Raw genomic sequence first — 41,814 nt, forward strand, 5'->3', positions numbered from 1 at the left:
CACGTGGGGATATTTTACGCCTATGTAAAACTGATACGGGCTACCTTAGCGACTCAGAGCTGGGCTGCTCCACTAATATTCCGGTGAACAGTAAAATTCAGAATGAATATTACTGGGGTGACATGGGTCCCACCTATAATTCATGGGAAAGCATGAATGAAATATCAGCAGGTGGATTAGCGATGATCCCGGGCAGTAGCCAAGTATTAACCAATGCTTTTGATGCCGGTGAATGGGGATCCAATAGCGTTGTATGGCTAAACAACACAACCGGTGGCGCTGATAAAAGCTACTATGTAACGTGGACAACGACTAATAAAAGTGCTGGTATGGGTGAACTGGAAGTCATGTGTGACCAGTCTCCCATTGAAGTCGGCAATCGTGTATGGCTGGATACCGATAAGGATGGCATTCAAGATGCCGGAGAAGCCGGTATTAATAACGTTACGGTAACGCTTACTTGCGGTACAGATACAGCAACTACCACGACCAATGCTGAAGGGGAATACTATTTCTCCAATACGACTGGCGGCAATACGACTTTCATGGATAGCGGAGAAAGCTGCAAACTCAAGATCAATACCAGTCAAGCCAACTTAAGCGGCTATTCGCTCACGACACAAAATGCTGACAGCAAAACCGACAATAACAGCGCTACCGACATCCGCGATTCAGATGCGGCGAATAATGCTGGAACGGCAGAAATCAGTTTCACCGTCGGCAGTAATGGTCAGAATAATCATGGGTTGGACTTCGGCTTTACAAGCCTCTCTGGCACAAGCCTCTCTGGTAAAGTCTTTGAAGATGTCAATTATGGTGGTGGCTTAGGTCGCTCCATCAGCAGCACGGGCATCGCCGTGATTATGGGAGTACGGGTCGAACTGTATGACTCGACTGGTGCCTTTATCACCAGCTCAAACACCATTGATGGTGGGCCATACACCTTCAGTAATGTTGCTAACGGCAATTACTACGTGCGGGTTGTCAACGACACTATTCGCTCAAGCCGTGCAGGCTCCAACGCCACCGAGCGAGCAATCCAGACCTATCGTACTGATGGCACGACCGCTGTTAATAACGAAGTTGGCGGGCGCAACCCTGCACTCGTGGATAGTGCAGCCAATACGACCAATCAAACCCTGAACACAACGACGTTCAAACTATCTGGGGGTGGGCAAGCTCAATCCGTCCAGCCCATCACGGTCACGGGTAGTGCTATTACTGGCGCTAACTTCGGCTTCAACTTCAGTACCATCGTCAACACCAATGACAGCGGGCAAGGCTCCTTGCGTCAGTTCCTGCTCAACGCCAATTTATTGTCACGAACGGGCATATCTCAGGTACTTCCCGCCAGTATTCAAGCTGACTATAGCGCAGATACTGAAGTCTCGATTTTCATGATTCCCACTTCAGCACTAAGCGGTGGTGTTGCCACCATTACCTTGAGCAATACCAATAAGCTTCCGGCACTCAATAGAGCTGATGTTGCATTGGATGCACGTACCCAGACACTCAATATCGGGGATACCAATCCAGGAACATTAGGCACAGCGCAGACTGTCGGTATTGATGGTTTAAACGTCCTGCCGATCAGTCGCCCTGAAGTGGCAATAGATGTCTCCGCCATTACTGGATCAGGTGCTGTCTACCCGTTAACCATTAACGCTTTACGCAACCATGTCCGTGGCTTTAGCTTGTACGGCGCAATCACCGGCGGATTTAGTAACCCCAGTGCCGCAGTATTTGTCTCTGATACTGGGTCAGCCACCATAAAAGACAACGTTTTTGGTGCATTACCAGATGGTTCCCAACCTGCCACTGCTAAACAGAACCGCCGTTTCGGCTTCCTCAGCGAAGGCGTTTCTCAAGTGAGCGGCAACTATTTTGCCTATAACGGTTATGGCGCAGTGTTTAGCTTAACCAACGCCAAAGGCTCCTCCTTCACTGCCAACTACATGGAAAATAATGGCCCGAATGCCAACATTGGTTCATTAACAGGAGCACCAGACGGTGACGCGGTAGCGGTACTGGATCTGGCAGAAGTATTGATTGAAGGCAATTACATTCGTAACAGTACAAACATGAATGGGGTACAAACTGACCTTGGCAAATCCGTTGAATTATCCAAGGCGACCAATACCATTATTCGTAACAACACCCTGCTCAATGGTTACAGTGCAGGCATTGGTGCATTCAACGGTACGACCAATAGCACCATTGAGAAAAACATTATCACGACTACCCGTGGTTCTGGCACCTCACCGACTGGCCCTGCCATTCTGGTAAGTTCAGCCTACGCTGTTTCTTCTGGCATCACGATCAGCCATAACCATACATTTGCCAATAGTGGCTTAGGGATTGATCTGGATGCACGCACAACGGTTGCCACAAGCACGGGGAATGGCATTACAATCAATGACGCCAGCGACGCTGATACTGGGCCGAATAGCCTGCTCAACTTCCCTATCCTATCGCAAATCGCCCCTGTGGGTGGCAATTTGACCATCAAAGGTTGTGCGCCAGCAGGATCGACGGTAGAACTGTTCGAAGCCGATGTCAGCACTGGTGGAGCGGCTACCACAGGTGCCAACAAGTTCGGTAAAACGCAGGATTATGGCGAAGGCCAGACTTACCTTACCCGTTTTGTCGAGGGCAGTGGCTCCGATACTGATACGGCAACCTGTACCCTGCCAATCGATACCGATGGTAATAACCAAACAAGCATGAATGCCTTCAGCATCTCGATTCCATTACCGACAGGGATTACTTCAGGAGATATGCTGACATCAACGGCTACCCTTGCCAGTACAGGTACATCTGAATTCTCACCGGCTCTTGTAGTCAGCGCGACAAGTAGCATCAGCGGCACGGTTTATACCGATGGCAATGGCAACAACACCTACGATTCCAGCACAGAATTTGGCATTAGCTCCATCACTGTCAACCTATTGAATGATGCGAATGGTGCCAACGTCGCGACCACTAGCACAGCGGCAGATGGCTCTTATAGCTTCAGCAATATCAATGCCGCACTGACTTACCGAGTTGCAGTAGACACAGCGGATACAGACTTGCCAACCGGCTCTACTATCCGCACGACCAATCCACTGACCGGTATCACGGTCACTGCGAGTGTAGCAACTGCAAACAAAAACTTCGGTTTTAACCCCCCACCAACGGTGATCAAAACACCACCTGCTTACGCAGTTTGCAAAACCACCAGTGTTGAACAACTGGATGCATTCCAGTACGCGACAGCGACTGGCTCAGGAGCGACCGGTACACCTAGCCTTACATATCAGGCGCCAACAGGTTCCAACCGCATGATGCTCGCTATTCTCAGTGTTGAACGTGACCATACGCCCACCACCCCGCGCGGCGACAACTTTGAAACCAGCAATCCAGGGGTTGTAATGCCGACACTGACCTTTGGTGGCGTATCGATGCAAAACAATGCCTTCAGTGCGGAGTCAGCGGGCAGCAGCAATAACTTTGCAGATGCAGAAGTTTCACGTAGCTATTACTTCTATACCCTATTTGACCTCAGCATTCCTGCTGGTGCGCAGAAACTGGAAGTAAGCGGTATCAATATCCCGAATAATGCTGGGGATGAGGCCATTCTCACCGTGGCTACCTTTGCGAATGTAGGGGCTGCGAATCCGATTGATACACCTGACAGTGCGATAGATCGGATAGCACCTTTCAATATTTCGTTATCAGCCTCGCCAACAACGACAAACCAACCACCAGGCACCACCAACAGTGACAATATGCTGCTAGCATTTGGCTCATCTTCCCGAGCTGAAACACTGACTATTGGTACCGGCTGGAATAAACTGGCTGAAATTCAGGCGATCAATGGTAATGGTATTTATAATACATCTTCTTCAGGTCGAACTAGTGGGCCATATACCGAAAATGATGGCCATACCTTACTGATACAAAGCATCAAAGGTGTATCTACAACACAAACGGCATTAATGAGCAGTACCGCCAATAACATTGTTGGCTTAGGCATGCATGTATTTCGTCTAACGGCTCATGGTTGCGATTATGGTGATGCACCAGCCAGCTATGGGGATGCTTACCACTCACAAAGCTGGAGCCGCCGTATCGGCACACAACGCGGTGATGCTGAAACTGCCACTTTAATAGGTACGAATGCCAACGGTGATGATAGCAACGGTTTAGATGATGAAGATGGCGTTACCATGCCTGCATTGACTGCCGGACAATCTAGTACCATTAGCGTCAGTGTCGGAGGATCTGCCTATCTAAGTGCTTGGATTGACTGGAATGGTGATGGAGACTTCGCAGATTCCGGTGAAAAAATTGCCAACGATCTTCAAGATTCTGATGCGGATGGCATTATTCAAATAACCACTAACGTTCCAGCAAATGCCACAACCAGCCAGACGTATGCACGCCTCCGCCAGTCTATCAATACAGGAGCAGATGCTACAGGTTGGGCTTCTTATGGTGAGGTCGAGGATTATGCACTAACCATTACTGCACCAGCCTGCTCATTGGTCGTCACCACCACAGCAGATATTGATAATGCAGCCAATGGCTCAGGTTCATTGCGGGATGCTATCGAATGTGCAAACAGTAAACCAGGCACGGATACCATTACCTTCAACATGCCCAATACGGAAGCAGGTTTTACCAACCCAACAGGTGCAGGAAATGACTACTGGTCACTAGTATTGAACAGCCAGTTACCCAGCATTACCGAAGCGGTAACGATCGATGGCACAACCCAAACCACCAATAAAGGTAATACCAACGCAGGCAATGTCGCCAGCGCCAGCACCGTCGGTTCCAATGCTATTGCGATTGCAGCCGTCGCCGCACCAGAAGTGGAGATCGTCGGCCAATGGTATGGCGCAGGGTTTGACATCAAAGCCAATAACGTCAACTTGTACGGGCTAGGTTTACGCAAATTTGACACGGATATTCGCTTGGACAAGGCTAATACTAGCGGCATATTGATGAGTGGCATGGCATTTGGGGTGAATCCTGTATCAGGCACTGACCCCGGTGCAGGCCAGCGCTCTAATCAACACATTGCAGTGAATGCTTCCAATGTTAGCTTTGTGCTGACCAATAGCATTCTAGGTTATAACGACACCAAACGCGGTATTGTGACCGGCGAGAACAACAGTGTCTCCAACATCACAGCCAACATCAGTGGCAACCATTTCGTTGGCGTTGGTCTATCCGGCAACAGCAATAATGCTGCGATTGAAATACTGCGCACCCAGAATCCGAGTGTGATGATAGCAGGCAACCGCTTTGTCGGACGTGGCAAAGGCACTGCCAGCGACCTTGCGGTGGAGTTCAACGACTATGGCGGCGGTGATGTCACCTGCACGACCTGTCTGGTAGAAAACAACGACATGAGTGGTTTCCACGATGGTGTGGGCTACTTTACCGACGCCAGCATGACGGGCTTAATCATCAGTAAAAACCGCATCTTCGACAATACTGAATTCGCCGTTTTCTTGGGCAATGTCCAAAATGCCAGCGTGTCGCAAAACCAGTTGTACAACAATGGCAAGAGCGGTGTACTGATCAATAAGAATGCCGCCAAAGGCAATACCATCACTCAAAATAGCATTTACAACAACGGTGAAGTGGGTATTAATCTCGCGGGCGGCAATCAGGTTGATCCCGGTGGTATCACGCTGAATGATGCCAATGATACCGATAGCGGGCCAAATAACCTGTTGAATTTCCCCATTTTGAACCAAGTCATTATTGGCACAACCAATATAACTGTACGTGGTTGCGCCCAAGCCGGGGCGGTGGTGGAAGTGTTTGAAGCCGATGTTAGCACCGGTGGTGCAGCTACCTCAGGTGCAAACAGCTTCGGCCTATCACGAGACTACGGTGAAGGCCAACGTTACCTCGCCAGCCTAGCAGAAAACAGCGCGGCTGATAGTGATAGCGGTGATTGCTCCCTACCCAGTTTTGACGGTAACGATAATACTGGCATGAAGGCATTCCAGTTCACGATTGCGCTCCCCGCCGGTTTGACGGTAAACGATAAACTTACCGCAACCGCTACGTTGACAGGCGTAGGAACCTCGGAGTTTGGCCCAATGCTAACCACGGAAGGTGCACCACCCAGCGTTGGCGGTGGCTCTTGCGCGGCAACGGGCGGAACAGACATCCTGTTTATCGTGGATAATTCCGGCTCTATTACCACATCGGAGTACACAGACTTTGCCAACACGATTCAATCGGTTGGTTCAAAACTGCTGACGACTAACCCAGCGAACCGTATTGCTGTTGCCCACTTCGGTGGCCCTAGCGACTCGTTGACCAGCGGTGGGCAATATGTTTACTTCGAACGAAACTTCTCCAGCACGACCATGAATACACCCATACGCCAATTTGGTGAAAATGGTGCTTACGACGCGAATTGGTGGGCTGATCACCTTGCCGGTGCTTTGCAACAGATCCGTTACGGACTGGATGGCAATACAGGCACAAGCTCCAACTATATTGTTAGCCCGATCAAAGAGCTGTCACGAAACCTTACCTCACCGTTGCAAATTGTACTGATGACCGACGCAGTACGTTACGGCGATTATGTGCCAAATGACATTACCATGCTGATTGACCCGGCTGGTTCTGGTGCTGAACCGGATGATGGCTCTAACTTTACAGTTTATAACGAGTTAAAAGCGCAGGGCATTAACTTCTCAGTCGTCAGCTTCAACCCTGACCCAACTGATATTGCAACTTCAGCAGCCATTGCTTCGGTCGGAGGCACTTACACAGGCTCGATTGAAGCGAACCCCAAAGACCCGGCTGGTTCACAAACGACACCTCGACGTTTCGTTTCGGTCACCTCTGGCTTCCAGTTAACAACAGCCCAGATTGACGAATTGGTGGAAGGTACGGCTATTTGTAGCAGTAACATCTCCGGTTTAATCTTCGAGGATATCCACTACGGTGGTGGTGCAGCACGCCCAGCCAGCGCGTCTGGCACCGTCAGTGTGGCGGGTGCAACTATTGAAGTTTATGGGAATACCGGCAACTACATTGCCAGCGTATCCTCGAATGCCAGTGGCAACTACCAGCTACCCAGCCTGCCGGATAATACCTATTACGTGCGGGTCGTGAGTGATTCCGTCAACTCCAGCCGCACAGGCCATAATGGCTCTGAGGTGCCCGTCATGACTTATCCGAGCGTGGGCGGCAAAAAGCCAGCAGCAGCAGACGCAGGTACTAACAGTGATGCATCCAGTTTAAACACCAGCACACTCGTGTTTAATAGCGGCGCATTAAACGGCAAGCAAGCGCAAGCAGTACGTCAAGTCACCCTGACAGGCAGTAACATGACAGGCATGGACTTTGGCTTCAACTTCAGCACCATCGTCAATACGAATGACAGCGGCCAAGGCTCTCTGCGCCAATTCCTTTTAAATGCCAACCTGCTAGGCGATGACAGCACCCTAATGCAAACCAACATTGTCGCTGGTAAAGAAACGCGCCTGGCTGGCAAAGAAAATGCTATTTTGGAGTTGCCAACCAGTGACCCGAAATACGATGCGGTAAAGAACTATTGGAGCATTGCCTTGAATAGCCCCTTACCTACTATAACCTCACCGTTAGTGCTAGATGGTTCTCTACCAGCAGGCTCCAACAGCACGCCAACATTGGAGCTAAAAGGCACAACAGCAGGTGCAGGTAGCAATGGCCTGACCTTAACCGTGGCAGGCAACACCATTCGCAAGCTCGCCATCAACGGCTTTGGTGGCGCGGGCATCTACTTGAATGCCAGTAATGATAATAACCTGCAAGCTAACTACTTGGGCATGACGCCAGATAAAGTGCCTCGCGCTAATACAGGAGCAGGCATACGCCTGAATAACGCCAACAATAACCTCATTGGTGGCACTGCTAACGACATGGGCAATGTGATTGCCAATAATGGTGGTGATGGCATCACGGTAACAGGTGCGAGTCTGCTAACCAATGCTATTCTAAGCAATAGTATCCATAGTAATGGCGGGCTTGGTATCGATATTAATGATGACAATGTTACGCCGAACAATGCCAGCGACAACGCTCTCAACTACCCAGAAGTAAAAGTCAATTCATTCGGTGCAAACGGCACAAAAGTCGTCACCTATGACTTCAATCTGGATGTTCCCGCCGGTAATTACCGCCTAGAATTCTTTACCAGCACGGCGAAAGATCCTTCTGGCAACGGTGAAGGTGAAATCTTTATCGGTAGTAAAGATATTACCCATCCGGGAACAGGTAGTCTGAATATCAAAGGGACGTTTAATGCCACTATGACCGTGAATAAAGGCACGTTCATCGCCACCACGCTGACTCAAAAAATCAGCACGACCAGTTTCAGTGCAACCTCCGAGTTTTCTGGTATTAGCGATGGTATTACCACGCAACTATGCGAAAGTTTAATAGACTCCAGCAGCTCCGGTTCAAATATCGTCATAGATGAAAACATTGCGGACGCTACCATCAAGCTCTTGGAAGCCTATGATTACTCGACTACACCAGCAACACCGATAACCTATGTTATCAGCGGTGGCGCAGATGGCGGCTTGTTTACTGTTGAAAATCCAACAGCAGGTGCCACCTTGCCGTGCGCATCGATAAAATTCATCAAAAGACAGACCGTCATTACCAAAGCCGCCAGTGCTGATATTGAAACGCGAGCCATTATCACACCGGCGCAATTACCCTCACTGGGTAACTATGAACAACCGTTGGATAATGGCAATGATAACGTCTATGACTTCCAAGTCACAGGAACCACCAGCACAGGTAAAAAATATGTGCGTGACCTGAGTGTACAGATCATGGATTCCAACGAGGCACCGTTCATTACCTCAGCAGCAGGCATATCCTTCATGGAAGATACCAATGCTGATGTCAGCACTATCAAGGCGCAAGACCCAGATGACGGTGACACTTTATCCTTTAACATCAGTGGGGGAGTTGATGCCAAGCAGTTCGAAATAACCACGACCACGGGCATACTACGTTTCCGGGCAATCCCTGATTATGACGCCCCTACGGATACCAACCGCGATAATAGTTATGAAGTAGAAGTGAGCATAACCGATACAAGCGGTTTAAGTGCCAGCAAACTCTTCAATATCACAGTGACCAACAATACGGATGATGATGGTGTGCTACTGAATGTTAGAGCGTTACTCCAAGGAGCTTACAACACGAAGACAGGGCTTATGTCAGACGACTTAAACAAGTTGGGGATACTACCCACCCAGCAACCCTATGGTATCGCTCCTTTTAATCATACAGGCGCTGAAACACTCAGCACCCTGCTCCGGGAAGCGACAGACAGTAATGCGGTCGTTGACTGGGTATTGGTTGAATTACGTAGTAGCCCAAGTAGTGTTATTGCTAGCCGTGCCGTCATGCTGCAACGCGATGGTAATTTGGTTGATTCACAGACAGGCTCAGCGACGCTACATTTTGCCAGCGTCAAAGCAGGTAATTATTATGTTAGTGTCAGGCATCGTAACCACCTTGGTATTATCAGTGTTAGCCCAGTCAGCCTAGATCATACAGAGAGACTGATTAACTTCACGAGCAGCTCAACCGCTATCAAAGGAGAAGAATCATGTCTGATCAGCGGAAAACTAGCACTCATGTGGGCAGGTGACATCAATGCCAACAATACATTGACTGCCAACGGCCCTAACAATGATCTAACCAACTTGATGAGTAATGTCATCAGCGACAAGGATAACGCACAGGGCAACACCAACCATATTCTGCATGGCTATCTCGCAACGGATCTAAACATGGATGGCAAAACACTGTTCACCGGCCCCAACAACGACACGAGTCTATTGGTGGGTAACATCATACTACACCCGCTAAATACCGGGTTCGCTGCCAACTACATCGTGCGCGGCGGCTTGTAAGCAAGCAGTACGTACCAAAAGAAAGGGCGGTTCGTTTATCACGAACCGCCCTTTTCTCTTTCAAGTTATGCCGCGATGCGCAGCAAATAGATTAGTGGTCGCTGACCAAACGGGTATAGCAAACCCAGTTAGCCTGAGGGTAGATTGGCAAACCATCCTCTACTTCACCACCATGAAGCCGTAAAGGAACCAAAATACTCTGTTCCAGCATCGCTGTTGTTCTACCTAACAATGGCTGGGTATAATCAACACCCTGATAGTTGCACTCTATGCGACCATCATCGGTATAGTGCAATGCGGTACCGGCAGCATACCCACAGTCAGCCGCAGTACTGGCCATATTCTCTGCACAGTAAGCAGATTTTTTATAAATATTAGCCGTCTCTGGGAAAATCGACTGATTGATGTGTGGTGTCTTATCACCAGCATTGATCTGGGCAATACTACCCAACTCAGCGCGAAGTGGTAGGCGCCATACTCCTTTTCTGCCGCAGAATCCCTCGCTATTTACCGTATCCCTGTAAGTATAGGAATCACAAGTACCTAACACAGCACAGAGTTGAACACCGTTATAATCGACCGTGTTACCGTATCCTGCATAGTTATGGTAATGGCGATAACGCCAGTCTTTATCACGTAAACCTCCATCATTGGTCTTCTCTTCCCAAATCAGGCCAGTATTTTTATCTTTGACACATGCCCAAGAAGTCGCCGCCGCTGGTAGCGCCTTCCCTGTATTATCTAGCTTGATATAACGACCAGACACCGTTTCAGCTGTGGTCGAGATAGCAGGAATGGTTGTGATAGCTTGCTCAAGACTCAAACTATTATTTATTTGACCCAATAACGTCCATGTATCATTTACGATTTTTTCTGCCGCGAGACGCGCAGCATTTGCTGCGGACGCCGCTGTTTGAGCTGCTTGTGCCGCAGCATTAATTACAGCAAGATCACTTGAATTTTGCGCTTTGACTTGTTCCTGCTCAGCAAGTGCTGATTGCTGTGCCGCGGTCGTCGCGTATTGACTCACTTGCGTAACGTAACTTTTGAAGGTGGTCATCGCAGCGGATTGCGCGACTGTTGGATAGGACTTTACCGCGTCGGTCGTTTGCTGTGCCAATCTTGCAACTGTATCACTCGCGTCTTTCGCCGATGTTGCATCACTCTTAGCATTCGCAAGCGCATCACTAACCAATTTCTTAGCTGAAGCCAAGTCACCTGCCAATTGTGCAGCGGCCTGAGCAGCAGCAGTTGCGGCGGCAGTAGCAGCCGCCGCCTGAGCAGCAGCAGTTTCAGCGGCAGTAGCAGTTGTAGTAGTCCCACTAGTGGTTGCCGTAGTAGTCTGAGATGTAGTTTCAGTCGAATTTGTCGATGCTAATGCCGTAGTCGTAGAGCCCGTGCTATCAAGCGCTACATCACTTCCCCCAGATCCACACGCTGTTAATAATGATGAGGTCAAAATACTGGCAATCAACCAGCCCTTATTATTACTGTATTGAGGGTGATTAACCCGTGAGTGCATCTTCATGACATTCTTCCCCTAAGAATAATTGATTGATTTTCATAGAAGGTAGAGCCTTACTACCTTCTCAACAAAGAAGACGAGCCGCACATGAAAATGTGTCGCTCGCCTTCCTAAAGTGCTGGATCACACTTACTGAGATGTGCCGCTAACCATGCGGGTATAGCAAATCCAGTTAGAAGCATTACCTGGATTATTCACCAAACCATCTGCTATTTCCCCGTAATAACGGAGTGGAACAAGGATACTGTTTTCTAAATTCTCTTTAGTTTGAACACCATTCAAAAGTGGCAAGCCATAATCTACCCCTTGGTAGTTGTGCTCTGCATCATCACCCGTATTGGTATTCATAGCACAATAAGCCGCCACTCTAGGGTTGTAGATAATATCGGGGAAAATAGCCTGATTAATGTGCGGCGGAGTGCCGCCATCATTAATTTGAGCAATGCTGCCCAATTCGCTCTTAAGCGGAATCCGCCAGTTATTTTTACCGCAAAGGTTATTCTGGTTCACTTGAGCAACATAGGTATAGGCATCACAAGTACCTAAGCCTTGGCATAACACATTACCCTTGGTGTCTGTCGTATTGCCGTAGTTGCCATAGTTATGCATGTGCCGATAACGCCATTTTTTATCCCGCAGGCCGCCATCAGAGGTTTTTTCTTCCCACACCAAACCCGTATTATTGTCCTTTACACACGACCATGAGTCTGCGTTTGCGGACAATGTATTGCCATAACTATCCAGCTTGGTATAGCGGCGAGCAGCCAAAGCCGATGCAATATCACTTTCTAACTGCGTCAATGCTTTCTGGGCTTGTGCGAGAGCCTCTTCTGCTGCTGCTCGCGCTGTTTTTGCCGTCGCAGCAGCTGCTTGTGCAGTGCTAGCAGCCTGTTGCACCTCAGTAAGGCTTTGTGAACTTTGCACGGTAGTGTTGGCTTGATCAGCAATAGCTTGTTGCGCAACGGCAAGTGCCGCCTGTTCAATAGCTTGAGCAGCATACGCTTGGGTCGATGCCAATGATTGAGCCACTTCACTGTATGAAGAGGCTTCACTAGCCGCTTTTTGCGTCAATGTTGTCGCGGTACTGCTAACGGTTTTTGCGGTGGTCACATCTGTAACAATTTCACTCAGAGCATCACTAACTTGCTGTTTAGCAACTTCAATACTTGCAGCAGTAGTCGCAGCCACTTGCGCAGTTGCGGCAGCTTGGGTAGCCAAGTCTTCCGCTGAAGTCCCACTACTGCCGCTACCACAAGCAGTCAACAGTGAAGACATGACAAGACCAGCCCATACCATATGACTGTTTTTTGCAAAAAAAATGTTGTTGGAGGCATGGGAGCCACCCTTGCTCATATTCATGATCTATTATCCATAAGTGGTTAAGCTTGGTTTATGATGTTGATTAATTATTATAGTATGCTTATGAGAAAAAGCTTCATTAAATTTATTAATGGGTAATTTTAGGCGGCGAGCTGTAGTACGAGTTGTAGTAGATACTCGCGTCAACAGTCTCTGATTACACCTCCGACAGTGGCACAAACCCCCACAACCTGATACTTTACAACGTCAAAATCAGGACTACCCAGACACAGCCATGCAGCCAAGAAAAATCCTCATTACCAGCGCCCTGCCCTATGCCAATGGCCCGATCCACATTGGCCACATGGTCGAATACATCCAGACTGATATTTGGGCACGTTTTCAACGCTTACGCGGCAACGAATGCCATTATGTGTGCGCTGATGATACCCACGGCACCCCCATCATGTTGCGTGCCCAGCAGGAAGGCATCACCCCCGAACAACTGATTGCCCGTAGCAGCGCAGAACACCAACGTGACTTTGCGGGTTTCAATGTCGCCTTCGATAACTACTACACCACACACTCTGATGAAAACCGTCACTTTGCAGAATTCATCTACAAAGCCGCACGTGAAAAAGGGCATATCGAAAAGCGCACGATCCGTCAGGCTTACGATGCGCAAGCACAAATGTTCCTGCCCGACCGTTTTATCAAGGGTGAATGCCCACGCTGTGGCGCGGCTGATCAATACGGTGACAATTGCGAAGCCTGTGGGGCAACCTATTCCCCCACGGATTTGAAAAACGCGGTTTCCGCCATTTCCGGCACCAAGCCCATCGAGAAAGAAACCGAACACTATTTCTTCAAACTCGGGCATTTTGAAGCCTTCCTGCGCGAGTTTCTCGCCAGCGGTGCGGTGCAAAAGGAAATTGCCAACAAGCAAATGGAATGGTTCGAGTCTGACCAAGGTTTGAGCGACTGGGATGTGTCCCGTGATGCGCCTTACTGGGGTTTCAAAATCCCCGATACCGACGACAAATATTTCTACGTGTGGCTGGATGCACCTATCGGTTATCTGGCGAGTTTCAAAAACCTGTGTGAGCGCACTGGGCTGGATTTTGATGCCTACTGGAAGCCCGATTCCACGACTGAAGTTCACCATTTTATCGGCAAGGACATCGCCTACTTCCACACCCTATTCTGGCCTGCCTTGTTGCATGGCGCGGATTTCCGCACACCGACGGCGGTACATTGCCACGGCTTCCTGACCGTCAATGGCGCGAAAATGTCCAAGTCACGCGGCACGTTCATTCAGGCTGAAAGCTACCTCAAGCACCTCAACCCGGAATGGTTGCGTTACTACTTCGCCAGCAAACTCAGCAGTGGCGTGGATGACATCGACCTGAATCTGGAAGATTTCATTGCGCGGGTCAATAGCGACTTGGTGGGTAAAGTTGTCAATATTGCCTCGCGGTGTGCAGGTTTCATCAATAAGCGTTTTGCCAATACGCTGTCAGCCACCTTGCCAGACCCCGCTTTGTATCAAGCATTTAGCGATGCATCCGAACACATTGCCGAACTCTACGAAAATCGCCGCTACAATCAGGCAATGCGTGAAATCATGGCGTTAGCAGACAAAGCCAACCAATACGTTGATGAACAAAAACCGTGGGTATTAGCCAAAGACCCGGAACGCCTTGCAGATGTACAAACCGTTTGTACCCAAGGCATCAATATGTTCCGCGCCATTGTCACCTACCTCAAGCCGGTTTTGCCACAACTGGCAGCAGACACCGAAAGCTTCTTGAATGCCGGAGAACTAAACTGGAACAGTGCCGAAAAACCACTGTTAAACCAAGAAATTGGCACCTTCAAAGCCTTGATGACCCGCGTTGAAAGCACCATGGTAGAAGCCATGCTTGAAGATAATGCTTCGGCTGCGCTCAGCAACCAAACCGAACGTTCCCTGAGCGAAGTCGAAGGGAATACAGGCGCATTGGCCGATGACCCCATCAGCCCAATGATTGAATACGATGATTTCGCCAAAATTGACCTACGAATTGCTAAAATTGTGAAAGCAGAGCACGTCAAAGGTGCAGACAAGCTGGTACAATTGACCCTTGATCTAGGCGGAGAAACCCGCAATGTTTTTGCCGGGATAAAATCAGCCTACGACCCTGCCGATCTGGAAGGCCGCCTGACTGTCATGGTTGCCAACCTTGCGCCACGCAAAATGCGTTTTGGGGTATCGGAAGGCATGGTATTAGCAGCAGGCCCTGGCGGTAGCGATCTGTTCATCCTGACGCCAGATAACGGTGCTGAGCCGGGAATGCGCGTAAAATAGAATACTCATAAAACACTCAACAAGACGATAATAAAGACGATGTTAGGGAAGTTTTTCAAACCAAAATGGCAGCATAATGATGCCAACGTCCGCCTGAAAGCACTCGCCAATTTGGCGAGCGATAGCGTGGAATTAATCAAGATAGCCCAAAGCGATCCTGACAGTAATGTGCGCATGGAAGCCATTACACGGCTATCTCACCTGCCAACACTGGTGCAACTGGGGCATACCTCCGGTTCTATCGGTGAACGCTCGAGACAGCGGGTAATCGGCCTAGCCGCGACTGATCATCACCATGACCACTTGTTGGCAGACGTATTTCAGTGGCTACAAAACCCAGCACTATTACGCAGTATTGCTCGAGATTCCCTGCGCGGTATCAAGCTACGCCATCACGCCATCGCCAAATTGGATGATCAGGAATTACTGTTCAACATTGCCGACAAGGATACCTCCAAAGAAATCCAGTACATTGCCGCCAAGAAAATCACGGATCTGGAACAACTCAAAACCCTTGAGAAGCACCACGGCAAAAGCAACAAACGCCTACGTCAACTCCTGAAAGATTGTTTGGAAATCGAGCAACAGCAGCAACAAAAGCAAGCAGCGATTAACGGTCTGTGTGCTGAAACTGAAAATCTTGGCAAAACCGGCACATGGGAACAAGGCAAAACCCGCGCAAAAGTACTGGAACAACGCTGGCTAAAACTGACGACTCAGCCATCACCTGAACAACAAGCACGCTTCCAGCAAGCGCTTGAACACTTCCGACAACAACTGAGTGCTTGGGAAACCGAGCAAGCGCAACGCAACCAGCAACTTGCCGAACAAGCAGCAGCACAAGCCCGCTCTCAAGCCGAAGCAGCGCAACAAGCAGAACAAGCGCTGCACGCTGCACTCGAACAACAGGAACGTGAACAGCAAGCACAAGCCGAAGCCCGTCAACGCCAACAGCAACAGCAAGCTTTGCGGGAAGAGAAACTTCAACAGCTGCATGAGACCCTGAAAACATTGGAAGCACACCTCGATGCCGAGCAATACGGCGAAGCGATTGAGGTTCACAAGGCGCTCAGCGCCAATATCAAGGATGCTTCAGAACTGCCGAGCAAAGACATCGCCTTTTTCCAACGCAGGCTGCAAGCCTTCGCCCCCATGCTGCGCGAACTGCAAGACTGGCGACGCTGGGGAACCGATCAAGTACGCAAACAACTGATCGAAACAGCAGAACACTTGCGCTCCGATGACGACATCGCCCCACAGGAACGCGCCAAAAAAATCCACTCCCTGCGTGAAGAATGGCGCAAGCTGTCCCACATGGAACCTGGACAACAACGTGCCCTATGGCAAGCCTTTGATGCCAATGCCACCGCTGCTTACGAACCCAGCAAACAATACTTCGTCGAGCAAGCCCAACAGCGTGAAGCTCACCTGCAACAACGCCATGACATTTGCGCCCAGCTTGAAGCTCTCCATAACGCAACCGATTGGGGACATGCTGACTGGCGTAGCCTACAAGCAGGTGTCAACCAACTGCGTAAACTGTGGAAAGATGCCGGAACCGTCAGTCACAAAGACTGGAAAAGCATCAATGAACGCTTTAACGCCGCGATGGATTCACTGGAAGCCCACTTCAAGACTGAACGTAGCCGCAACTGGCAGGAACGCACCCAACTCGTCGAACAAGCTCAAGCCTTGCTGGAGCAACCCAATACCGCACAAGCAGTCGAACAAGCCAAAGCTCTGCAAACCCAGTGGCTCATTACCCTGACATCGCGCCCTTCAGACGAGCAGCGCTTGTGGAAACAATTCCGCGAACCGATGGATACCCTGTTTGCCCGTGCCCGTGATGAGCGCCAGCAACAACAGCAGGAACGCAACGCCCAGCTTGCCGAAGAAGCTCGTCAGATAGCCGAGCAACAGCAACGCGAACTGGAACGCCAGCAACAGAAAGTAGCAGAACTCGAAGCGCTCGCCGCACAATCCCTCGACTATAAGCAGGCGGAAGCCAGCGAGGACGCGCAAGTTTCCAACCGCACGGCAGGCGAATTACTGTGCCTACAACTGGAAATTCTGCTAGGTCTAGAAACCCCCGCAGACTTCCAACAAGTTCGCCTCCAATATCAGGTAGCGCAACTTTCGGAAACGATGCGTAGCCGCAAAGATGCTCAGGAATCCAATGCACAGGCACTACCGCTATTGAAACAATGGTATGCCTTGGGTGGAATGCCCGCTGCCGCACTGGCAAGCCAGACGGCACGGATCGAACACATTAAGGAAGCACTTCTTCCTCAGCAGTAAAGCAACGCAGCAGGTCGGTCAACAGTTTGTTGACCTCCCCTGTCATCAGGGTGAATTCGATGTCGAGCTTTTCCGCGTGTGATTGCGGATCAGCATCCTTGAGGTTTTCTTCCAGCACATCGAGGAAACGCACCCGGCGGATGCCCAACTCGTCGGTCAGCATGAAGCTGATTTTGTTATCCCACACCAATGCTAGCTTGGAAACGGTCTTGCCCGCTGCAAGGTTGGCTTGCACCACTTCGGCATTCAGCTCATGGCGCTTGAACACCGCAACACTGTTTTCCTCGCCTTGGCCTTTCAGCTCGCACTCTTCACCCAAAGCAAACGGCGCAGGCAAGGTATGATCATCCGCCAACCATTGCGTCATCATCACGGCCGGGGACATATCCGTTTTAGGCGGTGTGACCGGTAAACTACCAATGGTGGTACGCAGTAAATGCGTCAGGCGTTCGCCTTGAGTATTGGAAGAGCTGTTGATGATCATCCAACCGTTGGGTACGTCGATCCAAGCATCCATTTTTTTGGTGCGGGTGAAGGCTTTGGGTAACAACTCAAATTCGATCTCGTCACGCAAATCCTGCTTTTCGCGCTTACCCACCTTACGGGCATCTTTTTCTTCGATTTCAGCCACCAGTGCATCCAGCTCTTCGCGAATCACGGAGGCAGGCAACAGCTTTTCCTGATGCGCCAGTGTCAATAACAAGCAGCCGTTGGCAGCGTGAACCAGTTGTTCGCTGTTGCGCCCAAACGGGGAAACCCAGCCACTGGCTTCGCGCAGCTCATTGCCGCAGCCCAGAAAGGGTTTGCTTTCAAGGGCTTCGTGCAGTTCTTCAGGGGTAAGGGTGAAATCACTGCTCAAACGCAGCAGGTAGAGATTCTTGAACCACATGGGAAAGCCTTTCTATGATGGATAGGAAGGCGGATTATGCCGGAAACCTTGCCAGACTTAAACAAACGGCAGTGTACCGAATGGCTTCCACGGGTTAGCCTGCCTCAGCCACTGCTGGGCAACCGTGCCATAAACCTTACGGAAGTCGACACTGTGCGACAAATTACCTTCCCCATCCAGATGGCTCAGATCAGGTTTATCGCCGTAAATGCCGCCACGTACCTTGCCACCCATCACCAGTTGTACGGAAGCCGTGCCGTGGTCAGTGCCTTTGGCATGGTTTTCCTGTACCCGTCGCCCGAATTCCGAATACGTCATCAGCATGACATCATTCCAGCGCCCACCGCGTTGCATCGCTTGAGCAAAGGAATCCAGCCCGCCTGCCAGTTGGTATAACAAATTACTTTGCACACCCGCCTGATTGCTGTGGGTATCAAAACCATCCAATGTGACCATGTACACGGTGGCATCCACCCCCGTGAGAATCATTTTTGCTACTGATTCCAACTCACGTCCAAAACCACTGCTGGAAAAATTAACCCCTAATGCTGCGGGATGCTGTAGTTTTTTACTCAACTGCTCCCCGGCGGCATACAACTGGTGGTGTACATTGGTCAAATGTGCCAACACTGAATTAGTCGTGACGGGCTGAATATCCTCCAAAAGACTGATCTGGCTAAGAAAACTTTGTGGGCTTTGCATCGCAATAGTATTGCAGTTTTTCCCTGTTATCGGCACAGCACTATCACCGATAGCAATACCATGTAAACCTGGTTTGCACCCCGGTAGCAATGCCCCTAACCAGCCGGTGTCCGAATAGTTGCTGGCATCAACGGCGGTTTCCCAAATATCAAGCGAGCGGAAATGCGACAGACTTCCCTGCGGATAACCCACACCTTGCACCCAAGCCATATTGCCTTTATCCCACCAGGGTTTCAGCACTTTGAGGTAAGGGTTCAAGCCATAGCTCTCGCCAATATCGAGCACCTGATGTTTAGGGATGCCTAGTGTAGGGCGGGCTTGATAATACAAGGGGTCAGTATAAGGAACCAGCGTGTTCAAGCCATCATTACCACCCGCGAGTTTCACCAACACTAAAATACGCTGCTGCGGGCGGGGAGCAGCCGCCAGCACTTCCGCAGGCAGTGCACTCAGCCACGGCAGCAATGCTGCCATTCCTAGAAATTCTCGACGGTTCATATGATCTGCATCCACATCATGGGGTTAGGATACCTGAAAGGCAGGGTCAAGCAGCAAGGAGCGCACTAAGCGCCGCGCACCGGGCGTGGTGGGCAAGGGCTGCAAGGGTTTGACGGGCAGTAACCATTCCACCAGTTGCTCCTCGGAAGCATTGGGTAATTTCACGCCTGCTGCACTTTTATCATTCAAATCGCCGCGTGACAATTTGGAAAGGTAGGCATTACGTACCAGTAAGGTTTGGGTGCTGATCCAGTGTTCACCACCGCTCCAGCCTTTAACGTTGGGTGGGTCAAATAACTCCTGACCCAACAAGCGGCACAAATTCAGCAATTCCTGTGTGGATTCGCGCGGGTATGGCAGCGTCCGTAGCGTACCGATCACGAGTTCCACGGGCGATTTCACCAGTGTCCCACGGTTCTGTAGTGCCCAAAAAGGTTCACTGGTCAGCAGCGTCCGCATGAAGCGCTGGATATCGTAATGGGATTTCCGCAGTTGCTGCGCCCAAACACTAACCAACGCCGGATCAGGGCGATTGCTGACGAACTCCAGCCAAAACTTTTCGGTAAGACGTTCAGCAGTACGCGGGTGTTCCAGCAAGATTTTGATAATGTCATCACCCGTAAATCTGCCGGTTTTACCTAGAAACGTGACTGAATCAGACGCGTGTTCTTCTGGGCGGATAATGAATTTGCCAGTATTATTGTCAACGCCCCAACCCGTAAAGGCTTTGGCGGCGGCTTTCACATCAGATTCGCGATACTGCCCGCGCCCAATGGTAAACAGCTCCAGTAGCTCACGGGCGAAATTTTCATTGGGCTGTGATTTAGTATTTTGGTAACCATCCAAATACACCAGCATGGCGGGGTCCCTCGCCATTGCCCGCAGCAATTCGGCAAAATTCCCCGTCGCATGGCGGCGCAACAGCAAGTTTTGCTGGTAAAGCAAACTAGGTTGCAAGGTTTTCTGGATAGAGGAAGTGAAATGGTTGTGCCAGAACAAGGTCATGCGTTCAATAAACGGCGTGTGAGTAGCAAGCATTTGCTCCACCCACCATGCTTGCAGAAGCTTGCCTTCACGTTGTGAAATTGACCAGGCCGAGTTACGGGTTTTCATGTCATTCAAGCGCATCGGTTCGAGCTTTAACCACGGTGTCATACGCGGTGTCGGCCTCAAACCAGAGGCAGCAGAATGCAGCACCCAGTTGACCGCATCCTCTTGGCTACGGCCTTCCAGTTGTTTGATCATATCCCATTCCGCGCCTAAGCCGGTACGTGATACAAGGTGAACTGCATCCTTAAAAGCAAGTAATCCCATAACCTTACTGCGCTAGAAATAATATTAATAATAACGTAACCAAACAGTAAGTTTAGTTCAAAATTTAAACTAAACAACGGATTTTCAAGATCAATTTTTCAATCTTATACTGCCAAACGAGACGATAAAGCCGATGAACGATACTAATGAAGCAAGAGCGCTGATGAGTAATTCAGCCGACTTACGTAATGTCCGTACTGTTCCAATAGCACCTTTACCTAACAACTTCATGAGGCCTTTAGTCTGCGTACCGTATTGCAGGCTAAGCTTTTCTAACCGCATCAAATCATCACTATTTTCAACATATTGCAACAAGTGTACTACATCAACGGTAGAGCTTGCTTTACGAATATTGTTCACCTGCTCAGCCGTCTGTTGGATCGCTTGTGTTGCCTGAGGGTTGTAAGCCTTAACAGCAGCCTTACTGATACCCTCTAGATTTTTCTCCGCTCGTGCCGCTGATAAGAACCCTTTATAGTCGAAGACTTCTGAACCCTGCCTGAGCAGGAGCTTCTGGAAGGGAGGTGTCAAACGCCCACCCTTAGCGGCGAGCTTAGTGGTAGATACGCCCCCCTTTACAGGCGCTACTGTACCCGCACTGGCAATAGAAGCAGCAGTCAACCCAACCCCGACACCCGCTAACGTTACAATCAACTCATTAACAGGCTCGTTTTTAGCATATAGCTGGTACTGCTCCCACAAATCCCGCGCATCACCCACCACCGTAAAATCCGAGGTCAGTGCCCCTGCCACGCCTGCACCACTGGTCGCATTACCCTCCAAGAAACCGGCAGTAAAATCATTCACTGTACGACGGGCAGTATTCAAGGGAGATTCCAACCGTTGCAGTTCGGCTTCAAATTCAGCGGGTTGCACTGCGTAGCCAAAGGTACCGGCAAGACTCAGGTACATGCGGGCATCAGCAGGATTATTGTTGGCAATGGCATCCTGAACCTGCTGGCGCACCTCGACATCACTGACCTGATGTAACATCATTTGTGCCACATCTGCTGCCACCTCATCGTATTGCCAATAATCCAGCAACGCCTTAAGACTGCCAACCAACAGTACAATGGAGATTAAGAACAGACTAAAGTTCCATGTTTTCATACCTTATAGCCTAGCCCATTCCCCTGTGTTTGCGCAGCTTTAACGGATCATTAGGGTCAACCCCCTCCATGAAAGGCTTACGACGATCATTATTGGTGATCTGGTAAACCTTACCGATCCAGTTGCTGTAAAACACTTTGGCGGTGTCACGCCAGGTATTGTGCAACATCGACAACAGCAAGGCTTCCGGGAAATCCGGTAAAGGCTTGCCCTGACGTTTAGCAAGACGCTGTGTCAGCCGGTATTCGTTGAGGATAGCCTTGGCCTTGGGGCGCAGGTAGTTTTCCGGGAACGGCGGGTAGTCTTCCCGCGCGCCCTCAAACCAACGCATGGTTTCGCGACGGTATTCCTTCAACAGGCTGACCTGATCGTATTCCGGGTGGCCTTGCAGGAAAATCATGCGAAACAAATCGGGGCTGACCGCCATGTGTACGCCCGCCTCATCGCTTTCCACCAGCACTTGCACCCCAACCGCTTCCAGTTGCACCCGGTCGATTTGGTTGAAACGCGAATGCGGCACATCGAAACGGGTATTGAGGTCGTTAACCAGCGGATGTTCTGGCATCGTTACCGCATGGCTGTAAACGCCCCAGCGTTTGAAACCCAAAGGGCGACGCCGAATTCCCCACAAATGCTGCACCAGTGCATGGCTGGCGAGGCAGGAACACAGCGTGGACGTAACATTTTCCATCGCCCATGCCGCCACTTCGCACAGCCCTTCCCAGAACGGCTCGTCCTCCAGATGCGCCGCTGACGGGTTTGCGCCGGTAATAATCAACGCATCCAGCCCTTGTTTCCGCAAATCCTCAAACTTTTCGTAGTGCTGGTCAATGTAGGCTTGCGCCTTGTCACTGCGCGGCAAGCTATCCAGCGTAAACGGGTGGATGTGGAATTGCGCAATCAGGTTGGACTCGCCCACCAGCCGGAAAAACTGGCGTTCTGTGGCTGCCAACGCCGCATCCGGCATCATGTTCAAAAAACCGATATGCAGTTCGCGGATGTCCTGATTGAAAGCGTAATCTTCACTCAGAACAGTCTGGCCTTCCTGGCGCAAGCGTTCAAACGTTGGCAGCGCGGTATGTGCGACTAATGGCATGGATTCCCTTCACCTCCCAGCTTACGTATGGCGTGCAATCGCCATTTCGATCAATGCATTGAAATCATCTTCGCTGCGGACTTGCGCGGCTTCCTCTGACGTGACGGTGTAGCCGTAGTCGCGGGCAATGGCTTCGTAACGCGGCAAACGGGAATGGAACAGGCGCGGAAATACCCAGCGGGTAAAGTCGTCTGGCACCATTTCAGCGGCGTATTGCAAACCCGTTTCCTGCAAGTAAACCGCCAGATGTTCGCGCAGGAAATTGGGGCGGTAATACAAGGGTTTCGGGTCGCTGCGGGCGCGGTCGATGAGTTTCTGCTCCTCATCCTTGGTAGTCACCTTGATGTACAGAATCAGGGTTTGTTCCGCTAATACTTCAAATACGGAAGGCTCTTCCAATTCGCACAAACTGCCGCCTGCGTCGTTGACGAAGTGCGAATAGCCGTAAATGGTTTGTGCTTTGCGGATGAATTCTGGCACGTCGCGCATGGCGGCAATTTCAGCTTCGCGGTATTGCGCCTGACGCTGGATAAAATCATCCAGCGGGACGCCGCCCAACTCCGGGTTGCCCAGCTTGCCGACGAAGGAGAGCACTGGCCCCAAATCATCCACGCGGATATTGTTGCGGATGTAAATCCAGTCATTACGCAACAGTTCGCGCAAAAACGGCACTTTCATCGCCTGTTCCTTGATGAGATCCATAATGTCCTCATCCAGATAGCGCGTGCCGATGCGGTAATCGCCGGAATAATGGAACCAGTCATGGTCGCGCAACAGGCTGGAAATATGGGTTTTCCCGACGCCGGACATGCCCAGCAAAGTCACTTTTTTGTGTTCCCAGTGACGGTATTGTTCTACGTTCAGACGCACAATGGTTCTCCGTGCAGGTGGTTGCTTAATGGCGGGATACTTTACCACAACCTTACGATTTTGCTGTGGTAAACTCTCCCACACACTATGAAAATTGGCTCTTACACCCTCGACAATTCCCTGATTGTTGCCCCTATGGCGGGGGTAACGGATCGCCCTTTCCGCACGCTCTGCAAACACTTTGGCGCAGGCCATGCCGTCAGCGAAATGATGACGGTGGATGCCACCCTGTATGCCAACAAGAAATCCCTTTACCGCGCCAATTTTGACGGGGAACTTGCCCCCATATCCGCCCAGATTGCCGGTTCCGAGCCGGAAAGCATGGCCGAAGCTGCGCGTTATCAGGTCGCCAACGGGGCGCAGATCGTAGACATCAACATGGGCTGCCCGGTACGCAAGGTTTGCCGCAAATTGGCAGGCTCTGCCCTGCTGAAGGATGAAGATTTGGTGGCGCGGATTCTGGATGCAGTAGTTTCCGCCGTCGATGTGCCCGTGACGCTGAAAACCCGGCTGGGCTATGCCGATGGCGAGGAAAATATCCTGCGAGTCGCGGCAAGAGCGGAGCAGGCAGGCATTGCGGCACTGGCGATTCATGGGCGTACCCGCGAGCAGATGTATACCGGGCAAGCGCGTTATGAGCTGATCCGTGAGGTTAAACGCAACGCCAACATCCCCATCATTGCCAATGGCGACATCGACAGCCCGCAGAAAGCGAAAATCGTGCTGGATGCAACAGGTGCGGATGCCGTCATGATCGGGCGGGCAGCGCAGGGGCGACCGTGGATTTTCCGCGAAATGAGCCATTACCTGCAAACCGGGGAATTATTACCGCCGCCGGAGGTTGCCGAAGTCCGCGAGGTATTACTGGGGCATCTGGATGATTTGTACCAGTTTTACGGGGAATATTCCGGTTGCCGCATCGCCCGCAAGCACATTGCTTGGTATACCAACGGGCTGCACGACAGCAATGCGTTCCGGCAGGCGATGTATGCGCAGGACTCTACATCGGGTCAAGCGCGGGTTGTGGATGCTTATTTCCAAACGCTGCTGGAGCGGGATGAACGATTGAGTTATCGCGAGGAAAATCTATGCTAATACTGCCGGAGCAGCAGCTATCGCCGAGCAGCTCATACGGATCAAAGCGATGCTGGCAACCCAACCATTTCCGTATAAAGATCAAACAACAATAGCATCCAAATAATTACCCCAAAGATAATCCAAGCCATATTAGCAGCGGTGATCTTGCTATTTTGCTTTCCAGCCACATCGTCGCAGGCAATATTGGCAGCTTGTTGCGCTTTGTAACTGCTCCATACCATTGGAATCAGGGTAGCAAAACCGATCAGGGAAAATATCACTGGCGCTCCCTCCTGTGCATAAATCCGGTCAGAAATGTTGCTGATAATGGACGCAATCACAAACACTGTGGCCATGACACGCGGTGACCACGTAAAGGTTTTACCAACCTCTGTCAGCTTGCCCTGAATACGCTTAAACAGCGCATGTGTGAAGAAAATATTGAATATGGCACGAGCAACTGGCCAGATGCTGTCGCTATGCTTGAGCTTCTGATTTTTCCAATGGCGGTAAAACCAATAAATTAAATATGTGCCCACTGTAGCAATGGCTAGAATCAGAAATTTACGTTCCGATACCACATAAAATTCCGGCGTATCAGGCAGGTTACTAACCAGCTCTGCTTGCGGTGCTTTGTAAATGTCATGTTCCATTTTATTTACGCAATTATTGATTATTTATCCAACCCCAACGCCTCACGTACCAACGCCTGTTGCATCCGCTGATGCATATACAGCGAACCTACCGCCGGAGCCGCCATCGCTGGGCGACTCACACACGCCACGTTGGCATAGTCATAGGCTTCAAAGCGATGCTTGATGCCATTCCACGCACCCTGATTGACAGGCTCTTCCTGACACCAGATAGCTTTTTCGATGTTCGGGTAATACTCCATCACATCCACCAGTTCCTGTGCCGGGAACGGGTAAAGCTGCTCAAGGCGAATAATCGCCACATCGGTCAATTCATGCTTGCGGCGTTCTTCCAGCAAATCGTAGTAAACCTTGCCGCTGCACATAATCACGCGTTTAACCTTTTCCTTCGCGGCGATGTCAGTAATATCCACATCATCCAGCACCACCTCAAACTTGCCCGAGGTGAAATCTTCCAGAGTGCTGACCGCCAGCGGATGCCGCAACAAGCTTTTCGGGGTAAAAACAATCAGTGGCTTGCGGTATTTGCGTATCATTTGCCGCCGCAGCATGTGGAAGATCTGCGCGGGGTTGGAAGGAATGCAGATGTGCATGTTTTCCTGTGCCGCCAGTTGCACGAAACGCTCCAGCCGTGCAGAGGAGTGCTCCGGCCCCTGACCCTCCATCCCGTGCGGCAGAAACATGACCAGCCCGCACAAACGCTGCCATTTTTGTTCACCGGAACTGATGAACTGGTCGATCACCACCTGCGCCCCGTTCACAAAGTCACCGAATTGCGCCTCCCAGATTACCAACGTATTCGGCTCAGCACTGGCGTAACCGTATTCAAACGCCAGTACCGCCTCTTCCGACAGCACCGAGTCAATCACGGTAAATTTAGCTTGAAAATCGGCCGTATGTTGCAGCGGAACCCACTGCTCACGGCGCTGCTGGTGGTGCAGCACAGAATGACGATGCGAAAAAGTGCCGCGCCCGCAGTCCTGCCCCGACAAACGCACCTCGAAACCTTCCTCGACCAGCGTGGCGTAGGCGAGTGTTTCACCAAAACCCCAGTCCGCCGCTTGCTCACCACGCCCCATCGCAACCCGCGCCTCCAGCACTTTGAGAACACGCGGGTGCACCATGAAATCTTTGGGGATATTGCTGACCCAGCGTTCACTGATGCTTTGGATGCGTTCTGCGGTACACGTTGTGTCAATCTCCTGACGCCACGGCTGCCCCAAAAAGGCTTTCCAATGGGTCAGCAATTCGGCAGGCAGACCAGAACGGGTCTGGCTGTTGCAACAGGTAATCCCGCCATTCGACAGCTTGGTGCGGTAAGCGTCGATCAGACCTTTCCCACCGCCTTCACTGACCACGCCTGCTTCTGCCAGACGCAACGCGTATTTGGCTCGCGTGGTTGGCAAACTACGGATAATGCCGTACATGACCGGCTGGGTCATATTCGGTTCGTCAGCTTCGTTATGTCCCAGACGGCGATAACACACCAAGTCGATCACCACGTCTTTCTGGAACATCTGACGGTATGCCAACGCCACCTGCGTGACATAGACCACGGCTTCCGGGTCATCGCCGTTCACGTGGAAGATCGGTGCATTGATCATTTTTGCCACGTCGGTCGGATAGTAAGTCGAGCGACTATCTGACACGGTACTCGTGGTAAAACCTACCTGATTATTGATGACAATGTGAATAGTGCCACGGGTGCGATAACCACGGGTTTGCGCCATATTGAAGGTTTCCATTACCACGCCCTGCCCCGCAAACGCAGCATCACCGTGGATGGAAATCCCCAATACCTGATCACCATCCTTGTCTTGACGGCGATCCTGACGGGCGCGTACCGAGCCTTCCATCACTGGGCTGACAATCTCCAGATGCGACGGGTTGAACGCCAGCACCAAGTGCATTGGGCCACCTTCAGTACCCACATCGCAGGAAAAACCTTTGTGGTATTTCACGTCGCCCGTGTAGGTTTCGTCGATTTTGCCTTCAAATTCCTCGAACAATTCGCCCGCAGGCTTGCACAGCACGTTGGTCAATACGTTGAGACGACCACGGTGCGCCATGCCAATGACGATTTCCTGCAAGCCTTGTTTGCCGCCTTCGTGGATCAAGGTTTGCAACATAGGGATAAGGCTTTCACCACCTTCCAAACCAAAGCGTTTTTGCCCGACGTAACGGCGGTGCAGGTATTGCTCGAAACCTTCGGCGGCCGTGAGTTGTTCCAGAATCTTGCGGCGTTCGGGGTGGCTGAGTTTCGCCCGACCCTTATCCAACTCGATACGTTTTTGAAGCCAACGCTTTTCCTGTATATCCAGAATATGCATATACTCAAAACCGATGTTGCCCACATAGGTTTCGCGCAAGGCATTGATAATATTACCCAGCGTCGGTTTGGCGGTAAGATTGAAGGAACCGGGGTCAAATACCGTGTCGAGGCTGATATTTTCCAGCCCGTGGTGTTCCAGCATCAATTGCGGCACACTCACTTTATAAGCGTAATCACCCAACGGGTTGGTATTCGCTTCCAGATGCCCCAAATAGCGATAAGCATTAATCAGACGGGAGACGTGCAATTGCTCGCTGCGTTGTGCCAATACCTGACCATTCAGTGGAGCCGCTGCCATCGTAGGTTCTGCTGCATCCAGCCGCTGGAAATATGCCTGCCATTGCGGGTCAATACTGTGCGGATCTTGTTGGTATTGTCCGTAAAGCTGCTCAAGAAAAGCGGCGTGTTCACCATCGAGGAAAGATTCGTCCGTCATACCCGTACCCTGATTGTCGACTTATTTTGATGGGGTGATTATAGACGAATGCAGTAACATTGTGTGTAGAATACGCTTCTTTCGCCTCACAGGATGTCAATCATGGTTTGGAAACCCCGCGTCACCGTCGCCAGCGTCATTGAACACGATAACCGCTTTTTGATGGTGGAAGAAATGCACTATGGGCAACTCACCATCAACCAGCCCGCCGGACACATGGAACACGGTGAAAGCTTGCTCGAAGCAGTACGCCGTGAAACGCTCGAAGAAACCGGCTGGCGCTTTGAACCCACCGCCCTACTCGGCATTTTCCACATGCACCGTGATGACCCTGACCGGGTATTCTTACGCTTTACCTTTACCGGCACGTTGCTCGAAGCCGTTCCCGGTTATCAGATTGACTCGGATATTACCGCCGTCCACTTTCTGACCCGCGAACAAATCCGCAACCAGCAACCGCGTATCTGGCGCAGTGAACTGGTGGGGCGCTCACTGGACATGTACGAATCCGGGGTACGCCATTCCCTTGATAGCCTGCAATACTTCTTATCTGATGACTAAAATGAACGCAAAACGTGTGATTGTTGGCCTGTCCGGTGGCGTAGATTCCTCGGTTGCCGCCCTGCTATTGCTGGAACAAGGCTATCAGGTCGAAGGCTTGTTCATGAAAAACTGGGAAGAAGACGACACCGAAGACTACTGTTCCGCTGCCGTTGACCTTGCCGATGCGCAAGCAGTTGCCGACCAATTGGGTATTAAGCTGCATACCCGCAATTTCGCCAGCGAATATTGGGATCGGGTATTCACCTATTTTCTGGATGAATACCGCGCCGGGCGTACTCCCAACCCCGACATCATGTGCAACAAGGAAATCAAGTTCAAAGCCTTCCTCGATCTGGCGCTGGAACTGGGTGCAGACTACATCGCCACCGGGCACTACGCCCGCATTGCCCGCGACCCCGACGGCACGGTGCGAATGCTCAAAGGCGTGGATGCCAATAAAGACCAGACCTATTTCCTCTACACGCTGCAACAGCATCAACTGCAACGCAGCCTGTTCCCTGTCGGTGAATGGCAAAAAAGCCGGGTGCGTGAACTGGCGGAAAAGGCTAACTTCACCACTGCCCGCAAAAAAGACAGCACCGGCATTTGCTTCATCGGCGAACGTAAATTCCGCGAATTCCTGCAACGCTTTTTGCCCGCCCAACCCGGCAATATCGTCACACCCGACGGTGAAACCATTGGCAAACACCACGGCCTGATGTATTACACCCTCGGCCAACGTCAGGGTTTAGGAATCGGTGGGCGCAAAGATGCCGATGACTCGCCGTGGTTTGTCGTCGAAAAAGACATGACCCATAACCAACTGATTGTTACCCAAGGCCACCAGCACGAGTTGCTGATGAAACATTTCCTACTCGCCTCGCAACTGCATTGGGTAGCAGGCCATCCCCCCGCCCAATCCTTTGAATGCAAAGCTAAAATCCGTTACCGCCAAATCGAAGAAACCTGTCAGGTAACCATTCTTGAAGGCGGACACTGCGAAGTGTGCTTCCCCAAAGCGCAACGCGCCATCACGCCCGGACAATCCATCGTGTTCTATCAAGCAGATATTTGTCTGGGCGGCGGGATCATCGACGCGATGGCGCAAGACTGCCCGAAGCCGTCGAATTAAGTAGGGCTAACTTGAATTATTTCCCTAAAGCCTTATGCTCTTTAAACACACAAGAACCGGACTCGATAAAAACCCGTGGAAGCCAATAACCGTAACCGAACCATCGCCCTCGCCGCCCTGTTCCAGTGTGTCGAAGGTGTTACCCAAATCGCCGCCCGTGGCAGGGTAGACAGTGAATTGTTTAACGCCTGCATGAACAGCGTGCTGACGGAGGATGACCATTCCCCCGAAGCCTTATACGGCGGCGTTGCAAATCTAAAAACGGGCTTGAAGGTGCTGATGTACCAGCTTGGTGCAGGCAACCTGACCCCGGATGGCAAGCCCAAAGACATCGAAGCCACCCGTTACGCGGTCAATTTGCTGTATCTGGAAAAGAAGCTCGCTAATGACCCGGATATGTTCAAGGCATTGCTGAAAAATATCGAAAATGCCCAGCAACAACTCGACTTTTTCGCGATGACACACCCGAATATGGTGGCACGTCTGGCAGAAATCTACACCACCACCATCAGCAAACTGGGGCCGCGTATCATGATCAAAGGTGATCAGAGCCACCTTGCCAACCCGGAAAACGCGGCAAAAATCCGCGCTTTGTTGCTAGCCGGGGTACGTGCCGCGCTATTGTGGCGACAGGCAGGTGGCAGCCGCTGGAAACTGATTTTCGCGCGCGGTGCTATGCAAAAAGAAGCACAACACCTGCTAAATGCCTGAGGAAACGCGGATTTTCTTCTACAAATCCGCGTTAATCTGCGTAATCACCGCCTGCGGATCAGCCGCTTGTGTAATCGGCCTACCCACGACAACATAGCTAACGCCCGCTTCCCGCGCTTGAGCCGGTGTCATCACCCGCGACTGGTCGCCTTGATCACTGCCTACCGGGCGGATACCGGGTGTGACCAACAAGAAGTCATCGCCCAAGAGCTGGCGCAACATGACCGCTTCCTGTGCCGAACACACCACCCCATCCAGCCCGCTGCTGGCCGCTAATTGCGCCAGATGTTGCACTTGTTGTGCCGGTTCTGACGTTACACCCGTACCTGCCAGTTGTACTTTGTCCATTGAGGTCAATACGGTCACGGCAATCAATTTCGGCGGTTTATCAAAACCTTGTAAAGCCTCACGCGCGGCCTGCATCATTTTCGCCCCACCCGCTGCATGGACGTTAATCATCCAAACGCCCAACCCTGCCGCCGCTTTGCACGCTGATGCGACCGTATTGGGAATGTCGTGGAATTTCAGATCCAGAAATACCTCGAAACCACGCCCGGTCAATTGCCGCACAAAATCTGGCCCTGCCGCCACAAACAACTCAAAACCAACTTTGAGCTTACACTCGGCTGGGGAAAGGGGTTCCACAAACGCCAATGCCTGTGCGGCAGTGGGGAAATCAAGGGCAATAATCAAACGGCTAGACATGCAATATTCCTGAAAAGTTAAACGTTACTGACGGTATCCCACTGATGGCACGCGGGGCAACGCCATAAATAGCCATGCATTTTATACCCACAATGGGCGCACTGGAAATCGGGCTGGCTGGCAGACAGGCGTTGCAAAGCCGTTTGTAGCTGGGCAATGTCGCACACCTTGTTTTCTTGCCACAGGTATGACAACACGTCGGTCGAATGCACCAAGGTATTCAGGGTCGGCTTGCCCTTGGTGAGATGCTCTTCCACCTGCGTCTGCATATCTTGGAGCTTGCCCAACTTACGCGCCAATTGCAGCAAATAGCCGAACAATTTGGCATCCTGCGTTTTGGCGAAAGCTTGCTGGATAAACCCATAGAGGCGTTCCAGTTCCTCTTTCTGATTAAAATTATTGAGTAACTGATTGAATAACATGCCAATCAAGCGGGTGTCTTTTTCAATAGCCTGCCGATAAAGTTCTTGTGCTTCTTCACGTTGACCACGCGCATAGGCCAAATCGCCTTTTAATACCAGCACCCGCGCCGAGGCAGGATAAGCTTTCGCAGCCTTTTTAATAGTTTCTTCCGCACGGAACAGGTTTTGCTTTTGCAATTCCTGAATCGCCAGCTCGCAATAGTAATGCGCAATCAAACGGCTACGGTCAACCTTGTTGCGTTGTTGGGCGTACTGGGTGATGTCAATCGCTTTGTCCCATTCGTGCAATTGCTCGTAAATATTGCGCAAGGGCTCGCACGCATCCGCGTGTTTCGGGTCATCTTTAAGCAATTCAGTGAAAACACTTTCGGCCCGATCCAACAACCCGGCAGCAAAAAAGTCTTCCCCCAGCGCCAGCATCGCCGCTGTGCGTTGTGCTTTGCTCAGATCGGAACGTGCCACCAGATTCTGGTGTATCCGCAGGGCACGGTTGATTTCGCCCCGGTTGCGGAACAAATTACCGAGTAACAGGAAGGTATTGGCGGTGTATTCATCAATATCCGGGTAATTGAGGAAGACATCCAGCGCCTTGTCAGGTTCTTCGCTCAATAAGTAGTTGATGCCTTGCACAAACCGCACAGAGATTTCTTTGCGCTGTTCCTGACGTTCTTTATAGCGCTTACGCGCTGCTTGCCAACCAGAATAAAAAGCGATGGGCAATAGTAAAAATAGGATTTCTTGCATAGAACCTTAGACGTAAAAAAGGAGGCTTAGTGCCCCCCTTTTATGATTAGCGTGCGCCAACAGGCATGTTAATCCTGAATCGGAAAACCGACCCGTGATTCATTCACGCGCTCCCGCAATTCCTTGCCGGGTTTGAAGTGAGGCACATATTTCGGCGGCAATGCCACCTGATCGCCCGTTTTGGGATTGCGGCCTTTACGCGCTGCACGGTGATGCAGGGAAAAGCTTCCGAATCCACGGACTTCAATACGTCCGCCATTGGACAAAGACTCACTCATTTTATCGAGCAATAGCTTCACGGAAAGTTCTACATCCCGGCTGCTTAAATGACTTTGTTTGCGTGACAGAATATCAATGATTTCAGATTTGGTCATCCATTCCACTCCTGAACAAGCGACGGGGTTATCATAATCGTTGTTACAGTTTTCCAGTCTTGGAAAACGGTGCAGAAAGCATCTGCACCGCCTGAACTATAGGTCATCCTTGACCTGCTTACCGTCCTGGTGGGTGAAAATTACTCGCCCATTTGTTCCTTGAAGATGTCACCCAATGACGTACCAGAGCTGGTAGAACGTCCGGTGTACTCACGCATCAAACGTGATTCATCTTCATCATCCTTGGCCTTGATGGACAGGTTGATGGAACGGGTTTTACGGTCAACGCCCATGAATTTGGCTTCAACAGTGTCGCCTTCTTTCAGCAGGGTGCGAGCATCTTCAACGCGGTCGCGTGACAGTTCGGAAGCACGCAGGATGCCTTCGATGCCTTCGCCCAAGTCGATTTTCGCCGCTTTAGGGGTAACTTCAACCACAGTACCTTTCACTACGCTGCCTTTAGAATGGGCTGCCACGAAGTTGGAGAACGGGTCTTGTTCCATCTGCTTGATGCCGAGGGAGATACGCTCACGCTCAGGATCAACAGCCAATACGACGGCTTCAACTTCGTCGCCTTTCTTGTAGCTACGCACGGCTTCTTCGCCAGGCACGTTCCAAGAAATGTCGGACAAGTGAACCAGACCGTCGATGCCGCCGTCCAGACCGATGAAGATACCGAAGTCAGTGATAGACTTGATCTTACCGGAAACGCGGTCGCCTTTGTTGCGAGTGCCTGCGAATTCATCCCAAGGGTTAGCTTGGCATTGCTTCATACCCAGAGAAATGCGGCGACGTTCTGCGTCGATGTCGAGGATCATGACTTCCACTTCATCGCCCAGTGTGACCACTTTGGCTGGGTTGACGTTCTTGTTGGTCCAATCCATTTCGGATACGTGAACCAGACCTTCAACACCGTCTTCGATTTCCACGAAGCAGCCGTAGTCGGTCAGGTTGCTGACCTTACCAAAGATGCGCGTGCCAGACGGGTAACGACGAACCAGATCTTGCCATGGATCTTCACCCAATTGCTTCAGACCCAGTGATACGCGGTTCTTGTCGCGGTCGAACTTGAGGACTTTAACGTCGATTTCGTCACCGATGTTAACCACTTCGGAAGGATGCTTGACGCGCTTCCAAGCCATATCGGTGATGTGCAACAGGCCGTCGATGCCGCCGAGGTCGAGGAACGCACCGTAATCGGTAAGGTTCTTGACCACGCCTTTGATGACTTGACCTTCTTGCAGGTTTTCCATCAATGCATCGCGTTCTGCACTGTATTCTTCTTCAACGACTGCACGACGTGAAACCACGACGTTGTTGCGCTTCTGATCCAGCTTGATGAGCTTGAATTCCAGTTCCTTGTTTTCCAGATAGGAAGTATCGCGGACTGGACGCACATCAACCAGTGAACCCGGCAGGAAGGCACGGATGTCGCTGAGTTCAACAACAAAACCACCTTTAACCTTGCCAGTGATGATACCGGTAACGATTTCATCGTTGGTGAAGGCTTCTTCCAGAATTTCCCAAGCACGCAGGCGGCGCGCTTTTTCGCGGGAGAGGCGAGTCTCACCGAAACCGTCTTCTACGGTATCAAGGGCAACTTCGACCAGATCACCGACTTTAACGTTGATTTCGCCGCGTTCATTTTTGAACTGCTCAGCAGGAATAACGCCTTCGGATTTCAGGCCAGCGCTAACGATAATGAAATCGGAGCGGACTTCGAGAACTGTTGCATTCAGCAGAGCGCCGGGCTGCATTTGGGTGTAGGAAAGGCTCTCTTCAAACAGTTCAGCAAAACTTTCAGTCATGAATAAAAATACCTGTTAACAAAATGGTTTATCGTCACAGCATCCTGCATTGACGGGTTAAAACGCAAAAAGCCCAGACTTCCTGTCAGGGCTCCCTAAAAATGATCTGATCTATCAAGTGTTTAAGTAATGTAGTGCAACACTGTGGCAAAAACCTCGGTTTGATCCAACGAACCGGTGTCGATAACCAACGCATCAGCGGCAGGTTTTAAGGGAGCTACCGGGCGGTTGGTATCGCGTTCGTCGCGAGCGTTGATGTCTTGAATCAGGTCGCAAAGTTTAGCACTAAGTCCTTGTTGGCTCAACTGTTTTAGACGGCGTTCTGCACGTATTTCAGCACTGGCGGTCAAGTAGAACTTGTGGGTCGCCTCCGGGAACACCACCGTTCCCATGTCGCGCCCATCGGCAACCAAGCCCGGCAACTGGCGGAAATTGCGTTGCAGCACCAGTAATGCGGCACGTACCGCAGGCAACGCCGCGATTTGTGAGGTGGCGCTGGCGCAGGTTTCATTGCGGATTTCGCCGGTGACCATTTCGCCATTCAGCCAAGCTTCGCCATTGTTGAATTCGATATTCAAGGTGGGAAGCAGCGCAGCCAGCGCCTTTTCGTCGCCTAAACCCACGCCACTGCGCAGCGCCGCCAAGGCTGCCACGCGGTAAATGGCACCGCTGTCGAGCATGTGCCAGCCGAGTTTATCCGCCAGCATACAAGCAATCGTGCCTTTGCCTGCACCCGCAGGGCCATCAAGGGTAATCACGGGGGATGGGGTATTCATGCTGCACTGATCCTCACGCCTGCGCCTGCCGCCAAACCCACAAAGCCGGGGAACGAGGTATTGACGTTGGCGCAATCGTTAATGGTAATCGGCTGGGTTGCCCGCAATGCTGCCATCGCAAACGACATCGCAATGCGGTGATCGCCGTGGCTATCAATCGTCCCGCCAGTGAAGTTGCCGGGTTTGATGATAATGCCGTCCGGGGTCGGTTGCGCATCCACACCACAGGCAATCAGGCCATCGGCCATGACTTGAATGCGGTCGCTTTCTTTCACGCGCAATTCTTCCGCACCGGTTAGCACCGTTTGGCCTTCGGCAAAGGCAGCGGCGATAAACAAGGCCGGGAATTCATCAATCGCCAGCGGAACCAGCGCTTCAGGAATCTGGATACCTTTCAAAGGCGCAGCACGCACACGCACGTCAGCAACGGGTTCGCCGCCGACTTCGCGCTCGTTGAGGATTTCAAGGTTTGCGCCCATCAGCCGCAAAATGTCGATCACGCCGGTGCGGGTCGGGTTCATGCCGACGTGTTCAATCGTCAGGTCGGAACCTGCCGCAATGCTGGCGCCGACCATGAAAAAGGCTGCTGAAGAAATATCGGATGGCACATCAATATCCGTCGCGGTGAGCTTGCCACCACCTTGCAGGCTAATATGGTTGCCGTCGGTTTTCACCGCATAGCCGAAGCCGCGTAACATACGCTCGGTATGGTCACGGGTCGGCGCAGGTTCTATTACCGAGGTTTCGCCTTGCGCATACAAACCCGCCAGCAACAACGAGGATTTCACCTGTGCGCTGGCAACCGGCATGTCGTAATGGATGCCTTGCAGCTTGCTTCCGCCATGCACCAACAGCGGTGGCGTGCCTATTTCAGTTGCATCAATGACAGCGCCCATGCTCGCCAGCGGCACAGTCACGCGCTTCATTGGACGCTTGGACAAGGAAGCATCACCCGTCATGCGCACATCAAAGGCTTGCCCACTCATCAAGCCCGACATCAAGCGCATGGATGTGCCGGAATTACCCATCTCCAGATCGCCCGCAGGTGCTTGCAGGCCGTGCAGCCCTACGCCGTGGATGGTAACTTTACCGTCATCCGTAGGCCCATCAATCGCCACGCCCATGCTGCGAAACGCATTCAAGGTGCATAAGCAATCTTCGCCTTGCAGGAAACCGCTGACGTGGGTCGTGCCTTCCGCCAACGAACCTAACATGATGGAACGGTGCGAAATGGATTTGTCGCCGGGAACGCGCACAGTGCCGTGCAAACTGCCACCGGGCTGGACGTTAAATTGTAGATTGGTGCTGGAATGGCTCACGCGGGTTTTCCTGTATCGTGTGTAGTCGTGCGGGCATTCAATCATACCCACCAACAGGGTGCAACACCCACGCAATGCGGCATAATACCGCACATTCAAACATGACAACCCAACTGAAGGAACCCAACATGCCACTCCAGCAAACATGGCGGCACAGGTACACTGTTCAAACCGTTTTGATGCTGCTCATCACACTGTCCGGCTGTAGCACCGCCCCCATGCCATTGGGTACGCATCACGTTCAGCCGCAACTGCTGCAACAACCCCTGTTTCGCGCCAGTGATGGCACAGATTTAGTCATGACGCATTGGCAACCCAAGGGGAAATCCCGCGCCACCCTGATCCTGTTGCACGGTTTCAACGAATACGCAGGTGCGTTCGACAGCGTAGGCAAGCAATTCGCCCAACGCGGCATCGACGTCTGGGGCATTGACCAACGCGGCTTCGGGCGCTCTGCCTATCGCGGACAATGGGCAGGCGCACAACGCATGGCCGCCGATGCGCGGGAACTCGCCGCCTTGTTACGTCAACAAGATCCGCAACAACCGCTGTACCTTTGGGGCATGTCGATGGGCGGTGCGGTCACGCTGGTCGCGGCTGAAGAGGGCAAACTCGACGTGGATGGCATTATTCTCGAAGCCCCCGCTGTCTGGACACGCGATACCCAACCGCTTTACCAACGGGTCGCGCAAGACATTGCCGTGAAGCTCGTCCCCGGTTGGAAACCGACCGGCGAAAGCCTCGGCATCCGCGCCACCGACAACCGCGTCCTGTTACGGGAAATATGGAAAAGCCCGTGGATGATCAAAGGCGCACGCATCGAAACGGTCGCCGGACTGGTCGATCTCATGGATAAAGGCTATGCCGCCGCAGAGCATATCCGCGTTCCCTCCCTGCTCCTGTACGGCGGCAAGGATGAACTGATTCCCGCCAAACCCATTGAACGCTTGTGGCAACGCTTGCCCAAAAACAGCAAAACCCGCTTCATCCGCTACCCCAATGGCTGGCACATGCTCACCCGCGACTTACAAAGCGCCAAGGTGATTAGCGATATTACCCAGTGGATCCAACAGCAATAACGTAATTGTCGCGGGCTTGCTTGGCTTTTGCCATGCGATTGTGCAGGGCTTCACCGTCCTGCGCGTCGATCATGGCGGCAAATTCGCCCAGATTGTGCTGGAAAGCGGCAATCACATCCAAGATCGCCGGTTTGTTGGTCAGGCAAATATCCCGCCACATCACCGGATCACTCGACGCAATCCGGGTAAAATCGCGGAATCCACCCGCTGCATAGCGCAAAATATCTTCACGCTGCGGCATGTTCAACAAGGTATCCACCAGCGCAAACGCCAGCACATGCGGCAAATGGCTGGTCGCCGCCAACACCTGATCATGCAAGGCTACCGGCATCCTTTCCAGCAATGCGCCTGTCGCCTTCCACATCGCTTCCACTTTGGCGGTCGCCTGCGGGTCAGTATGCGGCAACGGCGTCAGGATCACCCGACGGTCGATATAAAGGTCAGGAATCGCCGCTTCCACCCCGCTCTTTTCGCGCCCAGCAATCGGGTGTCCGGGCACGAAACGGCTGAAATCAGCACCAAATACCTGCTCGACTTCCGCCACCACACTGCCTTTGGTACTGCCCGCATCGGTAAGAATCGCATCAGCAGGCAATACCGGCTTGATCTGTTGCAGCAAATGCCCCATTGCCCCCATCGGTACTGCGAGTAATACCATATCGGCATCACGCACCGCTTCCGCTGGGTCAAGGGTGAAACTGTCAATCACGCCAAGATCAACCGCTTTTTGCAGATGCACCGCGTTACGGCTACAACCCACGACGGTTTTGCAGAAATGCGCCTCACGCAAGGCCAGCGCCAGTGAACCGCCGATCAAGCCGACCCCAAAGATGACAAGTTTATTGATCACGCGCTAAGAACCTTCTGTAATGCCTTGATACAACGGTCATTCTGCGCTTGTGTACCAATCGTGATACGCAAGTGTTGCGGCAAACCGTAGCCACCAATGGGGCGCACAATCACCCCTTCGCGCAGCAAAGCATCGTATAAAGGCGCAGCGGGTCGTTTCATGTTCACCGTAATGAAATTACCCACGGTCGGGATGTATTCCCAGCCATTCTCAGCGCACGCCGCAAACCATTGCTGCAAGCCCGCCGCATTGGTGGCAACACTTTGCTGGAGGAAAGCCTCATCGCCCAAAGCCGCTTGCGCCGCCGCCAAGGCCAGTGAATTCACATTAAAAGGCTGACGTACCCGGTTGAGCATATCGGCAATATCTGCGCCAGAAGCCACATACCCCACCCGCAAACCTGCCAGCCCGTAAATCTTGGAAAACGTCCGGGTAACAATCAGATTCGGGAATTCCGCCAGCCATGCCAGCGCATTCGGGAAGGTCGGGTCATTCACGTATTCGGTGTAGGCTTCGTCGATCACCACGATCACATCACTGGGCACACGTTGCAGGAAAGCGTGCAAATCTGCCTTGCTCAGCCACGTCCCCGTCGGGTTATTCGGGTTGGCGATGAACACCACGCGGGTATTATCCGTGATTTTCGCGGCAATATTCGCCAGATTATGCCCGTAAGGCATGGTGTCATGTTCGGGAGGATTCGCCTTGGCAACGCGCAATTCCGCCCCAACCGCCTGAATAACGATGGGGTAAACGGCAAAGGCGTATTCTGAAAACACCGCTGCACGGCTATTATCCAGAAACGCACGGGCAATCAATTCCAACACATCGTTGGAACCGTTACCTAAGGTAATCTGTGCGCTTTGCAGGCCAAACTTGTCAGCAATCGCGGCTTTCAATTGGTAGCCACTGCCATCAGGGTAGAGTTCCAACGTTTTCAACGCGGCAGCAATCGCCGCCTGTGCATTGGGGCTTGCACCCAGCGGGTTTTCGTTGGAGGCCAGTTTGAGGATATTGCTAATCCCCAATTCGCGCTCCAGCTCTTCGATAGGCTTGCCCGGCTGGTAAGGGTGCAAGGCTTGTACCCCGGTCACGGCAAGTTTTTTGAAATCAACGGTTGATTGCATGATGAGCCTGCATAAGCAAAAAATCAGTCAGGCATTCAATCACAGCCAGCCGGTCTTGCCAAGACGTTAACGAAACTGCTGGCAAATAAACAGCTTGTCAGCCAGCCTTGCAAAGGCTCCAAACCGTTCTTACACTAGGCTGCATTATTCATCAATAATAACAAACGACCTATGACGACATGGACAACGGCGCAAGTTGCAGCACTTTCCCCCGATGCCGCCTCACTCAAGGCAGGCGAAAAACTCAGCCAGCCGCACCAATGGCAAACCTTGGGGCAAGCCGACGGCGTATTGTGGGGTGAAATCAAAGGCAGCGGCAAAAATCCTTACCAGACCGCCATTGCCCTGGCAGAACCTGCGTTCAAATGCTCCTGCCCCAGCCGCAAATTTCCCTGCAAACACGGCCTTGGCCTCGCACTGGTATTCACCGCCCACCCCGACAAACTCACCGGCAACGAACCACCCGTCTGGCTACAGGAATGGCTGGAAAAACGCGGGCAACGCGCCCAGAAACAAGCTGACAAAGCTGCCGCCAAAGACGAGCCGGTTGACGAAGCCACCTTGCAAAAACGGGCGGCTGCCCAGCAAAAACGCAACGCTGCCCGCGAAGACAAGGTAAACGCAGGCATTACCGAGTTGCAACGCTGGCTGTCCGACCTGATCCGCCAAGGCTTAGCCAACAGTGACGATAACCAATGGCAACGCATGGCAGCGCGGATGGTGGATGCGCAAGCCCCCGGCCTTGCCCGTAGCCTGCAAAATGCCGCCAGCTTGCGTTACCAAGGCGGCGCATGGCAGGAAAAATTGCTCGCAGAACTGGCACGTCTCCACCTGCTGCTGGAAGCTTGGCAACGTCGCGACAAGCTGCCCGCCGACGTACAGGCTGACGTGCTGGCACATATCGGTTTCAACCTGAGCAAGGACGACGTGCTGGCACTCGATGGCATCACGGATCACTGGCAAGTAGTCGGGCAACGCCAAGAAGACGACGGGCAAATGCGCACGCAACGCACTTGGTTATACGGGGTGGAATCGCAGCGATACGCGTTGTTACTGGATTTTGCAGTGCAGAACCAGCCAATGGCGTTGTACCCCGGCCTTGGTGGCAATCTGGAAGGCAAAGCCATTTATTACCCCGCTGCCATACCCTTACGGGCATTACCCATCAGCCCCAGCGATTCCCCCGCAAGGGGTGAAGGGAGCAAAGCAGCCGCCTTTATACCGCTAGCTGCCAACTTCGCAGCCTATGGTACGGCACTGGGCAAATGCCCCTGGTTGGGGTATTTCCCGTTTGCCATTGCCAACGCCATCCCCGCCCGCCATGATCAGCAATGGCTGCTGGTTGATGCTGAACAACACGCGGTTCCCTTGCGCATCAGCGATGAACAGGGCTGGATACTGCTGGCAGAAAGCGGCGGGCATCCGCTGCATGTGTTTGGGGAATGGGACGGCAACGCCCTGCAAGTTTGCGGCACCTTCCAAACCAACGAGGCTGCGTAACCATGCCACTGCAACAAACCCTGCTCAAAATCGCCCTGTTGGGCACAGAACGCCAAACCCAAGTTCCGCAAGGCAACACCGCCCTGCAACCCTATCTGGCGCAACTTTACCCGCAAGGGCAAGTGCCGACGGACAGCAGCCGCGAAAGCGCTTTCCTCGGTGCGGCAGCCTTGGCGCTGCAATACCGTGCGGCGGGTAACTTGCCAGCCGTGTTCACTGGCACATTAGCAAGCCCGGACGTTGAGGCTGTAGAAAAACCCTCCGAACCGCCATTTTGTGGGATAATCAAGCATCACAAGCACCAGAATGAGTAGGCAGGCATGGCACGCTACAAACCGAT

At 51.9% G+C, this 41,814-nt stretch carries 28 protein-coding genes (1 of these 28 cut by a window edge); 10 read left to right on the forward strand and 18 right to left on the reverse strand.

The genetic code is table 11. The annotated features are described in order from the left end of the window. Positions 1 to 9,938: the 3' portion of an SdrD B-like domain-containing protein gene (locus tag Q394_RS0109855; RefSeq protein WP_169735891.1), read on the forward strand. The gene continues 4,048 nt to the left of window position 1, outside the view; 9,938 of the gene's 13,986 nt are visible here — the last part of the coding sequence; the start codon falls outside the window, past its left edge; its stop codon occupies positions 9,936 to 9,938. 91 nt (positions 9,939 to 10,029) lie between these two features. On the opposite strand, the gene Q394_RS0109860 is transcribed toward Q394_RS0109855, so the two are convergent. Beyond that, positions 10,030 to 11,466 carry an Lcl domain-containing protein gene (locus Q394_RS0109860; RefSeq protein ID WP_028489146.1) on the reverse strand — a complete coding sequence of 479 codons (1,437 nt, stop codon included), beginning with the start codon at positions 11,464 to 11,466 and terminating at the stop codon, positions 10,030 to 10,032. Positions 11,467 to 11,592: 126 nt separating this feature from the next. Further along, on the reverse strand, positions 11,593 to 12,822 hold the full coding sequence (locus tag Q394_RS0109865; RefSeq protein ID WP_028489147.1) for an Lcl C-terminal domain-containing protein: 1,230 nt from the start codon (positions 12,820 to 12,822) through the stop codon (positions 11,593 to 11,595). Between the two features lie 235 nt (positions 12,823 to 13,057). On the opposite strand from Q394_RS0109865, the gene metG reads away from it, so the two are divergent. Both metG and Q394_RS0109875 read left to right on the forward strand, forming a co-directional pair. Continuing rightward, positions 13,058 to 15,109, forward strand: a complete 2,052-nt coding sequence (gene metG / locus Q394_RS0109870; protein ID WP_028489148.1) for a methionine--tRNA ligase — start codon at positions 13,058 to 13,060, stop codon at positions 15,107 to 15,109. A 39-nt stretch (positions 15,110 to 15,148) separates the two neighbouring features. Then, positions 15,149 to 17,407, forward strand: coding sequence for a DUF349 domain-containing protein (locus tag Q394_RS0109875; RefSeq protein WP_028489149.1), 2,259 nt, complete (start codon positions 15,149 to 15,151; stop codon positions 17,405 to 17,407). Here the strand turns inward: Q394_RS0109875 and Q394_RS0109880 are convergent. The 6 genes from Q394_RS0109880 to Q394_RS0109905 all read right to left on the reverse strand — a co-directional run bounded on the left by Q394_RS0109880 (position 17,379) and on the right by Q394_RS0109905 (position 23,886). Next, positions 17,379 to 18,296, reverse strand: a complete 918-nt coding sequence (locus tag Q394_RS0109880) for a recombination-associated protein RdgC (RefSeq protein WP_028489150.1) — start codon at positions 18,294 to 18,296, stop codon at positions 17,379 to 17,381. The genes Q394_RS0109875 and Q394_RS0109880 overlap by 29 nt on opposite strands. Positions 18,297 to 18,353: 57 nt before the next feature. Continuing rightward, the gene (locus Q394_RS0109885) at positions 18,354 to 19,496 is read right to left on the reverse strand and encodes a DUF1501 domain-containing protein (protein WP_028489151.1); all 1,143 of its coding nucleotides are present in this window, start codon (positions 19,494 to 19,496) and stop codon (positions 18,354 to 18,356) included. Positions 19,497 to 19,520: 24 nt separating this feature from the next. Next, complete coding sequence (locus tag Q394_RS0109890) at positions 19,521 to 20,810, reverse strand: DUF1800 domain-containing protein (protein ID WP_028489152.1); 1,290 nt, start codon at positions 20,808 to 20,810, stop codon at positions 19,521 to 19,523. 90 nt (positions 20,811 to 20,900) lie between these two features. Next, positions 20,901 to 21,920 (reverse strand): hypothetical protein, encoded by a 1,020-nt coding sequence (locus tag Q394_RS0109895; protein ID WP_038141101.1) that lies wholly within the window; start codon positions 21,918 to 21,920, stop codon positions 20,901 to 20,903. Positions 21,921 to 21,930: 10 nt separating this feature from the next. Next, positions 21,931 to 23,016: a homoserine O-succinyltransferase MetA gene (gene metA, locus Q394_RS0109900; RefSeq protein WP_028489154.1), complete on the reverse strand. Its 1,086-nt coding sequence runs from the start codon at positions 23,014 to 23,016 to the stop codon at positions 21,931 to 21,933. 21 nt (positions 23,017 to 23,037) lie between these two features. Then, positions 23,038 to 23,886, reverse strand: a complete 849-nt coding sequence (locus Q394_RS0109905) for an ATPase (protein WP_028489155.1) — start codon at positions 23,884 to 23,886, stop codon at positions 23,038 to 23,040. Between the two features lie 87 nt (positions 23,887 to 23,973). Here Q394_RS0109905 and dusB point away from each other — a divergent pair, with 87 nt between their 5' ends. After that, the gene (gene dusB, locus Q394_RS0109910) at positions 23,974 to 24,981 is read left to right on the forward strand and encodes a tRNA dihydrouridine synthase DusB (RefSeq protein WP_028489156.1); all 1,008 of its coding nucleotides are present in this window, start codon (positions 23,974 to 23,976) and stop codon (positions 24,979 to 24,981) included. Between the two features lie 41 nt (positions 24,982 to 25,022). Here the strand turns inward: dusB and Q394_RS0109915 are convergent, their stop codons facing one another. Together Q394_RS0109915 and Q394_RS0109920 are read right to left on the reverse strand one after the other, a co-directional pair. After that, positions 25,023 to 25,616, reverse strand: a complete 594-nt coding sequence (locus Q394_RS0109915; RefSeq protein ID WP_028489157.1) for a hypothetical protein — start codon at positions 25,614 to 25,616, stop codon at positions 25,023 to 25,025. A gap of 20 nt (positions 25,617 to 25,636) precedes the next feature. Continuing rightward, on the reverse strand, positions 25,637 to 28,384 hold the full coding sequence (locus tag Q394_RS0109920) for a 2-oxoglutarate dehydrogenase E1 component (protein ID WP_028489158.1): 2,748 nt from the start codon (positions 28,382 to 28,384) through the stop codon (positions 25,637 to 25,639). A 102-nt stretch (positions 28,385 to 28,486) separates the two neighbouring features. Here Q394_RS0109920 and Q394_RS0109925 point away from each other — a divergent pair, with 102 nt between their 5' ends. From Q394_RS0109925 to hflD, 3 genes are all read left to right on the forward strand, one after another. Beyond that, entirely contained in the window at positions 28,487 to 28,945 is a 459-nt protein-coding gene (locus Q394_RS0109925) for an NUDIX hydrolase (RefSeq protein WP_028489159.1), read from the forward strand. 1 nt (position 28,946) lies between these two features. Beyond that, positions 28,947 to 30,059, forward strand: coding sequence for a tRNA 2-thiouridine(34) synthase MnmA (gene mnmA / locus Q394_RS0109930; protein ID WP_028489160.1), 1,113 nt, complete (start codon positions 28,947 to 28,949; stop codon positions 30,057 to 30,059). Positions 30,060 to 30,134: 75 nt separating this feature from the next. Continuing rightward, the gene (gene hflD, locus Q394_RS0109935; RefSeq protein WP_028489161.1) at positions 30,135 to 30,770 is read left to right on the forward strand and encodes a high frequency lysogenization protein HflD; all 636 of its coding nucleotides are present in this window, start codon (positions 30,135 to 30,137) and stop codon (positions 30,768 to 30,770) included. A gap of 18 nt (positions 30,771 to 30,788) precedes the next feature. On the opposite strand, the gene pyrF is transcribed toward hflD, so the two are convergent. The 6 genes from pyrF to aroA form a co-directional block, all read right to left on the reverse strand. Further along, entirely contained in the window at positions 30,789 to 31,475 is a 687-nt protein-coding gene (gene pyrF / locus Q394_RS0109940) for an orotidine-5'-phosphate decarboxylase (protein ID WP_028489162.1), read from the reverse strand. Between the two features lie 17 nt (positions 31,476 to 31,492). Further along, entirely contained in the window at positions 31,493 to 32,641 is a 1,149-nt protein-coding gene (locus Q394_RS0109945) for a tetratricopeptide repeat protein (protein ID WP_028489163.1), read from the reverse strand. A 68-nt stretch (positions 32,642 to 32,709) separates the two neighbouring features. Beyond that, the gene (locus Q394_RS0109950) at positions 32,710 to 33,015 is read right to left on the reverse strand and encodes an integration host factor subunit beta (RefSeq protein ID WP_028489164.1); all 306 of its coding nucleotides are present in this window, start codon (positions 33,013 to 33,015) and stop codon (positions 32,710 to 32,712) included. Positions 33,016 to 33,155: 140 nt separating this feature from the next. Continuing rightward, positions 33,156 to 34,823, reverse strand: coding sequence for a 30S ribosomal protein S1 (rpsA, locus tag Q394_RS0109955; RefSeq protein ID WP_028489165.1), 1,668 nt, complete (start codon positions 34,821 to 34,823; stop codon positions 33,156 to 33,158). A 122-nt stretch (positions 34,824 to 34,945) separates the two neighbouring features. Beyond that, positions 34,946 to 35,599: a (d)CMP kinase gene (gene cmk, locus Q394_RS0109960; RefSeq protein WP_028489166.1), complete on the reverse strand. Its 654-nt coding sequence runs from the start codon at positions 35,597 to 35,599 to the stop codon at positions 34,946 to 34,948. Then, positions 35,596 to 36,918 carry a 3-phosphoshikimate 1-carboxyvinyltransferase gene (aroA, locus tag Q394_RS0109965; RefSeq protein WP_028489167.1) on the reverse strand — a complete coding sequence of 441 codons (1,323 nt, stop codon included), beginning with the start codon at positions 36,916 to 36,918 and terminating at the stop codon, positions 35,596 to 35,598. The genes cmk and aroA overlap by 4 nt, the downstream gene beginning before the upstream one ends. A gap of 101 nt (positions 36,919 to 37,019) precedes the next feature. Between aroA and Q394_RS19790 the strand changes: the two genes are divergently transcribed. After that, positions 37,020 to 37,997 (forward strand): alpha/beta hydrolase, encoded by a 978-nt coding sequence (locus Q394_RS19790; RefSeq protein ID WP_245606775.1) that lies wholly within the window; start codon positions 37,020 to 37,022, stop codon positions 37,995 to 37,997. Here Q394_RS19790 and Q394_RS0109975 read toward each other — a convergent pair. Both Q394_RS0109975 and hisC read right to left on the reverse strand, forming a co-directional pair. Next, positions 37,972 to 38,847: a prephenate dehydrogenase gene (locus Q394_RS0109975; RefSeq protein ID WP_028489168.1), complete on the reverse strand. Its 876-nt coding sequence runs from the start codon at positions 38,845 to 38,847 to the stop codon at positions 37,972 to 37,974. The genes Q394_RS19790 and Q394_RS0109975 overlap by 26 nt on opposite strands. Further along, positions 38,844 to 39,974 carry a histidinol-phosphate transaminase gene (gene hisC, locus Q394_RS0109980; RefSeq protein WP_028489169.1) on the reverse strand — a complete coding sequence of 377 codons (1,131 nt, stop codon included), beginning with the start codon at positions 39,972 to 39,974 and terminating at the stop codon, positions 38,844 to 38,846. Before hisC ends, Q394_RS0109975 begins: the two co-directional genes overlap by 4 nt. A 171-nt stretch (positions 39,975 to 40,145) precedes the next feature. On the opposite strand from hisC, the gene Q394_RS19795 reads away from it, so the two are divergent. Beyond that, a complete protein-coding gene (locus Q394_RS19795; RefSeq protein ID WP_038141104.1) occupies positions 40,146 to 41,474 on the forward strand; it encodes an SWIM zinc finger family protein in 1,329 nt (442 codons plus the stop codon). Positions 41,475 to 41,476: 2 nt separating this feature from the next. Further along, positions 41,477 to 41,788: a DUF5691 domain-containing protein gene (locus Q394_RS0109990; RefSeq protein ID WP_028489170.1), complete on the forward strand. Its 312-nt coding sequence runs from the start codon at positions 41,477 to 41,479 to the stop codon at positions 41,786 to 41,788. Positions 41,789 to 41,814 lie beyond the last annotated feature (26 nt).

Source organism: Thiothrix lacustris DSM 21227 (assembly GCF_000621325.1).
GTDB lineage: Bacteria > Pseudomonadota > Gammaproteobacteria > Thiotrichales > Thiotrichaceae > Thiothrix > Thiothrix lacustris.

Coding starts and splice junctions, on each gene's coding strand:
- Q394_RS0109860 (WP_028489146.1), bottom strand. CDS start 11,466: ATGAAGATGCACTCACGGGTTAATCACCCTCAATACAGTAATAATAAG.
- Q394_RS0109865 (WP_028489147.1), bottom strand. CDS start 12,822: ATGAATATGAGCAAGGGTGGCTCCCATGCCTCCAACAACATTTTTTTT.
- metG (WP_028489148.1), top strand. CDS start 13,058: ATGCAGCCAAGAAAAATCCTCATTACCAGCGCCCTGCCCTATGCCAAT.
- Q394_RS0109875 (WP_028489149.1), top strand. CDS start 15,149: ATGTTAGGGAAGTTTTTCAAACCAAAATGGCAGCATAATGATGCCAAC.
- Q394_RS0109880 (WP_028489150.1), bottom strand. CDS start 18,296: ATGTGGTTCAAGAATCTCTACCTGCTGCGTTTGAGCAGTGATTTCACC.
- Q394_RS0109885 (WP_028489151.1), bottom strand. CDS start 19,496: ATGAACCGTCGAGAATTTCTAGGAATGGCAGCATTGCTGCCGTGGCTG.
- Q394_RS0109890 (WP_028489152.1), bottom strand. CDS start 20,810: ATGGGATTACTTGCTTTTAAGGATGCAGTTCACCTTGTATCACGTACC.
- Q394_RS0109895 (WP_038141101.1), bottom strand. CDS start 21,920: ATGAAAACATGGAACTTTAGTCTGTTCTTAATCTCCATTGTACTGTTG.
- metA (WP_028489154.1), bottom strand. CDS start 23,016: ATGCCATTAGTCGCACATACCGCGCTGCCAACGTTTGAACGCTTGCGC.
- dusB (WP_028489156.1), top strand. CDS start 23,974: ATGAAAATTGGCTCTTACACCCTCGACAATTCCCTGATTGTTGCCCCT.
- Q394_RS0109915 (WP_028489157.1), bottom strand. CDS start 25,616: ATGGAACATGACATTTACAAAGCACCGCAAGCAGAGCTGGTTAGTAAC.
- Q394_RS0109920 (WP_028489158.1), bottom strand. CDS start 28,384: ATGACGGACGAATCTTTCCTCGATGGTGAACACGCCGCTTTTCTTGAG.
- Q394_RS0109925 (WP_028489159.1), top strand. CDS start 28,487: ATGGTTTGGAAACCCCGCGTCACCGTCGCCAGCGTCATTGAACACGAT.
- mnmA (WP_028489160.1), top strand. CDS start 28,947: ATGAACGCAAAACGTGTGATTGTTGGCCTGTCCGGTGGCGTAGATTCC.
- pyrF (WP_028489162.1), bottom strand. CDS start 31,475: ATGTCTAGCCGTTTGATTATTGCCCTTGATTTCCCCACTGCCGCACAG.
- Q394_RS0109945 (WP_028489163.1), bottom strand. CDS start 32,641: ATGCAAGAAATCCTATTTTTACTATTGCCCATCGCTTTTTATTCTGGT.
- Q394_RS0109950 (WP_028489164.1), bottom strand. CDS start 33,015: ATGACCAAATCTGAAATCATTGATATTCTGTCACGCAAACAAAGTCAT.
- rpsA (WP_028489165.1), bottom strand. CDS start 34,823: ATGACTGAAAGTTTTGCTGAACTGTTTGAAGAGAGCCTTTCCTACACC.
- cmk (WP_028489166.1), bottom strand. CDS start 35,599: ATGAATACCCCATCCCCCGTGATTACCCTTGATGGCCCTGCGGGTGCA.
- Q394_RS19790 (WP_245606775.1), top strand. CDS start 37,020: ATGACAACCCAACTGAAGGAACCCAACATGCCACTCCAGCAAACATGG.
- hisC (WP_028489169.1), bottom strand. CDS start 39,974: ATGCAATCAACCGTTGATTTCAAAAAACTTGCCGTGACCGGGGTACAA.
- Q394_RS19795 (WP_038141104.1), top strand. CDS start 40,146: ATGACGACATGGACAACGGCGCAAGTTGCAGCACTTTCCCCCGATGCC.
- Q394_RS0109990 (WP_028489170.1), top strand. CDS start 41,477: ATGCCACTGCAACAAACCCTGCTCAAAATCGCCCTGTTGGGCACAGAA.